Here is a 57,671-nt window from a genome sequence, read left to right as displayed (position 1 = left end):
GTATTCGGATCAATCATCGCATAGCCGCCAGCATCATAAATTTCAAATGCTTTATTGATTGCGGCTTCTCTGTCGCCTGTCACAATACATTGTTTGCCGAAGTATTCCGGCAGATGATCCGTTTCAATAAACGTCGGACCGTCTGTAAGTGCCATCGCATCTCCGACGAGTAAAATACCCGGCGCATCGTCAGGTGCTGCTTCTCTGACATCATCTTCAATTGTCGAAAGTTTCCCTTGAATCACCACTTGATTCGAATAAGAAACATTGAAGATTGCGCAAATCGGATAGTCTTTGCCGACTTGTTTATAAATTTGGCTGATAATCGTATGCAGACGTTTAATGCCCATATAAATCGCAAGCGTGCCGCCATCGATTAGTGACGCAATATCGATTTCTTGTTCTTGAGAATCTTTGAAGCTTCCTGTTGTAAACGTGACACTTTTAGAAATATTGCGGCTGGTTAACCCGATACCTAATGCTGCAGCAGCTGCACTGGCTGTCGTAATCCCCGGCACAATTTCACATGGAATCTGATGTGATTTCAATACTTCTACTTCTTCTTGCACACGCGCAAATATCGCAGGGTCGCCGCCTTTTAAACGTACGACCTTTTGATGTTTGTATGCTGCTTCTACAATAATGTCATTGATTTCACCTTGTTGAATATGGCGGCTGTACGGCTTCTTGCCGACATCCACAATTTCAATTCCAGGTGCCGCCAGTTGTAAAATGAATGGATTGACTAAACGGTCATACAACACAATATCTGCAGTACGAATCAGATGTTCTGCTTTTCGTGTTAATAGATTAGGATTGCCTGGCCCTGCACCGACCAAATACACATGACCGGTCGTGCTTACAGCCATAAATACACATCTCCATCTTCAACTTCTACTGTATAGACTTCAACACAACCTTCGTCAGGATCTTGGACAAGACCTGTTTTCAAGTCGATTTGAGAGTCGTGAAGCGGACAGAACACAGTATGTCCTGCTACTGTACCTTCAGATAATGGTCCTTGTTTATGCGGACACACATTATTGATGGCATGAATTGTACCGTCTTCTGTGAGGAACAATCCGATTTGTTTATCTTTAACAATGACTTTTTTACCGATTAAGGGTGTTAAGTCATCTAACGCCGCTACTTTAATTTTTTCTAATGTATGCATCCTTACACCTTCTCTACTTCAAAGATTTTTTGATCTTCGCGATCATTCACAATTTCAGACCATGGCTCTTGTTCAACTGCACGTTTCGCTTCCATGATACGTTCGTATAATGCGTCTTGGTTTTCTTTGTTCAGTACGTAGTCTTTAACTACATCAAAGCCCATTCTTTCTAACCAAGGTGCTGTACGTTCAGTGTAAATACCTGTTTCACGGTAATACTGCATGTAAGCACCGCAAAGTTTGATAACGTCATCTTCTGTTTCCACTGTTGTTAAGAATTGACCTTTCACAACTTCAGTACCGCCGTTGCCGCCGACATAGATTTGGAATCCGTTTTCTACACCGATTACACCGAAGTCTTTAACACCTGATTCTACACAGCTTCTTGGGCAACCAGAAACACCCATTTTGAATTTATGCGGTGTATCGATATATTCGAATGTTTTCTCCAAACGAATACCGAGACGTGTTGTATATTGTGTACCGAAACGGCAGAATTCTTTACCTACACAGCTCTTAACAGAACGTGTTTTCTTCGCATAAGCAGATGCTGAACGCATGCCTAAATCTTTCCATACTTTCGGCAAGTCTTCTTTCTTAATACCGTATAAGCCGATACGCTGCGAACCAGTTACTTTCACTAATGGTACATCATATTTCTTCGCAACTTCACCTAAACGGATCAGCTGATCAGGGTTCGTTACACCGCCGCGCATTTGCGGGATGACTGAGAATGTACCGTCATTTTGAATGTTCGCATGGTAACGTTCGTTTGCGAAACGAGATGCTTTTTCATCTTCGTGTTCATTTGGATAAATCATGTTCAAGTAGTAGTTGATAGCAGGACGGCACTTCGGACAACCGCCTTCTGTTTTCCATCCAAGTACATTACGTACTTCTTTAGATGTTTTAAGGCCTTTAGCACGGATTTGCGTTACGATTTGATCACGTGTCAAATCAGTACATTCGCAAATACCTGCAGGTTTAGATGCGACAAACGCACCGCCTAATGTATGTTCTAATAATTCACCGATTTGCGGTTTACACTTACCGCAAGAGTTGCCTGCTTTTGTAGCTTTTGTGACTTCTGCTACAGATGTTAATCCATCTTCTACAATCGCGTTGACGATTGTACCTTTTGTCACACCGTTACATCCGCAAATAGTTTCTTCGTTATCCATATCCGCAACAGACAAGCCGTCTTCTTCGCCTGCTTTGCTTAATAGAGATACTAATGTGTAGTCTTCGATAGATTCGCGTTTTTTCATCATATTGAAGAAACGTGTACCATCATCTGTGTCGCCATATAATACTGCACCTACAACACGTTCGCCTTTTAAGAAGATTTTTTTGTAGACATGATCTTGACTGTTGTAGATTTCAACGCCTTCAACTTCTTCATCTTCTTGAATTTGACCAGCACTGTATAAGTCGCAGCCAGATACTTTCAATGAAGTAAATGTAGTTGAACCTTTATAGCCTTCTGTTTCACGGTCTGTTAAATAATCCGCTAACACTTTGCCTTGTTCATATAACGGCGCAACTAAGCCGTAAACTTTACCGTTATGCTGCGCACATTCACCCACTGCATAGATATTTTCATCGCTAGTACGCATAAAGTCATCTACAACAATACCGCGTTCAACCTCTAAACCAGAGTCTTTCGCTTCTTGTACGAATGGACGAATCCCTACAGCCATGACTACTAAATCAGCTGGTAATTCTTTGCCGTCTGCTAAGCGGATACCTTCTACGTCATTTTCACCAAGAATTTCTTTAGTATTCGCACCTAATTCAAAGCGCATACCTTGTCTTTCTAAGTCTTCACGCAGCATTTCGCCTGCTTGACGGTCCAGCTGCATTTCCATTAACCAATCAGCTAAGTGTACTACTGTAACGTTCATGCCTTGGTCCAGCAAACCTCTGGCACATTCTAATCCAAGCAAGCCGCCGCCGATGACGATAGCTTCTTTTTTCGTTTGCGCAATTTCAATCATACGTTCTGTATCTTCAATTGTACGCCAGCCGATGACACTTGGTAAGTCGTGGCCTGGAAGCGGTAAAACAAAAGCATTCGAACCAGTCGCAAAAATACATACATCATAAGGAATTTCTTTTCCTTTTTCAGTCATAACTAATTGCTTTTCACGGTTAACGCCTGTTGCACGCTCTCCTGTAATTAATGTAATACCGTTCTCTTCATACCATGAATAAGGGTTCATGATAGTTTCATCTACCGACATTTTCTTTTGCAGAATGTTGGATAACATAATGCGGTTATAGTTAGGATATGGTTCTTTACCAATAATCGTAATTTCAAATTTATCTGAATTTCTTTCTAATATCTCTTCAATAGTTCTGACACCGGCCATGCCGTTACCGATCATGACTAATTTTTGTTTTGACATCCCTATTCCCTCCCGTATTCTTTCTCTAAAAATTCCTGAATGGCTTGAGCTACTTTCTTCGCCTTTTTATAATCTCCGCCATTAGAGCGGACACTGATAGACAAGTCTTCAAAATCAAATTCTTTCATGTTGAAAAAGTCAGAGCGTTCTTTATCCCCGGTATGATTCACGAGTTGATTCGGTGTCGTATCTTTTTTGATTTGATCATTGATTTTTGGCGAATCTGTCGCAATAATGACAACATCCGCATTGGCAATGTCTTCTTTATCGTAGTCTTTAGTAATGAGTTTCATATTAGGGTAAGACTCTTCAAAAAATTCTGGCAAAAAAGATTTAGAAATGACTGTTACATCTCCGCAATTCGCTTTAGCAAGTTGTTTAAACTTGCGATATCCTATTCTGCCGCCGCCTACAAGTACTGCATGCTTTTTAGATAAGTCTAGTTGTATAGGATAATACATTTAAACCGCCTCTTTCTGATTCAATCTATCAATTAACATCTCGTCTAACTCAGGTTCAAAATTCAACGCATCGGCAATTGTGATATCAGACTCCCCTTTAATAGCATTGATTTTCTTCTTAATTTTGTTTACTAAGAAACCGTTATAGAAGAAAATAGGTATCACATAGAGCTGATCGTAATTGTCTTTCATTTGCGGTAATAAATCTTCATATAGTTTATTACCGTAAAACATCATAGTGTAAACCGGCAGTTCTGTCGTAATTTGTGCTGCTAACGTATCGATTTCATCGTCTGGTTCAGTCACAATCGGACTGCCGTGACCAATAAGTATAATAGCGGAGCCTGGTGTATGGGCATCTGGCCATGCTTCAATACGCTGATTGACCCATTTTGTCAGACTCGGATGATCGCAAAGGGGCTGACGAATTTCATACGTAATACTTGGAAACATCAGCTGCATTTCATGCATTACTTTCGGCAAGTCTTGTAAATAATGTCTACCCGAAAACAGCAACAATGGAACAATCACAAATGATGTTTCACCTTCCCACAAATGTTTGCGGATAATTTGAGGCAATGAAAGCTCATCGCTTTCGATAAATGCCACATCAAACGTACCGTCAATTTGACTTGCGACTCTATCTAACTCCTCCATCAATAATTGGTTTTGTTTACCGCGTCTCAATTCCATGCATAACGACAATTGTTTGTGTCATATGCATTTCCCCCCTTTATATGCATTGTACCTTAATTTTTACATTAATGTGAATGCATTCACAAAATTATAATAAAAATAGGGAATCCCCTTAGTTTAATCTTGAGGGGATTCCCTAACATAATGCAACTATTTATGTGTTTTGATTGTTCAAAATAATAATTTCTCGGTAAAAACTGAAGTCCTTTTATTTTTGTTCTTCAATATAACGATTACGTTTACCGTTAAAGAACGCAAAAAGCAAACCTATGAAAATACCGCCGCCGATATAGTTTCCGATAAAGGCAAAGACAATATTTTTCAATACGTCTAACCAAGCTAATGCGCCGATATTGTAAAACATCATACCAGAGAATAAGTTCGCATTGTATACAACGTGCTCATATCCCATAAACACGAAGACTACAACACCGCATGCCACAAAGAATGTTTTAGATAAACCGTCTTTGAATTGCATTGAAACATAGATACCGATGTTGATAAAGAAGTTTGCGAAGATCCCTTTTACTAAAATACCTTCCCAAGTTCCTAACGTTGTTTTCTTTTCAACGATACCTGTCAAAGCTTTAATCATTTCCGGTGTCATTACATGCGTAAATTTCATTAGACCGAATAGTACAAATCCGCCTGCAATATTACCGATAAAACAAAAGATAAATAACCAAATGATTTTACCGATAGGCACTGATTTATAATAAGCGCCCGCTGTCATGTACATAAAGTTACTTGTTAATAGTTCTGATTGTGTAAGTACGATTAATACTAAGGCTAAACTGAATGAAACCGCACCGATAAAGTTGATTGTCCCTTCATTCAAACCTGTATGCTGTGTTTTCATCGCAAGCATAAAGACTGCCACAATAGATAATAAGAAACCTGACATCATAGATTTAAAGAAATAACGCACTGGCGTTTTCTCTAACATGACGGCTTTCATTTGAGACGAGCCGACTACTGCGTCCATCGTTTGGCGTGAAGCGTATGTATCTTCTAGTGTTTTAAGATTTTTCATGCCCATAGACTTACTTTCCTCCAATCCACTCATTGAGATACATCTAGTATATTATTAAATTAAGTCTATGCATACCCTTATTTTAAATTTTTCCCTATACAATTTATTAATAATGTGTTGATATATGTTAATTGAATTAAAGTTATCTTAACGATAAATTCAGCTAGAATTAAAGAGAGTACAAACCATTAAACAAAAAAAGCACCGAGACAGCATATGCACTGTCCCGGCAGTATTCATTGACCTATTAAGCATTTTTCTGTGCTTTACGTTTAACCATCCATTTCAATCCAGCTGAGAAGATACCGCAACCTGCTACGGTACGCAAGAACCATCTCAATGCACTATTAGAGATACATTTTGATGGAAAAACTGCAGATGGAATCAATGTACTTAATACGTAAAGAATTACGACTTTGACATAACGTTCGTTCATGCTTTTCACCTCTTTTAGATTACATAGTCAGTGTAGCACTTTTAAGCCACGATAAATATGTCAAAAGCCGTAAATCAGGGAATCCCCCACTACCTTTTCAGCAATTCCTCTAACTGATCCAGCGTACTTTCCATGCCTTGTTCGACACCCATTTCCATTAATTGTTTAGCCGCTTCTTCTGACGGCATTACAGAAACAGACTTCACTTCTGTCGTCGAACTGCCTTTAGATGTAAGATACAGTTCCACACGCATCCCATTCATATCAGGATTGATATTGCCTTTTTCATCCGCAAAATAGTCATGATAGATAATTTTATGCGGTGCTTCAATTTCATCATATTGCTGAACGGTGTAGCTTTCTGCGTCAGGCATTTGAATTTTAAAGAAATTCTTTCCGCCTGCTTTTGGATTAAATTCATATACTTTCAATGATCCGCCTTTAGGAAAGAACCATTGTTCAAACTTTTCTTTAGTTGTATAGGCATTGAATACATTTTGAATACTTGCTTCAAATGTACGTGTACCGATGATTTGATTACCTTTTCTCGTTACTGTCATGATTCATGACTCCTTTGTCTGTTAAAGTGGTTACTTCTATTATGTATATATTCCCAGTCAATTTGCCAATCATTCCCAAAATAAAAGCAAAACATAAAAAAACTGGAATACAGCCCTTGCTGCATTCCAGTGTATCTATAATTAATTAGTCTTCAACGATAAATTCTACGTCTGCTTCGAATTTAACATCTTTACCGATTAATACGCCGCCTGTTTCTAATTTTTGGTTAAAGCTCATGCCGTATTTTTCACGGTCAACTTTGCCTGATACTGTGAAACCAGCTACGTTTGTATCGTTTAATGGGTTTTTGCTTACGCCGTCGTATTCAACATCGAAAGTTTCTTCGTGTGTTTCACCTTTGATTGTTAAATCACCAGTTACTTTGTTTTCAGAAGCTTCTTTGATTACGAATTTGATTTCCGGATGTTCATCTGCACCGAAGAAATCATTTGTACGTAAGTGGTTATCTCTGTCTTCTTGGTTAGTATTGATTGATTTTACATCAATTACAGCTTCACCTTTAAGTGAACTGAAGTCATTTAAGTCACCTGATAATTCAACGTTGAATGAATCGAATCCGCCTTTCACTTTAGAAACCATTAAGTGTTTCACTTGGAATCCGATAGAAGAATGTGCTGCATCAAAAGTAAATTTAGTCATAAAACAAACCTCCAATTTTTATTTGTATACTTAGTATACCACATATATTTTATATATCAAGCGTTTAGGTTCATTTCTTTGGTCCATTTTTAAAATACCCGTTTCATTTCTATTTATACGTGACAAAAGTATGAAAAAAACACGCTATCAGATTGGATAGCGTGTGCAGCGTTAAAAGCTGGGTGTTTCTATTTGATTTAAATCACTGCCGATGACCACTAAATAACGGTCTACCAGATTTTCCAACTGTATCGGCTCTATTTCTAATTGTCCTGCCGCATATTGAACCAAGTGCACATCCGGATGCTCAGCCAACTGTACGAATCCTTTTACACGATACGTCGATTGGGGCAATGTTTCAAACCATCTTACTAAATCTTCTAATTCCACCGTATGTACACATTCAAAATAACGATGGCCGATACCTTGATGGTGCGGTGTATGTGCACAAGCATCCGCATCCTTTTGTGTCGGTACAATAGAGGCGGCTTGATGTGAAAATAATGTTTGAGAATCTAACTGTCCAAAAGTACCGACAGAAATTTCAGCACTATCATTCAAGACATTCAAATCGGACAATATCTCTGCAATTTGATCCGGTTCGCACAAGTCGATTTTATTCACCCATAAATGCGAACAATACGTCAGCTGATCATAATACAGCTTCTGCATGTCCCCTGGATAGTTGTCAATGCGATGATACAGCGATGCATCTACCACACCGATGACACTTGCTATGTTAGAAATCGGTGCCAATACAGGTGTTAAACATGCATCAATCACAGATTGTGTTTCTGCAACACCGCTGCATTCTACGAACACAACATCCGGCTGATATTGTAAATAAAGCTGATGCAGCTGTTTAGAAACATCTGCTTTCATCGCACAGCAGATACATCCATCTATCATCTCATCCATCGGCACAGATTGATCGACTAAGTAGCTGTCGACACTTGCCTGTCCAAAATCATTCATAATGACTGCCGGCTGCATAGATTGATTTAAAGCCTTTTGAATCAAGTGATTCAAAGTCGTTGTTTTACCGCCGCCTAAAAAGCCTCCGATAATAATAATATCCATTACTACGCCTCTTTCTTATCAAAGATTATAGTACTTGTTTAAATTAAGACACCTGCGAGCAACGCAATTACTAAAGTCAAACCGATTGATGTGGCCATTTGTCTGCCGATAAGGGCACCGCTCTTTTTCAGTCCTAAATGTTTCGCCATCATAGATACTGTAACCATACATGATGAGAACGTTGAACTGAAGAAGACTAATACAAGCAAGCTTGCAGGTGTTAATGACTGCAAGACAGCTCCATTGCCGAAGTTGAACAGCAGCATGCCGTCTTTACGAATCATTGAGAATAAAATACCTGGTGCCATACTATCCGGAATATGAAGCAGATAAAGCAATGGTGTAAAGACCAAAGCAATGATTTTCAGTATCGGTGTCAGTGATAACAAGCTGACAACAATACAAATACCGATAAAGATAGGTAAAGCTTGGAGTAAGAACATTTCAATCGTACCCCAGATTTGTTGTAACAAGGGTTTTAGTTTGGGCCATTGCAGTTTATTACGGTAAATCGGAGGCGTAACATGAAATTGTGTCTTGTTGCGATACCATAATTTATTATGGATAATACCTCCGATAAATACTAACAGCAGATAGGGTACAAACAACCATGAGTGCTGTGCTGCACTGAAAATCGATAACGTTGCGCCGATTTGATAACTGCACGATGAGCCAAAGCTGATAATACTCATACAATTTTCTTTTGTACATGCACTGCATTGACTGTTGGCTTGTGTAATCGCAGCCGCGTTACAACCGAAGCCTTCGAGTACCGGAATAATATCTTGACCGTCTAAGCCTACTTTGCGCATCGTCGGTTCAATCGACCATACCACAAACTGTTTGAGCTGTGTTTGATCAATGACTGCCGTTGAAATCCCTATCATCACTACAACAGGCAATGCCCAAACGAGTGAATAAATACCAAGCGATAATACACCGTAATCTCCATAAAGGACTTGGTCAATCCAATGAATAGAAGTATGAGCACGATGCATCATCATTTCAATCCAAAATGATACATAATTGCTTTGAAGCCAATCTGAGAAGTGATACGCCAAAAAGATCGGCAGCGCAAACATTAAGAAAATAATCAGCCAGCCTAAAAGTGTATCGTGAAACTTAGGCTGGTGCTGACGGCTTTCTTCTACGTAAGCTTTTAATTTTCTTATATCTGATTGTGTCGTTTTTGAATCAGATGTTACAGCGTGATGCGGTGAAGCGTTGACTTGCTGCTTAAGAATAAACTGGCGCAGCAAAAATTGCTGCGCAGTTGTTAATTTGTTGAAACCTGTTAATTTCAATGCATGCTGTGTGTCAGGAATCGAAGTATACTGCCCTGTTGCTAAATTGAATTTAACTTCTAGCATGAGCAGTCCACTTCGCAACAGCTGTAATCATCAAGGAACATTTTGTTATCTTTGTACACTTCTACCGCTTCTTCATTAATTTCTAATGCTTCGCGTTCTAAAACTGTTGCGGCTAATACCGCAAAGCGTGCACGGAATTTATAGATATAGCATAAAATTGCATCCGCATGACGTACTGTCGGTCCGATCATGAACACATTCGGGTAACGTGTAGATTCATCATCTTCTGTAAGCTCGATTTCACCATCATGTGTACTGAAGAGCTGTTGGACTAGAGGATTCGTTGTCGCATCAAATCCAGTCGCAAGAATCGGTTCGTTTTTAGATGTTGCTTGTTTGCCGTTGTTGAATTGCACGACATACTTTTTATCCATATCAGAGTAAGTGACTTTAGAAGCTGTGTAGCCGACATTCAATTCGATTTCTGCGCCGTTTTCAACGACTTTGCGCAGACGCTGCTGCGTATAAGGAGATAATCGGATACTTGGATCTGCATGTTTATCATCTAAGCCTGTTGAGTGCGTATAGATTTTGACTTGTTTACCTTGTTCTGCCATACAGATTGCAGCATCAAACGCACTTTCGTTACCGCCGATAATAACATACTCATCACCCGGCATTTGAGTAAAGTCTTCTACGTCGCTGTAGTGCTGACCATATTTGAAAGGCTTGCGCGCAAATGAGAAGTCCCCTGTTGCGATAAAGACATACTCGCTCGTAATCAATCCTTGGTCTGTATTGATTTCATAATGTCCATCCACAAAGTCGATTTTCTCTACTGCTGTATCTTCTTGTACAGGCAATTCGTAGTGCTGTGCGACCGTTTGTAAATAATCCGCATATGTTGCGCCTGAAACATGTTCTTCATTAAAGGTATAAGCTGGAGATGTTTCAGTAGAGACCGCATTAATATCCGGCATACCAAATCCATTTGTCGTAAATGAAGGTGTAATTGTTCTTGTAGATTTCGGCCAATTTAAGAAGGATTGTCCAACTTTGCCTTTATCAATGATTATCATATCATTGTCATCTAAGCCGATTTGTTGGAACGCAATGGCCATTCCAATCCCTGCTGCTCCCGCTCCGATAATTGCCACACGATAATGTTGCATAGCTTATTACTTCCTTTCTTTATCTCTCTCAATCTATATTTGTAAATCGTAATTGTTACGTTTTGTACCAAGGTATTTTATCACTTACCTACATCAAACACAAGAAGCATGCAACGTTGAAGCATGAAAAAAGACTGTGCTGCTACGTTTATCACGCAGTGCACAGTCTGTTGCTTGTTATTTTTCATCTAATAACGTTTTATAGTCTTTTATATGGTACGGATCTTTTACTACTTGGCCATCGATATAAACGACAGGTACCGTATCTATCTTTTTCTCTTTCGCAAATTTCTGGTCTTGTTTTGCGGCTTTATACGACTTGCTGTCTTTCGTTTTATAATCTTTTTTAATCTTTGCTTTCGTTTCATCTGATATATCTAAGTCATCAATCAAACCGTCTAGCAGCTTTTCATTGATCCATGGCTTTTTATGGTCTTTTGTATCTGGCTGCTGATTAAAGATTTTATGCTGGAAGGCAAGGTATTGTTTCGGTGCATAGATTTGTACCGCATGTCCTGCACGAGAACCGATAATGGAATCTTTGCCTAAAAATGCAAGATTGACCATTTGATACTCTGCTTTGCCTTTATCAATATATTCTTTTTGCAGCTCGGGCATGATTTGATCATCTACCTTCTTGCAATACGGACACTTATAATCCGCAAATTCTATAATTTTAATTTTGCTGCCTTTGCCTTCTAATTCAGGATCTTTTTGTGAACATCCTTGTACAATTACAGCTAATAAGATGATACTGATAAGTATGAACCATTTTTTCATTGATACACGCCTCGATTCATGAGTTTAATAGTTGATGATGCGAATCGAATCCTAACTTTCTTTTATAATCACTTCATTTTGTACTCTCAAGCTACATCATACACGCTAACATACTGCGTTGCCAATAGTTGATGAACAAAAGCATAAAAAAGCCTTCGATTATCTGCTAACCGAAGGCTTCATAGTATTTATTGTTCTTGAATCACATTTAAAAATCTCTGCAACTCAGGTGTTTTAGGATGATTGAAAAGCTCTGAAGGCTTACCGGCTTCACCAATCACACCTTCATTAATAAAGACCGTCTTATCTGATACTTCTTTCGCAAAACGCATTTCATGCGTCACGATGACCATCGTCATTCCCTCTTTTGCGAGTTCTTTAATTACACGCAATACTTCAACGACTAGTTCCGGATCAAGTGCTGAAGTCGGTTCATCAAAAAGCATCACTTTAGGATTCATAGCTAAAGCTCTCGCAATCGCAACACGCTGTTGCTGTCCACCGGATAAAGCACCAGGATGCTGATCCTTAACGTGTGTTAATCCTACTTTTTCAAGCAGATGTTCTGCACGTTTTCTTGCTTCGCCTTTTGATAATTTCTTTACAACTATAAGACCTTCCATCACATTTTCGATTGCTGTCTTATGCGGGAATAAATTATAGTTTTGGAATACCATTCCTGATTGTTTGCGCACACGAATTTGCGACTTCTTATCATTATTCGTATACGTTTCGCCGTTGACATAGACTTGACCTTCTGTCGGCAGCTCTAAAGCATTCATCATACGAAGCAATGTCGTCTTGCCTGAACCAGAACGCCCGATTAATGTAACGACTTCGCCTTCTGCTACATTAAGGTCGACACCTTTGATAACTTCTTTGTCACCGAATGACTTTTTCACATTCTTTAATTCAATCATGAACGATACCCTCTTTCTAAGTAAGCTTCATAGTATGACTGAATCACTGAAATGATAAAGCATACAACCCAGTACATTAAGGCAACAAGAATATAAATTGTTAAATATTCATATGTTGTTGATGCAACTTCTTGGGCTTTTCTGAACATCTCAGCAACAAGGATAAAGCCAAGCAACGATGTATCTTTCAGCAAGCTTAAGAATGTGTTCCCTAAAGCAGGTACTGACACTCTGATAGCTTGAGGCAAAATAATACGCTTGATTGTTTGGCTGTAATTCATTCCAATAGAATACGCTGCTTCAGTCTGTCCTTTTGGAATAGATAAAATACCGCCTCGGATAATTTCAGAAGCATAGGCACCGACATTTAATGAAAGGCCTATGATTGCGGCAATTGCGGACGGCAACGTCCACTGGGTATCGGGATTATTCGTTACCAATCTGCCGAGTTCCGGCAAACCATAGAAGATAATGAATAATTGTACGATCATCGGTGTACCTCGGATAATCGAAACATATACACGTGCAATACCGCGCAATACTTTGCTTGTTGAAATGCGCATTAAAGCTGTAAATAGTGCTATCAGCAAACCTAATACAAAAGTGACGAGTGTAATAGGAATGGAATACTTGACCAAACCTTCTAACATCGGCAAGAATGCTTGTTTCGCAGCATCAAATGCATGCTGCTGCTGATCGTTTAATAGAATCGCATTAAGGTTTAGAAACATCTTGACCAAACCATTTCTTACCGATTTTTTCTAATTCGCCGTTTTTCTCTAATTTTTCTAATGCTTTGTTCACATCTTTGATTGTTTTATCATCTGTTTTCTTAGAGAAAGTGAACGCAGATTGACTTTTCTCTGCATTGCCTTCAATCACTTTGATTTTCGCATTAGGTTTTTGTTTTTTATAGTCTAAGTATGACAAGTTATCGTTGAATGTACCGTCGGCACGGTTAGATTGAATTAAGTCCATTGCTTGGTTGAAGCCGTCTACTTTAACAAGTTCAGCACCTTTTTTCTTAGCTAATTCGCCAAAGTTAGATGTGAATGTTTGTGCCATTTTTTTGCCTTTAACATCGTCGAAACTTTTAATGTCAGTATTCTTTTCGCCGACTACCAACACACCTTTAGAGTAAGTATAAGGTTTAGAGAATTTATATTTTTTCTCTCTGTCTTTGTTAATACCTACTTGGTTTGCAATGACATCAAAACGTCCTGAATCTAATCCAGCAAACATTGAATCCCATTGTGTTTCTTTAAATTTAACTTTGTAACCCATTTCTTTCGCAACTGCTTTAGTTACATCGATATCATAACCCGTCAATTTGCCTTGTTTATCATGGAAAGTGAATGGAGCATATGTACCTTCTGTTCCAACTACAAGAGTTTTATCATCTTTGCTTGATGACTTTTTATCACTGCCATTGCCGCAAGCAGCCAAAGCAACCGCAACTACAATTGTTAATAACGCCAATAATATTCTCTTCATATCGTTTCTCCTTTTATCCTTATTGTTCTAATCGGATTAATCTATATTTTAAGCTACCCAGCCCTTTCCGTCAATACTATTTGCTCACCTCTTCACTACTCTATATATCCAAAATCTTCACAATTATGTCACTAATTAACCTCCTTTGTTTTCTAAATCGTAATCATTCCTATTTACAAATCTTCCTTAATCATGCATAATAGTATTTACGATTGGAGGCGAAATCAATGAAACAAGATTTAGCAACAGCGAGACGTAATTTAAGTAGCCCTAATATCAAAACACGCAAACGTGCGTTAAAGATTATCAAGGCAAACAAACGCAATAACAAATAATAGATTCACATATACTTTGCAAATGATCCTTAAACATTAATTTTCACAATCCTTTATGTCCTATTTGTGCTCTAGTCAGCATCTCTGCAGCTGGATATAAACAGTATTTCAAAACATTCCCTAAAACTTTTAATCCTAGACTTTCATGAGTCTGAATCTTTTAAAACGCTATTGGTCATTTGCAAAATTAAATTGCCTGAGTCCGCTCTAGATAGAGTTGACTCAGGCCTTTTCTATATAAAAAAGACAATGATGCAAAATCAAGCACCATTGTCTTTTGATTGTTCTGTTTCTATTATAAATATTTTTTAGATACAAAGTTCAAGTTATCATCTAATTCATAGATAAGCGGTGAACCTGTTTTAATTTCATAGCCTACGATATCTTCATCAGATACGCCTTCAATATGTTTGATTAAAGCACGTAATGAGTTGCCGTGAGCTGAAACTAACACAGTTTTGCCTTTTAATAATTCTGGTGCGATTGCATCGTCCCAATAAGGAATTACACGTGCTAAAGTATCTTTCAAGCTTTCTGAAGTCGGTACAACACGTGAATCCAAGTCGCTGTATTTGCGGTCTGCTAAATCAGCTTTACGTTGTTCTGGAGTTGCTTCTGGAGGTGCAATGTCATAAGAACGACGCCAAATATGCACTTGTTCTTCACCGAATTCTTGACGTGCAGCGTCTTTGTTTAAACCTTGCAAGCCGCCGTAATGGCGTTCATTTAATCTCCAAGTTTTGTGAACAGGGATAAATAATTGGTTTGAACGTTCTAATAAGAAGTAAGTAGTTTTAATCGCACGTTCCAATACAGATGTAAAGGCCACATCGATTTGAATTCCTTCTTCTTTCAAGCGATCACCTGAAGTCGTTGCTTCTTCTCTACCTTGGTCAGATAAATCAACATCTGTCCATCCGGTAAATAAATTTTCTGCGTTCCATACACTTTGACCATGTCGGCATAATATTAATTGAGGCATAGTTATCCTTCCTTTCTTCTAAGAAAAGCGCTCAATTTGAATACATCACTTTTCATATAATATTCTATCACTTTTCCATTGTGATACTCACTTTTTTTCACTCGAATTTCAAAAATACAAAATTGACACATTTTGAAATACAGTGTCATCAAGTTGTTATATTTCATTTCATTAGTAAAAAAGTTGTGAACTCAGTGTAACCTGCTTAATTTCAATCAATGATACAGTAGGTCTTGTGAATTTTTAAAGCATTCGTGAACAAGTAGTCTAGGAGGATATTCTTATGAAGAAATTATTATTATCATCATTTGCTGCTTTTTCAATCGCTGCAGCAGCAACTGCCGGTGTGCAAGCTGATACAAATACAGCACAAGCAGCCGAACAAACAAGTACACAATCTGTACATGACCGCTTCATCGCAGCAGGCGGCACAGAAGCAATGTGGGAGTACATTGTTATGCCTGAATCGAGCGGCAACCCAGACGCTGTCAATGAGTTAGGCTACAGAGGTCTAGGTCAGACTAAAGAATACTGGGGTACAGGCACAGTGGAAGAACAAACTAAAGGCATGATCCAATATGCAGAAGACCGTTACGGCTCTATCGACAACGCAATTCAATTCAGAATGGCAAATAATTGGTGGTAAAATTTACGCTTATACCGCATAAACAAAACCCTTAAGTCCGATACTTAAGGGTTTTAATTATGTGTTCAATTAAGAATGATTGTAATCTTTATTATGCACTTCATGATGTCCTTCTGCCTCTGGATGATACGGTTCTGGGTGGACATAAACAGAAGAAACACCTTGTTCATGCATATATGTTTCCACACGATCGCAGATTTCATGTGCTTCTTGAAGCGTCAAATCTGGTTCAACCACAATTGTGACATCCACAAAGATACTGCTGCCGTGATAACGGCCTTTGATACTTTTAACAGCTAACACATCAGATACTTCTAATACATCTTGACGGTATGTCTCTAAATCTCTTTCATTAAAGCCGTCGCTTAATGTAAAGATTGCTTCTCTGAAGATTGAGAAACCTGTATAAACAATTAAGAAGCCGAGAATAATGGCTAAAATAATATCGACTATCGGCATACCGAATTGTGTAAAGATCAAACCGACACCCGTACCTAAACTGACAATACTGTCTGACATATTATCGACCGCTGAAGAATGGAGCGAACGGCTTTTTGTTTGTTTCGCGAGTCTGAAGTTATACAATGCGACTGCCGACATAATCGCACCACTGATTAAACTGATAATAATTGTGACTGGATTCGGTGTATGATAATCATTTAAAAAGAGTCTTGGAAAATCTTGAATAATGACTTGTACACCGACAAACATAATAATGAATGAAACAAGCAATGAAGCAATATTCTCAGATTTTAAATGACCATACGGATGATTTTTGTCTGGCGGTTTGATAGATATTTTCAAACCGACAATCACCGCAATGGAGACGAGAATATCTGTCATATTGTTTAACGCATCTGCACGTACAGCAGCAGAATGATAGATTGTACCTACAATATATTTAGCAACCGATAAAACAATATAGGTTACTAAACTTAAATACGCGCCCTTTTGTGCACGCTTCAAATTCAGACTTTGCGACATTGGATGTCCCACCTTTTTGTATAATTCATTTTAAGTATGCGGCATTTTATAGCGGGTTTCAATTTTTTCATTTTTAATTATTTTTTTATTTCTTGGGCTAAATTAATAGTTAGTCTCCCCTAATTTAAGAACACATCCTCCCCTTTGAAAAATAAAAAAGCGAGATGCGTTGTTTTATACACATCTCACTGGATCTTCAATCTCTTAAAATATATTTAGAAAGTACAAACGTAACAGGTATTGTAATGATCAGACCGGCAAATGGCGCAATGACTGATGAGATATGAAACCATTGTACAAAGATATACAACAGCACCGTCTGCATCCCCATATTTACCACCTGTGTAAGCGGAAACTGAATAAACTTCTTCCATGTTGGTTTGACTTTATAGACAAAGTAACAGTTCAAATAATAAGAAATCACAAAACTGACAATGAACCCTGTAATATGACTGATAAGGTAATTAATGCCTATTAATTTAAGCAGTAATAAATAGACGATGTAATAGTTCAATGTATTAATGCCGCCTACAATAATAAACTTGATAATTTCAAAATGCGTTTGCGTTAATTTCATCTCTCGTGCACCGTCGCTTTTCTTAATAATATCTCTATTGCTACGTTATTATAACACTTACAAAATTCAATTTTCACTTATTTTGAAAATGTCTCAGACAATCAAAAAATTTGCGTTACATTTTTGTCGATAACTACTATAATGAAATGAGATTGAAGAATAGGAGAAAAAATATGATTAAAACTGAACAATCACGACTGCCCTTGATTATGATTATTGTCTTAGGGGCTATGACCGCATTCGGTCCAATGTTAGTAGATATGTACAACCCTGCTTTGCCGCAAGTGAGAGATGATTTTGATGTATCTACATCAACTTCGCAGCTTACATTGTCATTTGTCATGATTGGTATGGCACTTGGACAATTTGTCTTTGGGCCATTATCAGATGTATACGGACGCAAAAAGACTGTGCTTTCGATACTGATCGGTATCGCAGTTGTCTCTGTCGCATGTGTCTTTGTATCATCCATCAATGTATTTTTAGTACTGCGTTTCTTCCAAGGTCTGCTGGGCGGCGGTGCGATTGTAATCGCCAGAGCTACTGTCAGCGACCGTTACGAAGGAGCCAGTTTAACGCAGATTCTAGCCACTTTATTAGTTGTTAACGGTATTATTACGATTATTGCACCGCTTATCGGCGGTTATACACTAGCATTTACTTCTTGGAAAATGATTTTCATGGCATTAACGATTATTTCCTTGGTAATATTCGCAGTCGCACTGGTTAAAATGGAAGAAACCCATTCAGTTGCTCATGCGCGCTTGAATTTCTCAGAAATATTCAAAGACTTCGGACATTTATTAAGCAAACCGAAATTTGTGATTCCTATGTTAATGCAAGGTTTCACATATGTTATGCTGTTTAGTTTCGCAGCTGCATCACCGTTCATCACACAAAAAATCTATAACATGTCGCCGCAAGCTTTCGGCTGGATGTATGCCTTTATCGGTATCGGATTGATTGTAATGAGTCAGGTGACTGCTTTCTTAGTCAAATTTATCGAACGTGAAAAATTACTGCATATATTAACAGGTATTCAAATCTTCGGTGTAATCTTAGTTGTTTTTGCGACAGGTTTCCATTTGCCGCTGCCTATATTAATCGCATCTTTCTTTATTATGGTATGGCCGGTTACAGGTATCGGACCGCTCGGCTTCTCTTTAGCAATTGAAGAACGCTCAGGCGGCAGCGGAAATGCATCCAGTCTGCTTGGTTTATTCCAATTTATCTTAGGCGGAATTGTTGCGCCGCTTGTCGGTATCCAAGGCGGACAAAGTGTCGGACCGTTTATTTTGATTATCATCATCACAAGTATTTTAGTCATTATTTTAAATATCTGGTTACGCCAGTTAATCAAATCATAAGCATGATGTGAGCGAGATTTTTTATCTCGCTCTTTTTTATGTTCATTAAGTCAAAGTAATATACCTGAACCCTTGCAACTTCTATAATAATAGTAATAAGTCAAAATGTTTGGAGTAATCATAATGCAGAAAAAATTATTAAACGTCAAACCAAAGAGTCAATTATCCCCTATCCCGATGGTCATGGGATGCGAAGGCACAGCCGCTTCTATGCTTTTAGATTATAACCATATCTTCGTCCATCCTATTTCTTTAATGAAACGCTGGCCGACGCATCCAAGCAATCCGAATAAAGGCTATGTCGGTCATTTCTTGATGATTAAACCAGGTGCGCATCAAACCATTTTCCCAAATGCGTTTGTCCCTTATTTAAAATTGTACGATACACGTATTCAAGACGGTACAGGCAAATCACTGACAGAACTTGAAGCGATTATCGATCAAGGACAGCCAGTTTTGATTTATCACACTGTACTTGGACAAAAACCGCAGCGCCGCACCTTTAAAGTAGACGGCGGACGTAAAGAATGGGTATCGAACATTCATATCACACTGCTCATCGGTTATGATTCTGCACATTATTATTATATTGATCCATTATGGGCACAATTTGGACGCAAACTCTATGTACCGGCACTGATTCCATCCAAACATCAAATCATCAAAATACCTAAAGATAAAATGCGTCAAAGTTATGATTCAGCCGGCAGATTATGTATTTATCACGGTAAATTTTAATACTACATTTAATTTGTATAATGTAATAATCACTCGAATTACCTATTACCCTATTTATATGAGCATTAACAAAATTGTTTGATTCATTTAAATTATATTCTTTATTAAAGTTTCTTATAGTTATACATTAACAATTGCAATGTCCTAAAATTTTCTTTATCATAAGTAACATCATTTAACGTCAACCCCTTTGTCACATATAAATCTGAAAGGGTGTCAAAACTTTGGGACAGAAATTACAAAAAGACCTCAGCAATAGACATATACAATTAATAGCTATTGGCGGGGCAATTGGTACAGGTCTCTTTTTAGGGTCTGGCCAAACGATTAAATTAACAGGTCCGAGTATCTTTATCGCTTATATCATCATTGGTATGTTTTTATTTGCGTTTATGCGCGGACTTGGAGAACTTTTACTCAGCAATACACGATTCAACTCATTTGTAGATATTGCCAATGAATACCTGGGTCCGTTCGGCGGCTTTGTGATCGGCTGGACTTACTGGTTCTGCTGGATAGCTTCAAGCATGTCTGATTTGACCGCAATTGGCCAATACATAGCCTTTTGGCTGCCGCAGCTGCCGAACTGGATATCTGTACTCTTTGTAGTATTGGTATTGATTTCATTTAATATGTTAGGTGCGAAATTATTCGGAGAGCTGGAATTCTGGTTTGCGCTGATTAAAATTATCACAATTATCGCATTGATTGTGGTAGGACTTGTTTTAATCTTTATGTCAGCGAAAACAGAACATGGACACGCAGGATTCTCTAATCTTGTCGCACACGGCGGACTCTTCCCTCACGGTGCGTTCGGATTCTTAATGGCTTTCCAAATGGCAATTTATTCATTTATCGGCATTGAACTGATCGGTGTTACGGCCGGTGAAACGAAAGACCGTGAGAAAACTATTCCGAAAGCGATTAATAATGTACCAGTACGTATTTTATTATTCTATGTCGGTTCATTGATTATCATTACGTCTGTAGTACCTTGGAATACATTAAGCGAAAACTCAAGTCCTTTCGTAAAAGTATTCGGATTAATCGGGATTCCGTTTGCGGCAAGCTTAGTCAACTTTGTGGTTATCACTGCAGCGGCTTCCGCAACGAACAGCGGTATTTATTCCAACAGCCGTATTCTATTCGGTTTAGCTGAACAAGGATTAGGACCGAAAGCCTTAGGTAAAGTCAATAGTCATGGTGTGCCGCATATCTCAATGCTGATATCATCATTCTTATTATTGTTTGCGGCTTTATTAAACTATATCTTCCCGAACGCAGTTCAGCTGTTCATCTATGTCACAACACTATCAACCGTGCTGTATTTATTCGTTTGGACGCTGATCATCATTTCTTATATTATTTATGCCTTTAAGAATAAGAAAGAACATAAAAATAATGACTTTAAATTGCCGGGCGGACCTTATGCAGGTATGGTCGTACTCGCATTCTTTATCTTCGCATATGTCTTATTATTATTTACAGAAGAAACAAGAAACGCGTTGTTCGTCTCACCGATTTGGTTTATTATCGTATTTATTTTCTATCAAAAATATAAAAATAATGCACATGCCAATGTTGCTAAAATACGCGGCGATAAACAATCGAGCGCGGATGAATAAGTGCATGAAAAAGCCAGAGACAAAAGCGTCTCTGGTTTTTTGTTATATCTATTTAGTTAATTTCAACGGAATCATTGCTAGGATACAGTTCTTTTGATAGAACAACGTCCAGCGTAATAATACACCGGTTTGGTTATGAAGCAAGTTCTGCCAAGTTTTGTTAGTGATAAATTGCGGCACGATAACAGTTATGACAAAATGGTCATTTTCTGCTTTACTTCGGATTTTATCAATAAAGCGCGCTAACGGTTTAACCACACTGCGGTACTCTGAATGCAGCATGACTAAACGAATATCCGGATAACGTTGTTCCCATTTGGCCTGCATCGCTTTATCTTGTTCTTGGTTAAATGATACATGCACCGCAATAATATGATCAGATGTCATTTGTGCATAAGCAATCGATTTATCTACGATTGAGGATACAGAACTGACTGGAATCAAAGCTAAGTTTTTATCCACATGTTCTAATTCATTAAAGAAGTGCACCGTACTTAATTGATCAGCAATATCGCGATAGTGCGTACGAATGCGCAGTAATCCGACTACTACTAAAGGCAAGAAAATCAATATCGGCCATACTTGCGCAAATTTCGTGATTAAGAAAATCATAAAGACTAATAACGTAATCGTACCTCCGATGGCGTTTGCGGATAGTTTGAACAACCAGCCTTTCGGACGTGTTTTCACCCATTTAACTACCATACCGTATTGTGCAAGCGTAAACGGAATAAATACCCCCGTAGCATATAACGGGATCAAACTTTCAGTCTGTCCTTTAAAAACGATGATTAAAATAATCGCAATACTGCCTAAAATAATCATCGAATTAGAATAACCTAGACGGTCACCGCGTACAGTGAACATATGCGGCATGTATTTATCTTGCGCCATATTCGCCGCAAGCATTGGAAATGCGGTAAAGCCGGTATTTGCGGCTAAAATTAAAATCAACACAGTCGTTGCTTGGATAAAGTAAAAGGCCGCATTTTGTCCAAGTACATGCATAGCAAGTTGCGATAATACAGTGGTTTGCACTTTCGGTACAATACCGTACCAATAAGATAAGCCGACAATACCGACCAACATCAAGGCTAGAATAGTACCCATCGCTATCAATGTTTTCACCGCATTTTTCGGTGCAGGTGATTTGAAACTCATTACCGCATTAGAAATCGCTTCGATACCTGTTAATGATGAAGCACCAGATGAAAATGCACGCAGCAATAAAAAGACTGTGACACCAGAAACCATAGTGCCAGCTTGTGCATGGATATGCGGTGCTGCTTGACCGGTTGCTACTTTAAAAGTACCGATACCGATGACTATTATCATACCGAAGATAAATAGATAGACCGGGTAAGCCAATACTGCCGCTGAATCTGTAAGTCCTCGCAAATTCAAAATTAATATTACTGCTACAAGCAGACAAGCAATGAGTACTTTATGGTGATATAAAACAGGGAAGGCTGCGATAAAAGCATCTGCACCTGAAGAAATACTTACCGCTACGGTTAAAGTGTAATCTACAAGCAATGCACCGCCTGCTAATAAAGACAGCTTTTCACCCAAGTTATGTTTCGTTACAGTATAAGCCCCGCCTCCCGCGCGGGTATGCATAAATGATTTGTCTGTATGACAAGACCAAAGCTATCAACAAGACGAGTATACCTAGCGTAATCGGCAATGTGTACCATGACGCGGCTAAACTCAATGCAGTCAATGTCAATAAGATTTGTTCCGGACCATAAGCAACAGATGATAAAGCATCAGAAGATAAAATTGCTAATGCTTTCACCTTGCTGATCTTTTCGCTGGATAACTCTCTGTTGCGTTTAGGTTCTCCGATTAACAATTGTTTTAATTGTTTGATTCTCATGTGCCAAGACCTCTAAACTCACTAAAATTTATTACTCGAATGAACAGAATATACTCCTCTTTTAATGAAAAGTATAGTCTCAACACTCAAAAATCATAGAATTATCATATTTCGCAACACCTGATGCGAAATTTATTCCATAATAAAGCAGAAAAGACGTGCTATAATAATAAAAAAATCGACTGGAGTCCTGTCATGTGAAAATTAAACCTGCATCCTTTTATTCTCTGCTGCTTATTGGTCTGACCTTGATTTTCTTATTTGCCAGCTATCGTGTTGTGCTGCATTACACACACGATTCAACCAAGCATGCACTGCACCATTCGCTGCATCAATCTGTCGATCAACGGATTGAAAAAGTGATGAAAGCTGATCATATCCCTGGCATGAGTGCCGCATTGGTACATCATCAGCACGTTATTTTAAACAAAGGTTACGGCGAGGCAGATATTTCTAAGAAAATCAAAGCAGATGCCGACACACGTTATGAAATTGCTTCAAATACAAAAGCCTTTACCGGTTTAGCTGTTTTAGAATTGGCAAAACAAGGCAAACTCAAATTGGATGCGCCTGTGAGTGACTACATCCCTTGGCTGCACTTTACATATCAAGGACAAAAGAAAACTGTTACTTTAAAAATGCTGTTGGCACAAACAAGCGGGATTGATGATCAGCTGTCAGATGACCAAGAAGGCGAAGTACCAAAGTCGCGAGATAATTTAACCGGACGCGTCAAAAGTTTGAATCATGCTGAATTGCAAAGTGCACCGGGTGAAACGTTCAACTACGCAAACAACAATTATAATATTTTAGGCTTAGTTATAGAAAAAGCAACCGGTCAATCTTACGAAGACTACATGCATCAGCACTTTTTAACACCGCTTCAAATGCAGCATTCTTTCTTCAAAACAGATAAAGATATAGGGGCTGTTGCACAAGGCTATGTTTATGAAGACCACCAAAACAAAGCAGATAATCCGCCCTACTTTAAAGGCGATACACCAGCTGCATACTTAATCAGCAGTACGAGTGATTTATTACCGTTTGTCCAAATGAATCTGCAGCCTTCAAAAGCAAATGCTGATATTATTGCACAATCACATAAAGCATTTACCGACGTACCTGATCAATCACCAAAACAAGGTTATGGTGCAGGCTGGTTTATAGATAATACACAGCATCAAGTACTGCATCCCGGTACACTGCCTAACTATTCATCTATGATTGTACTAGATACAAAAGATAAGAATGCGGTGATTCTGCTGGCGAATTTGAATGCGCCTCATCTGCCTGAGTTAGCAGAAAACTTAATGTATCAGATTGAACATTATAAAAACATCTCTGCTTTCAACCATACTTTGTATCATCATGCCGAATGGCTGAGTGCTGGATTATTATTAATATTGGTATTATTTGCAGTATCCAGCGTTATCTTGATTCAACGTATGCATCTGCAGCTTATTAAAAGACCATTTGGTCCATGGTCGAAAAAATGGATGCTGATAATGATTCTGCTAATCGCAGCTGCTGTGGTCTATGAAATATGGCAGTTACCGTCAATGATAGCACCGCACACCCAATGGCAAGAAGCACTCGACAGCTTCCCTGCTGTATTAATTGCGGTCATGCTGTTTGGAAACCTTGCTTTGATCACAGGCTTAATCTGCCTGATTCAATTGTTGTATTTCAAACCAAAAGCAAAATAAAAACGCAGTACCGAATAGATAAGTTTCCCTCATAAACCTATCATCCGGTACTGCGCTTTTTTAATTTTCGTTACTGCTTTTTGCGTGGAACGTTTAATCTTCTTGTTAGTATGTGTCTCCCGTTGATTTCGGAACTAAAATCCACACTGTGATACAAGCGATAATGCCGAGCAAGATATTAAACCCGATACCTGCCATAGCACCTACTTGCAAGTTCACACTATGAGAAACTACTGTGTAAATCGTACCTGAGATGGCAATACCAAAGGCATTACCTAATGATGATGCCATTTTGTATATACCTGATGCTGTACCTACTTTATTGTCAGGTGCTGTAGATACTGCTGTGTCTGTAGATGGTGTCGCATACATACCTAAACCAAGACCGAATAATAGATAGCCGATAACACTTGATACAACATAGATGCCCGTCGGCAAGAATGTTAAAGCGATCAGCAGCATACCTAATGCGTTTAATAAGGCCCCAAACATCATCGGTCGTTTCGCACCGAGTTTCTGCATGATTTTCTCCCCAACACGAATCATCAGCAATACAGTAACTAAGTACGTAATACTCATCATTCCTGATTGGTTAGAAGTAAAGCCTAAGCCTTGTTGGAAATACGTATTTGCGACAATCAATGTTCCTGCCACCGCATTAAGTGCGAAGTTTGAAATCACCGCACCAGAATAAGCTTTGTGTTTAAATAATCTAAAGTCGATTAATGGGTTATGTAGTTTTTGTTCATAAATTACAAAGAATATCACTGCAATAATAAACACAACTGCTAAGCTTAAAATAATCGGTGATAAGAACCCGAAGTTTGATGTTTGTGTAATAATCACGTTTAAACTTAACATCATAATCGCTAATACAATTAAACCTACAACGTCTAGTTTATGTTTTTGCACATCACTATCCGCTGAAGCTTTTGTTTCAGGTGTGTGGCGTATTAAAATCATTGCCAGCAATGCGGCAATAATTGAAATAATGAAAATCCAGCGCCAACCTACGAATGTTGACATCAATCCGCCAAAGTAAGAACAGATACCTGAACCACCCCATGATCCGATTGACCAGTAACTTAATGCTCTTTGTCTGTCTTTGCCTTGATAATATTCATTAACAATGGCTAAAGTAGCAGGCATAATACATGCTGCAGAAAAACCTTGAATAACACGGCCTACAATCAGTAAAGCTGAAAAATCGGATACAATGATTAACAGTGAACCCACAACACTGAGTGTTAATCCGATATAAGTCATCTTTACACGCCCTACTTTATCTGCAATACTTCCGGCACCCACAACAAATAAACCGGAGAATAATGCAGTCAAGCTGACCGCAGTATTAATGATTCCTGCATTCGTATTAAAGGATTCTTGAAGTGTCGGCACAATGTTCAATACGGACTGCGCAAACAGCCAGAATGTGATAACACCAAGAATAATACCTAACAACAATCTGTTGTCGCCCTTGAAAGCTCTTGTTGCTGTCATATTAAATTCCTCCTATACCCCTGCAAAAAAATGAAAAAAATAGAGACTTGGCTTATGCTACAATAGCAATATAAACCAAATCTATCATTTTCAATATATGAAATATCTTACACCAAATTCAACTCAAATTCTATAATTACATATCACTCAAGATATTTATATGTGTTATTTTACATTGATAGTATAAATGATTATTATTTTTTTAGTTGTTATCACAAAATTCAATCAATACAGGTGATTCTATTGTTAAACTTATTTATGCTTCTGCTGGAACGCGTCGGATTGATTATTGTCCTTGCATATATCTTGATGAACTTCAATTACTTCAAACAACTGATGCATCAGCGGGAAACTTGGCGTGCCAAGTGGCAATTAACACTGATGTTCGTCATCTTTGCGCTCTTATCCAATGTGACCGGTGTCGTTATCAGAGACTCTCAAATATTATCCGGACAGTTGTACACACATTTAGCCCCTGATACTTCCCTTGCTAATACGCGTGTGTTGACCATCGGTGTATCCGGATTAGTCGGCGGACCTTTTGTCGCCTTGATTGTAGGTACCATTTCAGGTATTTACCGTTTTTATATCGGCGGTGCCAATGCATTTACTTATTTTATTTCTTCCTTATTAATCGCATTGGTCTCAGGCTACGTCGGCCGCTATTATTTAAAAGTACGCCGCTACCCTCCTATCTTAATAGGTATAGCAATCGGTGCGACTTTAGAAGTCATCCAAATGGCATGTATCTTAATCTTCTCAGAACAAACAGCACATGCTTGGTCGCTTGTCAGCTTTATTGCGATTCCGATGATTTTAATCAACAGTATCGGAACTGCCATCTTCTTATCGATTATCATTACGACTATCAAACAAGAAGAACAAATGCGCGGTGTACAAACGCATGAGGTTTTACAAATTGCCAATGAGACTTTACCTTATTTCAGGGAGGGTCTGACTGAGTCTTCAGCCTTCAAAGCCGCACAAATCATTAAAGACTTGATGCAAGTATCTGCTGTAGCGATTACCAATCGGCAGGATATTTTAGCACATGTCGGTGCCGCAAGCGATCATCACGTCCCGCAAAAAGAAATTCTGACGGATTTATCTAAAGCAGTTATTCAAAGCGGCCAAATTAAAGAAGCCCATTCCAAAGCGGAAATCGGCTGTCACCATCCGAATTGTCCGTTAGAAGCAGCAATTGTTATTCCGCTGCATATTCAAAATAAAGTTGTCGGTACTTTGAAACTCTATTTTACCGATGCACACAGACTGACCTTTGTGGAAAAGCAGCTTGCGACCGGACTTGCGAATATCTTTTCAAGCCAGCTGGAATTAGGACAAGCTGAAACACAAAGCAAGCTGTTGAAAGACGCAGAAATCAAATCGCTGCAAGCACAAGTTAATCCACATTTCTTCTTTAATGCGATCAACACTATTTCTGCTTTAGTGCGTATCGATAGTGAAAAAGCACGTAAATTATTATTGCAGCTCAGCCAATTCTTCCGTTCTAATTTGCAAGGCGCACGCAATAATACCATTACCCTGGATAAAGAACTCCAACAAGTCGAAGCCTATCTCTCCTTAGAACAAGCACGCTTCCCTGACCGCTTCACTATAGATTTCGACATCAATCCATCTGCACATAATGCTTTATTACCGCCTTTCATCATTCAAGTATTAGTTGAAAATGCGATTCGCCATGCATTCAAAAACCGGCGTGCAGATAATTTAGTAAAAGTCACCGTACAGCCTGCCGCTCAGCAGCTTTATGTAGAAGTCAAAGACAATGGTTCAGGTATTCCTGAAGATAAACTGCCTTATATCGGCAAAGGCATCGTACACTCTGAATCCGGAGGCACAGGCAGTGCGTTAGAAAACTTAAACTTGCGTTTATCCGGCCTCTACGGCCCAGCATCTTTATTAAAGATTCAATCCAGCGATCAAGGAACAACCGTCAGCTGTTATATTCCTTATCATTTTGATCATGACCAAGGAGGTGCGCTGCAATGAAAACACTCATCGTCGATGACGAACCTTTAGCGCGTAATGAACTCAACTATCTGCTCACACAAAATGGGCAGTTTGAAAAAATAGAAGAAGCAGAAACTATATCAGAAACACTGGAAAAAATGCTTTATGATACTTATGATGTCATCTTCTTAGATATTAATCTGATGAATGAAAGCGGACTGGATTTAGCTGAAAAAATCAAAAAGATGCAGCAGCCGCCGCACATCATCTTTGCGACAGCGCATGACAACTTTGCGGTCAGAGCCTTTGAACTCAATGCGACTGACTATATTCTCAAACCATTTGAACAAGCAAGAATCGATGCGGCAGTAGCACGTGTCGCAGCACAAATCCCACCCAAATCAACAGAACAAACAGAGACACTGCAGCAGCAAGACACTACCCCAGAAATACAGACAAACAAAGCACCAAGTGTCTTGCCGATTGAAGTGGATGAACGTATTTATGTATTAAATCAAAAGGATATCATTGCATTAAGTGTTGAGGCAGGCAAGACAACCTTGCACACTACTGAACAAGACTTTGTAACCAGCGAACCTATGAATAATTTCGCAAAGCGCTTAGATTCGCATCAATTTATCAGAATCCACCGTGCTACCATTATTAACAAAGCACATATTCAAACCATTGAACATTGGTTTAACTATACGTATCAAGTAACTTTAACCCATCAGCTGAAAGTACAAGTCAGCCGTTCTTATATGAAGTCTTTCAAACAAGCAATCGGGTTAGACTGATAGATCTGTGACTATCTGTTCACTTCACGCCTTTGTGCAAGTGAACAGATTTTTTGTTATTCGCCTTTTATTTTCTGCATTTCACACTTTGATGTGTGCAGACCATCCAAAATGATTGAATCTCAACTCGAGATTAATGCATCTCGCATTCCGTTTCTCGCATCTCATCGTGAAAAGGCACACAAACTAAAGTTTGTGTCCTAAACTATAGATAAGATATAGAAATGAACGGAGGCAGAAATGCTATGGAAAAATCAAAAACTGGCGCAAAACAAACAAGCAAAGCCCAAAAGACATATTCCTTTTTACATCAAGTCCTCGTCATCAGTGTAATTTTATTAATCTCAAAAATCATTGAGAGCTTTATTCCGATTCCAATGCCGGCATCAGTAATTGGTTTAGTACTGATGTTTATCGCATTATCAACAGGCATCATCAAACTCGGTGAAGTTGAAAGTGTCGGTACTGCACTTACAAACAACATCAGTTTCTTATTCGTACCCGCAGGTATCTCAGTAATCAACTCATTGGGTATTTTAAGCCAAAGTCCGATTCTAATCATCTTATTGATTATTATTTCAACGATTCTACTACTGTTATGTACAGGCTTTGTATCTCAAATATTAGTTAAAGGCGCACCGTTTGCGCGCAAATCTGAAAAACATTCAGTTAAACGTCACAATAAAGTAGCGGAGGAACATGCATGATGGAACATTTAGGTATTAATACACCCTATTTCGGTATCTTGTTATCTGTGATCCCATTCTTAGTCGCAACATATTTCTTTAAGAAAACCAACGGCTTTTTCTTACTTGCACCGCTGTTTGTCAGCATGGTGTTCGGGATTGTCTTCTTAAAAGCCACAGGCATCAGTTATGAAAGTTATAAAATCGGCGGCGACATCATCAACTTCTTCTTAGAACCCGCAACAATTTGTTTCGCGATTCCGTTATATAAAAAACGTGATGTCCTTAAGAAATTCTGGGTTAAAATTTTCGGCGGCATTGCATTAGGTACAGTTGTCGCATTATTTGGTATCTATGCGGTTGCTAAACTCTTCATGTTCGGCGGAGATATCGTCGCATCTATGCTGCCGCAAGCCGCAACAACTGCAATTGCCTTACCAGTTTCAGACGGTATCGGCGGCGTGAAAGAATTGACTTCACTCGCTGTAATACTCAACGCAGTTATTATTTATGCACTGGGCAATAAACTGCTGCGCTTCTTCCATATCGATAATCCGATTGCCAGAGGATTAGCATTAGGCACAAGCGGACACACACTCGGTGTTTCTGCAGCACAAGAACTAGGAGAAACCGAAACATCAATGGCGAGCATCGCGGTTGTGTTGGTAGGTGTGATTGTAGTCGCAGTCGTACCTTTCTTAGCCGGAATCCTAGTGTAACGACCTTTATTCCTACTACTATGATTCAAAGTTCTGAGACATCAAGTGCTCTCAGGACAAAACAGGAAGTTTTCATGGATGACATGAACAGCTTCCTGTTTTTCTTTTGCTTAAATTGACCGTATCTTACTTTCAAAGTATTCATAAATTCACTGATGTTTTTACTTAATAATAGCCAATATTTATGTAAGCGTTTTAATTTAAAATTTTACCGAAATATTCAATTTGTATTAGTTTTTCCTGTTTACAATCACTGATCATCGTATTACACTATTACTAAACGAAACGTTTCGTTTCAGAATAAAATCAGATTGGGATGAGTCAAAATTATGTTCGGCATTTCTTTAGTCAGTTTAATGATACGTTTCATCTTCGGCGGCTTAGCTGTTGCTTCTGCTACCGTCATTGCTTCTAAACTCGGGGGCAAACTAGGAGGTATCTTCTCTACATTCCCAGCAGTTTACTTAGCAGCGCTGGTTACTTTATCAGTCGATTTCCACGGCAAAGATTTAGTCTATGAATCAATACACCTTAGTGCAGGTGCAGTCATCGGTATTGTCGGCTGTATCATCAGTGTTGCTTTGACAGCTGTCGCTGTAAAACGCATCGGCTATTTGAAAGGCGCTGCCTTTTCAATTGGATGCTGGTTCGTTTTATCTTGTATCATTTTAGCGCTTAAACATATTTAATCGGAGGTTGAACAAAGAATGAAAATGCTATTGATTAAATTTTTAGCTGGAGGTATATCCGTTTCATTAAGTTATATCGTCTCTGTTATTATTCCTTGGAAAGAATTCGGCGGTATCTTTGCGGTCTTCCCTGCAGTCTTCTTGATTGCTTTGGTTGCATCAGGTATTCAATACGGAGATAAAGTAGCTGCACACGTCAGCAGCGGTGCCGTGTTCGGTATGACCGGTGTACTGTTCAATATTTTAGCTACTTGGTTAATGCTGGTCTGGACAAATAACTGGATACTTAGTATCCTAGTGGGAATAATCGTTTGGTTCTTAAGTGCGATTATTATCTTTGAAATAGTAGAGAAATTATCACATATGAAACGAGGTCATTAATATGGCAGGCAGACCAAAAGATCCTAAGATAAATATAAGGATTTTTGATGAGTTGGGACGTATGCTTGCACACGAATCCTATTCATCGATTACGATAGATGAGTTAGCGGAAAATACACAGATTTCTAAAGCCACTATCTATCGGCGCTGGAAAGATAAAGACTCGATGATTATCGATATGTTTTTAAACAAAGTGCATGCGAACGTCGCGATATACGGCGACTTTTTCGATGACTTATATAAAATGCTTTTAAACATTACACATATCTATAAAACGCCTTTAGGCAGAGCAGTCATTCAGATTTTATTGACGAACGAAGAAAATGAATTACGCAATCATTTTATGGAAGATTATTTCAATCAATATCGACAAAAGCTTAAAAAGATTATTCAGCCTCACATTCCGGCTGAAGACCATGATATGTTTATTGATTTAATCTTCTCACCTATTTATTTTAATATCTTAATCAAACCTGAAGCTTTAACAGATGACTACATTCATAAAATGTTATCAACAGTCATAAAAGCTTGGAAGAAAGATGAATCTTAAAGCATTCGCATCACGCTGCGAGTGCTTTTCTTTTATGCCATAAAAAATAGGCACACCTTTTAACGGCATGCCTGTCTTATTAACATATCTTCGCTTATTTTCTATCTTCCATAAACCAATCTAATGCATACTTAATGGCTTTATCCCAATAAGCATAATCATGTTTGCCCTCACCATCTACGAATTGATAAGGGACTTGTTTATCATCAAGATAATGAATAAAGTCTAAGTTATCTTGATATAAATCATCTTCTGTTCCGCACATGATTAATAATTTAGGAATATCTAACCCTTCTTTTAATGCTTGGTCTACTAAATAGTAAGGATCTAGCTCTGTGCCTCTGGCTTTTGTTTTTTCGCCGAGCAATGCTTTTTTAGAGAAGTCGTACCAATCAATATTCAGTAACCAGTCTGGTGTGAACACTGCAGATAACGGTGCAGCTTTTGAGAAACGGTCTGTTTGTGTCAAAGCATATTTGATTGTACCGAAACCGCCCATTGAATGACCAGCGATGAAATGATCTTCGCGGCGTTTTGATAAAGGCAAGATTTGAAGTGCATAATCAAAGACTTCTAATACATAATCATAATAACTATGGCCGTATGCCATATTTGCATAACCGCTGTGATCGCCAGCCGGCATAATTACAGCAATTTGATGTTCTTTTGCATAACGTTCTAAACTTGTAAACCTTAAATAAGATGTTTCGTCGCTTGATAAACCATGCAGCAGCAATAAAACTGGTAATTGCTTTGCGGGTGCTTGTGTTTCAAATTGTGTCGGTTCTTCTGGTAAAAATGCGTTGAAGCGTTGTTCTTTTCCTAATGTTTTTGAATCATAATTGACTTGCAGCCATGCCATAAGGCATCCTCCTTTAAATTGAAATATAAAAGGCACCGCAGCTTTTATTTCAAGTGCGGCACCTCTTTATCAAACTTATGCGTCTACACCTTGCGGTTGCGGACCTTTAGGTTTTCTTTTCTTCACTGGATCTAAGCGTTTCTCTAAGAATCTTAAAATCACATCAATCAAGACTGCGATTAATGCAATCGGAATCGCACCCGCTAAGATAAATGTTGTGCCGTCTGTAGCGTTTGTACCGCGGATGATAATATCACCTAATGTCGGCGCACCGATAAATGAACCGACCGCTACAACACCAATCGCAACAACAAGAGCGATACGCAATCCGCCGATGATGACAGATAACGCTAATGGTAATTCAATCATACGCAAAACTTGATTGCCTGTCATGCCCATACCCTTGCCTGCGTCTTTAATATTGTCGTCTACACCTAAAATACCTGAATACGTATTTTGGATAATCGGCAATAACGCATATAAGAATACTGTGAACACGACAGTGTTCGGACCTAAGCCCATCACTAACATCAGAATCGCTAACATAGCGATAACCGGTACAGTTTGAATAATGTTTGCGATAGTAATCACGGTTTTGGATAATTTACCGAAACGTGAAATCAGTATACCGATCGGAATACCGACAATCGCCGCAAAAATTACACCATACACGGACATTAATAAGTGCTGGAAGAAGAGTCCCCATAAATAGCCGGCGTTCAATGAATAATATTCAATCAGCTGTTGGAATAAATTACCTTTCATTATTTTTGCCCGCCTTTCTCATCATCAAAGTAATGATGTTTTTCTAAAAACTCTTCAGCTACGACTGCAGGTTCTTTACCTTCACCGTCTGCTTGATAGTTTAATTTCTGCATTTCTTTTGTTGAAATACGGTTTTCTAATTTCTCTAATGATTTGTCGATTTCTGGATGTTTCTTCAATAATTCATGTGTTGCGACTGGACTGGCATCATATGGCGGGAAGAAACGTCTGTCGTCTTTTAATACTTTCAAGTCATATGCTGCGATACGTCCGTCTGTTGAATAACCTAATGCAACATCTAATTTTTTACTTTTCAATGCGTCATATACTAAACCGATTTGCATCGGGCGTACAGTATCGAATGCGATACCGTATTCTTGCTTAAAGCCTGGATAGCCGTCACCTTTACGGTTTAACCAAGAACTATCCACACCAAGTCGCAATTCTTTTTCATGTTTCTTCAAATCAGAAACTGTATCTAAATCATATTTCTCTGCAGTTTCTTTCGTTACCATGAAGGCATACGTATTATCGAAACCGTAAGAATCATAGAATTTTTGATTTAATTTTTTGTCGAAACCTTCTTGTGTGACTTTCAATGCTTTTTTCGGGTCTTTAATCGGATCTTCGCCTAACGCCCCTACTAAGTCTGTACCAGTGTAACGTGTACCTGATACGTTCGCATCACCGTTCATCAGCGCATTATGCTGAATCGTACTTGAACCCATGTTGTTGATCAACGTAGGTTTCATTTTGCCTTTCGTATCATGTTCAATCATTAATCGAACCATATGCGACATAATTTGCGACTCACTTGTTGCGAGAGAAGTGATTTGTACTGAATCATCATCTGCACGACCACCGCCTAAACCAGGCAGACTGCATCCAGATAATACAACAAGACAAGTCACCATCAGAATCAAGTAATATTTAATCTTTTTCATAAAGTTCCTAATGTCCTCCCTATCTGGATATTTTTAAGCTTTCAAGCCTTTTGGTACTGCCCATTTTTCTACTCCGCGTAATAAGTAGTCGACAATTAATGCTAATGCTGTTACTAATACAGCTGCACTAATAATCATGACTGGGTTGAATAAGTTCAAGCCGTTGAAGACGAAGTCGCCAAGACCGCCTGCGCCTACGTAACTTGCCAGTGTTGCCCAGCTGATAACGTAAACACTAGATAAACGGATACCGCTTAAAATCAACGGCAGCGCTAAAGGCAATTCAACGTCTTTCATCAATTGTAATTTTGTCATACCCATACTGATACCTGCTTGACGTACATCTGGATTGATGTTTTGAACGCCTAAAACTGTGTTATTCAGAATAGGCAGCAATACGTAAATAAATAATGCAATAATTGCTGGTGTTTTACCTACACCGAAAATCGGAATCATGATTGCAAGTACTGCCAATGTCGGAATCGTTTGCAAGACTCCGGCAACTGTTAGAATAATGCTTGCTAACTTTTTAGTTTTAGCTAATAAAATACCGACCGGCACTGCTACAATGATGGCGATTAAAAGCGCAACAATCGAAATATAGAAATGTTCGCCGGTTTTTTGAAGCAGTTCACCGCCGTATTCTTGAAGGAATTCTTTCATTATCGCTCAACTCCTGCATCCGACTTATCCTTATGGTCTAATTCAACGGGTGCATCTTTAATCCCTACACTTTCAGGGTCTTCCTCTTTGCTTTCTGCTTCTTGTTGCGCATTTTCAGCACCTTCGCCCCAAATACTGTCATACACAATATCAACTAAGTTCGCACGTGTGATTAAGCCGACTAGTCTGTCATTATCATCGACAACAGGCACATTACGTACGTTACGTTTTAAGATTGTACGCACTGTATCTTGCAGCTTGCTGTTGACATGCACACGATAAATATCGCGCTGCATTGTATCGATTAATTCTTGACGTTTACGCAATCCTTGGTTGATATCTTCGATATCTAAATAACCTAAGAATTTATTTTGGTTCGTCACTACGAAAATCGTATCGATACGGTAACGGCGCATCACATCTACTGTGTGGTCTAACGTATCATCCGCTTTAACTGTGATTGGTTTAATCATCGCATCTTCAACCGTACGCATATTCGGACGATCTTGGATTAAGCGGTTTTGACCGATGAAATCGCTGACGAAGTCATTTGCCGGATGACGTAAAATATTATCCGGTGTATCATATTGAACAATTTTACCTTCTGACATAATACAAATTCTGTCAGCTAATTTAATCGCCTCATCCATATCATGTGTAACGAAGATAAATGTTTTGCCTAATTTCTGTTGAAGTTCTTTAACTAAATCTTGTAATGTATCACGTGTAATCGGGTCAAGTGCACCAAATGGTTCGTCCATTAAGATGATGTCTTGTTCTGCAGCTAATGCACGTACAACACCGATACGCTGTTGCTGACCGCCTGATAATTCAGATGGATAACGATCTAAGTATTCTTCCGGCAAGTCTACGAGCTTAATCAGTTCGCGCGCCTTCTTATCTTTTTGTCTTCCGGCCATTTCAACAATTTCGGAACCAAGACAATATTTTCTTTAATTGTCATATGCGGCATTAAACCGATTTGTTGGATAACATAGCCGATACTGCGGCGTAATTCTACCGCGTTCATCTTTCTGACATCTTTTCCATCAATCGTGATTTGTCCTTTAGTAGCTTCAATCATGCGATTGATCATACGTAATGCAGTCGTTTTACCGCTACCGCTGGTACCGATAAATGCTACAAATTCACCTGATTGGACATCCAGCGAGATATCATCTACAGCTTTCTTGCCCCCAGGATATACCTTAGATAAATTTTTAATACTAAGCATTAAAGTAATTCCTTTCTTTATCGAATTTGTTTAACCCTAAGTAAGTTCTAAGTTGCATCAAAGAACATGCAATATACAGCGTGTATCAACATTGCCCTATCAATAAAAAAATCACTTGCCCAATGTTTCAATAACTTACGGATAAGTTCCGGAACAAAGTCGCAAATGACTTGTTGAATGCAGCAGGTGTCGTTTTAATCAACTTCACCTTGACTACGTTATAATACAGCGCTGTTTAGAAGCGTCAGTTCTTTGTGAGTTTACAAATAATTATAATTTGTACTTTTGCGTTACTTGATTAATAGCGTACCTTTTAATTATAGCATAAACTATACTTTTTGGTCGGATTTAAAGTAATTTTTTTCGAAAAATGTTTACATTATTTTCATTTTTGATAAATATTGACACAACTTCTCTATTTATCATTAAATAGCAGGCTTACCCTTTTTCATACCGCTAATCATTCATGCCTTTGCCTGCAAGGATTTGTGCTTTGTATTTTTCAACACGCGCTTGTCTTGTCGCTTCACGTTTAGCTTGACCGATAAAATACATATATTGTCGTTGTCTTCCTGGTGTCAATTCGGAGAACGCTGCTTTAAGCTTTGGATCTTCATCTAAAGCCGCTTGCAAAGCATCAGGCATATCGTACTCTTTTGTCTTCTTCATTGTCACTTTTTTACCGCTTTGTTCAATCTCGACCGCTTCATTCACATACGCTTCAATCATATCTGCTTCTTGTTCTATTGCTTCTAATGAAGTAAAACGCAATTGTCTTGCTGCTTGAACATTTTTCGTTTGCTGTATCAACTTCTGGTCTTTATCCTTTAATAGCGCTCCTTTATGAAAGAGCAATGCACAATAATCTTTGAATCCATGAATCAATACGACATTCTTTCCGTTTAACGTATAACAAGGATGCATCCATTTATAATCCTCAGTTAACGCTTCATTCTTTAAAATAATTTTTCTTAAAGCTTTATACTCATCCTTCCAATCTGTCGCACGTTGAAAAAATGCTTCGGCTTTTTCGTTTATTGTATTTTTTTCCATAGCTGTTCTCCTTTTATTTACCATCACAGGTGTAATATACCATAACCGTTTCTGTACAAATCTAATCCTTTATAAAAATTACACATTGCGTGTCATTTAACTGGCTCAGAAATAATTTTCCACTTTTTTTATTAAGGTTTCTCAAACCCTTTATATGACTGAATTCTTTAAGGTTTTAAGAACACTAATAAGTATTTACGATTACTTAATCGTTTTCATAAAATGCATATTAACAATTCTATACATACCGTTATTACAACCTCTCTCCAAAATCTATATACAAAATATGTTGATATAACGTATTTTCATACATTTTTATTTATAATTTCCGACTTGAAAAATAATTGTTGACGTGACTTCTAATATCAGTATAATGTTCTACCATGAGTGAGGTTTGCCTTGATTTAAATCAGGGCATCTTCTTTAATGCAAGATAAAAAAAGAGAACAAAGCATGCATCAAGCTTCTCTAAATTATAGGAGTTTTGTTATGGAACATAATCAAAGCGGTAAAATAAGTCTTTCGCAGTTGGTCTTGCTTGGGCTGGGTTCATTAATCGGATCCGGATGGCTCTTTGGTGCTTGGGAAGCATCATCAGTCGCAGGACCAGCGGCAGTGATTTCTTGGGTCATTGGTTTTATCATCATCAGTTTAGTGGCCTATAACTATATTGAAGTTTCAGCAATGCTGCCCCAATCCGGCGGAATGAGCAACTATGCGCAATATACTCACGGTTCATTGCTCGGCTTTATTGCTTCATGGGCCAACTGGGTCGCGTTAGTCACAATTATTCCGATTGAGGCAGTATCTGCTGTCCAATACATGAGTTCATGGCCTTGGGAGTGGGCCAAGTTCACAAGTGTATTAATGAAAGAAGGTACAATCAGTAATATCGGCTTAATCGCTGTTTACGTGATTATTGTTATCTTCTCACTGTTAAATTACTGGTCAGTTAAACTATTAACTTCTTTTACAAGTTTGATTTCATTCTTCAAACTCGGTGTACCTTTATTAACAGTTATCTTATTACTGTTTTCAGGCTTCCATCCTGAAAACTACGGACAATCATTAAGCGGGTTCTTACCATACGGAACTGCACCTATATTTGCGGCAGTTACAGTTTCAGGTATTATCTTCTCATTTAATGCTTTCCAAACTATCATTAATATGGGGTCTGAAATTGAAAAGCCTGAAAAAAATATCTTACGCGGTATCGTAATCTGCTTATCTTTAACAGCATTGCTTTATGTCGTACTGCAAAGTGTATTCATTACATCCATGCCGGAAAGTATGCTGGCTGATAAAGGCTGGAAAGGCATTCAATTCGACTCTCCTTTCGCTGACTTAGCCATCTTGTTAAATCTGAATTGGTTAGCGATTCTGTTATACATTGAAGCCTTCGTATCACCATTCGGTACTGGCGTTTCTTTCGTCGCTTCAACAGGTCGTGTACTCAGCGCTATGGAAAAGAACGGTCATATTCCGAAAATACTCGGACGTATCAACAAGCAATATAATATTCCGCGTGTAGCCATAGCGGTCAATGCTGTCTTAGCCATGATTATGGTGACCCTCTTCAGATCTTGGGGTACGCTTGCGACTGTTATCGCAACATCAACATTGGTTGCCTATCTGACGGGGCCGACGACTGCTGTCGCATTCAGAAAGATGGGGCCGAAATTGCATCGTCCGTTCAAAGCACGTTTCTTAAAAATTGCTGCGCCGTTATCCTTTGTAATGACATCGCTCGCAATTTATTGGGCAATGTGGCCGACGACTGCCAAAGTTATCTTTATCATCATCTTAGGTCTCCCAATGTACTTCTATTATGAATATAAACTCAATTGGGAAAATACACGCAATCAATTACGCGGCAGTTTATGGCTGATTATTTACTTGCTAGTCCTTTCAGGACTCTCCTTTATCGGAAGCGAAGACTTTAACGGCATCAACTTAATCCACTATCCTTTCGACTTTGTTGTAGTAATTGTAGTGGCACTAGTCTTCTATAAAATCGGTATCGGCAGCTACTTTGAAAGCAAGTACTTTAAAAACGCTGTTGAACTTAATAAAACACTTGAAGAAGGTATTTCAAACCAAGAAAAAACGAAAACAAAAGCATAAAATGACCAGCCGATCTGATTCAATTCAGGTCGGCTGTTTCTTTTTGTGGTATGTTTAAGCAAAAGGAGGCTTATTCATGATACATATTACAAGACAGACCCAAGCAGGCACCATCGTCGGACTTTTAGAAGACCAATGCGAAATCTATCGCGGCATCCCTTATGCTTATCCGCCAGTACAGCAGCGCCGCTTCAAACATGCAGAATTACTGACCCAGTGGCACGATGTTCTTTACGCTTTAGATTTCAAAAGTATTCCGCCTCAGCCATACAACAAGCTGGAAGCCTTTTTCTCAACACAGCCAGAACAAGCCAATGTCCCAAGCTTGTCATCTCAAAGCGAAGATTGTCTGTACTTGAATCTATGGAAGCCTCGACATGCTCACCAATCATCTAAACTGCCGGTCATGATTTGGCTTTATGGCGGCGGTTATATCAATGGACATGGTTCGGCTGAATTATACGATCCTCAAACCTTTGCTCAGCAAGAAAACGTAATTGTCGTTACTTTCAATTACCGTTTAGGTCCTCTAGGTTATTTGAATTGGAAAACATTAGACCCTGATTTAGACGGTAATTGCGGCTTATCTGATCAATACGCTGTTTTACAATGGGTACAACAATTCATTGAAGCTTTCGGCGGAGATCCGAACAACGTTACTTTATGCGGACAATCTGCCGGTGCTATGAGTATCCAAGCTTTAATGCATGTAACAAAGGCACAACCGCTCTTTCATAAAGCAGTCATGATGAGCGGCACGTTAAGTTTAGACAGCGTGGAAGACAGCCGCATAAAAGCACAGCATTTTGCCCAAATCATGCACAAACGTTATCAAACAAATCATCCGTCTGCACTTTCAACAGCACAAATCATGGCTTGTATGGAAGAGGATTTAACAGCCCGCGGCCCTTCTAAAGGTTTAGAACTGGTCTATCAACCTTTCTTTGATGCGGCTACAATGACACAAAATATTCCAAATCAATGGCCGGTACTTGCTGGTTATACTAAGTGCGAAGGCGATTGCTATATCAGAAACGAATCACGCAAACTTAAACCAGAACAATTCCTAAAAGCAATGCGCACCAATCATGTCATTGTGGATACGAATCGATTTGCGATTGAGACCGGTAAAGGACAAGCACAAGCTGTCACCCACTATATTTTCAAGCAGCCTTTATTAAAGTGGCTCAAACATTACGACAATCCTAATCAATGGCTGTATCGATTTGACTGGCTGGATGCATCTCACAATCAATTCAAATCACCTTATCATATATTAGATGTCATCTTTTGGTTAGGACAAACACCTATCTTAAAAGCACATCATGTACCGCTCACCGATGATTTGAAACAGACTATGCATGCCATGATGACTGCTTTAGGAAGATTTGTCAGAGAGGGTCATCCTGCGTTTGAACCTTATACTCAAAGTCATACGCCCTACTTATTTAAATAAGCGCAAAAAAACGCTTAACCTTTATTAGTTAAGCGTTGATTTTTGTATTCGGCTTTTGTGTTTGTTTGATACTTAATACGATTAAGATAATCGCAATACCTAAAATACTAGAGCTGTATGCAACTGCATGCACACCGATATTAGAAACAATTAAGCCGCCGATCATACCGCCAGCCGCAATACCTGCGTTCAAGCTCGACATATTCCAGCTTAGTACTTGGCTTGCATCGCCTTCGACATGATCGATCAAACCGCTTTGTACAGCCGGGTTGGTACTCCATTCCATAATGTTCCAGATAAAGATAATAGCCACTAAAATAATAGAATGCGAGATAAACCAATTAACCGCTGCTAATGAGACTGTAAAACAGATAGCCGCAATCAAGAGCCATGTCTTGCTTGTTAATTTGTCTGCCAAGAAGCCGCCCATCGATGTTCCTAATGTACCAGCAACACCATTCACAAGCAGAATCATAGAAACAAATCCGATATCATATCCATTCGTCAGCATTAACGGGTTGATATAAACAAAGGTAATCGAGTTCGCAGTTAATAAAATAAAAGTGACGCCTAAATATTTAATGACTTCCGCACGATTTAATATATGATAATTGCCTGAACGTCCTGAAGGTTGGGCTTGCTTTGGCAATAATTCATCTTGTGTCGGTAAATATTTCATCATCAATAATGCGGCTATGATACTTACCGCAATGATAAAGACAAATGTCGCACGCCAGCCGAGCCAGCCGCCGAGCATTGTGCCGATCGGAACACCGAAGACGTTGGCACCGCTGAAACCTGAATAAACAATACCGATCATTTTCCCGCGGTTTTCAGGTGCCGTCAGCATCGCAGTCAGTGCCAGAATTTTAACGATAATCAAAGCAGCGGCCGCTGAAGAGATAATTCTGCCGATAATCAATAATGTGAAATTCGGCGACACGGCAATCAATGCATTGCCGACCACAAAGACCATAATGGTCCAAAGCAGCACAGCTTTAGCGTCAAAACGGTTCGTAGCTTTAACTAATATAGGACCGCATACCGCAAAGGTCACCGCATATAATGTGACTAACTGCCCTATCCAAGCTTCTGATACATGCAAATCATTGCTCATTAAGTTCATAATACCTGCGACCATCATTTCGACCATACCCACGATAAACACACTGATAATAAAGGTAACAATTCTCATGACTGACATATGTATGCCTCCTTTCTCTCTCTTTCATTCTTTTTACTAATTATTTCAACCTTACCATTATAGTAGAATTGAAAAGATATTGTAAGTGTACAAAATTAATTTGTTCTTTTCAGAAAAAGAAGACAGTCTTTCGGATAGTTTCATCTGAAAAATTGTCTTGAATACATTAGTCTTCATCATCCAGCATACTGCCGATGAGCTGATGACGACTGTTAAAGAATTGTTTGTAGCTTAAATAAGTTGCGATGAGTGCGGTCATGATAGTTGCCGTTGTATGTATGAAGACAACTAAAAGCTGGAATTTGATGGCTTGAAGCGGATCTACCCCGCTGATAATCATACCAGTCATCATACCTGGAATCGAAACCAAACCATAGGTTTTCACTGAATCAATGGTTGGTACAATCGCTAACTTGATACTTTCTCTTACCGCTGATTTAGATGCGAGTTTCGGTGTTGCGGCTAATGCCAATTTGCATTCAATCGAACTGTATTCTTTCACAAATGCACGGTCTAAATTTTGATATGCAAGGTTGATCGCAATCAGTCCGTTATTCGCAAGCATCCCTGCGATCGGAATCAATTCGTTGCCGGTAAAATCAATCGCACCGACAAGTACGATAACAGTTAAAGGCAGTGCAGTTCCGATAAAGATAGAAACAAATGAAATCCAAAAGACATGGTGCATCACTTTAGAGGCACGGCTAATGGTATTCCATGATGCGTTAATCACAATCACTAAAACGAATAAGATTAAAATCCATGGTTCATTCAAATCGAAGATAAAATGAAGGATGTAACCTAAAATCACTAATTGAATCACTGCACGAATCGAAGCGATAATCAAATCTTTGGCAATGTTCAATTTTTCTTTAATAGAAATTGCGATGGGGATGATTAATAATAATGCGGTCAAACACAACGCTGTTGTACTCATACATCAACAACCCCCTTCTTCTCTTTGTTTACTTTGCCGTCGACAATATCGACACGACGATCGAAGTGTTTCATGCTTTGATCATAACTATGCGTAATCCATAAAATAGAGACGCCTTCTTCTTCAGCCAAACCGAAAATAACGTTTTCTGCTTTTTCAGTATTATCCGCATCTAAAGCACTCGTTGCTTCATCTAACAATAAAACGTCAGGTATGTACATCAGTTGGCGTGCAAGACAAATACGCTGGCGTTCGCCGCCTGATAAGAACTCAACATTCGTATCTAAGCCATAGCGTTCTAACCCAAATTCAGAAAGCAGCTTCAATGCACGTTCTTTATCAAATTCGTCATTTCTCGCAATTGATGGAAATGCTAAGTTCTCGCCGATAGTACGATCAAATAAATCTGTCTGTTGCGGCAGATAACTGATTTGTTCACGCAAAGTTTCTGGTTCATACTCAGAATACGCTTTGTTGTTATAAAGCATTGTCCCGCTTGTCGGACTGATTAAATCACACAACAAATGAAACAGCGTACTTTTACCGCTGCCTGAAGGACCGACAACAGCTATTTTTTCGCCTTTTTGTACTGTTAAATTCAAATGGTCGATAATCAGACGTTTATCTGCTTTATAGCACACATCTTTTAGTTCTAAAATTGCCATAGTACTGCTCCTTTTCTTCAATATCCTCCCTACTTTGATAGGGCCGATTACCTTACTATTCCCTTTAACTTCTAATTTAACATATCGTCATTTTAAAATGTATGACAATTCAACAACGGCAATTAACTTATAATCGGAAAATCAGCTGATTAATCAGTTTCAAAATATATGAGATTACCCGGGAAATAACATATAAAAAAAGCCGATACTTTTGTATCAGCTTAACCCATGTGATTCATCATATATTGTCCGACAATCCCAATGAATCCTATACCATTGATTATCATGTGAAAGGCAATGGAAACTGCCACATTGCGTTTGGCATACATATACACAAACACCAATGCTCCAGCCATAATCGCATACACACCGAATTCAAACGGTGATGTCGCTTGTGTTACATGCACACCGGCAAAGACTAAAACAGATAATACAGCACCGGTAATATAACCGAGCTTTTTGCCGAGTTCATGAATGATTAAATGACGAAATACCAACTCCTCGATAATCGGCGTTAAAATAACGATATCAATCAATAACACCGGCCAAGCAATCGGGAAATCAAACAGTTGTATTAAAATTAATTGATTTTGTGTGTTATCAAACTGCAAGTGTTTTGGAAGCAATAACATTAAAGCACCATATATACCTTGCACCACTGTCATTGCTATATATGTAAGAATCAGTACCCAAATATACTTTTTAACTTCTTTAATTCTTTTAATTGCTAGGGGCTTGATATAGGTACGATGCATGAAATAAAAAATCACCAGTGTCACGATTAGTCCGATTACACTTCCGATGACATTAAAGAATACTAACGTTGATTTAGGGATGGTACCGAATTGGGATTCATAAATCATGCGCAGCGGTATCATCACTAATGCGATGATAATCGGCATTCCGATAAAGAATAAAGGTATAAGCCAAAAGTCGCGCTTCATCATTCGCTTAGATTGATAAGGATTATTCATCGGTTCTTTTTGTATATTTTTTGGTTGGTCATGCATAGTTTCACCTCTTCCTCTCTCTTGAAATGACTGTTTCAAATCCAAATTATAGCATATTCAGCCACAAACAAATGTAATAATCATGTAAAGCAAAATAGAAAACAACACCTGATGTTTGTATCAGATGTTGTAATTGTTAATACATATTGTATTATTCTTGATTATTCAAAGGCTTTTTAACCTTGAAGCCGGCTTTCTTCAGTGAACGTTCTACTGCTTTGACATCCACATAATCTTTGCCGGATTTCGGTCCTGTAACCCCCATCGTATGTGCCAACTTATCTAAGTCTGCTTTTTTATAATCAATGTCGACTTTTTGAACAGCTTTGTCATCTTTAATTGATTTGCTGTATTGAATGCCTTTTTGACCTTTATAGACTTGTTCTTGCTTGTCTAAAATAGCCTTGGCATCTTTCTTAGTAAGACCATTGGTATCATAACGAATCGTCATAATCATAGATTGTTTGACCATTTTATCGCCTTTATAGGTAAGTGTATCAATCACATCTGCACCTGATAAATGGCCTTCATACGTTTTGGATTGTGCTTTATCGCAAGCAGCTAAGACGAAAATACTCATGAGTAATGCCCCTAATAACAATAACCCGCGTTTCATACTATTCCTTCTCTCTGTGCTATTTAATAACCTTATTATAGCACCCTTCTGATTAAATCATGTATAGTATATTGCCAATATTCTTTATCTATTAAAGTGTCCCCTATTTCTTTTTAAATACAATGAATTTTAATTGCGATTTCGTCTATACAGTTAATGTGGAAAGCGATGCTTTGTGATAAAATTAAAGTGAAGAATAAAGTGTAACACTTCATGTCCGACAAGGCATTAAGCGTTCTCATTTTCTAAAAGAAGGAGTTAGTTCTATGATTCTGCCCGCACGCAAATTAATAAGTCGTATCCTAGCTTCTTCCAAGCAATCAGAGGGGGTTATTATGAAACGCATCGGATTAATAGATATCGGTTCCAACACAATCAGACTTGTCGTGTTTGAATACGATAACAAAACAGGCCTTTCAGAAATTCAAAATATCAAAACACCGGCACGTTTAAGTCAGTACTTGGAAGATGACTTAACAATGAATGACGAAGGAATTGAAGTACTGATCAGTTCCTTAGAAAGTTTTAAAAAGGTGGCAGATGCTTATCACGTAGATGAATTGCATCCTATCGCAACAGCTGCGATCCGCCAATCGAAAAACCAAAGCGAGATTTTAAAACGCGTAAAGAAAAAAATAGGAATGAAATTATCTGTCGTTCCAGAATTAGATGAGGCCTACTACGGCTTTTATGCCATTATCAATTCTACAGATATCGTCAACGGTTTATCTGTGGATATCGGCGGGGGCTCTACTGAAGTCACGCTGTTCAAAGATAAAGAACTGATTCATTCGCACAGCTTCCCATTCGGTGTCGTAACTTTATCACGCAAGTTCTTTGCGGACAAACCGCATAATGATAAAGATGCGATTAAAAAGATGCAGAAGTTTTTAGAAAAAGAATTCAGCTCATTAGACTGGATCAATAATAAAGAAGTGGCTTTAGTCGGTGTCGGCGGTTCAGCACGTAACGTTGCGCGTATCCACCAATCTGAAGTCTCTTACCCTATCGGCGGTGTACACTGCTATACAATGACCGGCAAAGATTTAGAACAAGTCTTCGAATTAATCAAAGATAGTTCAAGAGACGAGCTGACTAACCTAGATGGTTTAAGCCGCGACCGTGTCGACATTATTTTACCAGCGGTTGCTGTGTTCAAATCTCTGTTCAAACAAGTCGAAGCTACACAATTCACTTTCTCTCGAAAAGGTTTGCGTGAAGGTTATGTTATGCATCAGCTCAACCAAAAGTTTCCTGATGCGTTCGACCGCTTCAACGTGAGAAACCGTGCACTGTATCAGTTATCCAACACTTATAAACACGAAGGTGTCGGTGCCAAACAACGTGTAGTACTCGCAGAAGCTTTATTAGAACAATTAATAGACAAAGATATTATTACGTTATCAGAAAAAGAACAAAAGCTCTTTAAACAAGCTGCTTATATCTATTACCTAGGACGCTTTATCGATTCAGACTCAGGTTCGCAGCATACGTACTATATCATTTCCAATTCAATGATAGATGGCTTCAACCACCACGACCGTGTACAACTTGCATTGATGGCCAGCTTCAAAAACAAAAGTTTATTAAAATTCTACAATGATGAAACAGGATGGCTCGACAGCGATGCACTCAGCCATCTGCAGTCGCTTGGCGGCATCTTGAAATTTATCGACGCTTTAAATGTTTCGCATACGAATCCTGTCAAACGTATCGAACTTGTGAAAGACGGTAAAGATGAATATACCTTGAATGCTTATCATACGGATAATCCGATTGCGGAAGAATATCAAGCCAATCGCCAAAAGAAACATCTTGAAAAAGTATTAAAAGGCAAAGTATCTATTAACTTTACAAAAGCTTAACATTCATGTGTTACGTTATTATATGGATGTTTATGGAATTTTAAGTATTTGCATACAATTGTTTATAATTTTCAATTCATTGAGCTTAAACATTCATCACTTTTAATCGAATTAAACTTGTTGCAATCAATGAAGTTTGTAATTTAAATTTTTATTCATAAAAAGTCTATTTATTTACCATGGGGTGGTCATTATGGAAAATCAAGTCATTGAAAAAGATCTTAACAAACCAAAGTATTATAATAACCGAGAATTAAGCTGGCTCGATTTTAACTATCGTGTTTTGCAAGAAGCAAGCGACAAAACTAATCCTTTATTAGAACAACTCAATTTCGTTGCAATCTTTGCGTCTAACTTAGATGAGTTCTTTATGGTTCGTGTTGCCGGTTTGCAAGACCAAGTTAAAATGAACTTCAACAAGCCGGAAAACAAATCTCAAATGACACCTAAGCAGCAATTAGATGCCATTAAAGAGAAAAACACACCGCTTGTCGACAAACAGTACGAACGTTACAACGAATTAACGAAAAACCTGCAAGAATACAACGTCTTTACAACAAAGCCGCAACATTTAAGCGAAGCTTTACAAGATAAGTTAGAGCAAGAATTCAAATACAATATCTTGCCGACACTGACACCGCTTGGTATCGACGCATACCATCCATTCCCTAAACTTGTAAATAAAAGCTTAAACATCTTTGTGGAATTAGATACAGATGAATCTACAAACACTGCAATTGTTCAGATTCCATCATTAATCGACCGTTTTATCATTCTTAAAGAAGATGACAGCGAAAAACAATATGTAGTCATGGTAGAAGATGTCATCGATTATTTCATCGAATACCTCTTCCAAGGTTATGACATCCGCAAAACGTTTACTTTCCGTATTACACGTAATGCCGATTTAACAATTCATGAAGACGGTGCTGAAGACTTGTTAATCGAAATCGAGCGTTTCTTGAAAATGCGTAAAAGCGGTTCTGCCGTACGTTTAGAAGTAGATGCTCGTAATGCTAATGAGCTAGATATTGAAGGTTTGAGAGAACAATTAGAAATCCAAGAAAACGACGTTTATTATGTAGACGGACCGTTAGATTTAACAATGGTATTCGGTTTAGTCGGACGTCTGTCTTCTCAACTTAATAACTTGCGTTATGACCGTTACACACCGCAAATCCCTGAGTCGCTGGGATACAACAATATTTATGATTTAGCATTAAAACGCGATATTTTCTTCCACCACCCTTACGAATCATTTGAACCGATTGTGGATTTCATTCGCGAAGCTGCTGAAGATCCGGATACTATTGCGATTAAACAAACATTATATCGTGTAAGTAAAGATTCTCCGATTATCAAAAGTTTGAAACATGCGGCTGAACAAGGGAAACAAGTCACTGTGCTGGTTGAATTAAAAGCACGTTTTGATGAAGAAAACAACGTACATTGGGCACGTATGTTAGAGGATGCTGGCTGCCACGTTATTTACGGCATGACACATTTAAAAACACACAGTAAAATCACTCTAGTTGTAAAACGCTTAAAAGGCCAATTAGTTCCATTCGTACACTTAGGTACAGGCAACTATAATGATAAAACTGCTGAAATCTATACAGATATGGGTATTATCACAACAGATAAAGGTATTGCAGAAGATGCGATCAACTTCTTCAACTACTTAAGCGGTTATTCAATCAAACCGAATTATAATGAATTGATTGTGGCACCATTTGATATCCGCGATGTCTTTGTGGAACGCATTGATACTGAAATCAAAAACCATAAAGAATACGGCAATGGCCATATCATTATGAAAATGAACTCATTAACAGATAAAACAATCATTAAAAAGTTATTTGAAGCATCTCAAGCAGGTGTTAAAATTCAATTGATTATCCGCGGTATCTGCTGCTTGAAACCAGGCGTACCAGGTGTCAGCGAAAATATCCAAGTCGTAAGTATTGTAGGACGTTTCTTAGAACATTCTCGTATTTATTACTTCCATAATAACGGCGATGAGAAAATCTATTTATCATCTGCAGATGCAATGACACGAAACATGATTAAACGTGTAGAAATTCTCTTCCCGGTTCATGATGCAAAAATCAGAGAGCGCTTGCTTAATTTCTTAAACTTGCAGCTTGCTGATAATCAAAAAGGACGTTATCAAGACCAAAACGGCGTATATCATTACGTTAACAATAATCAATTACCTTTGAACTCTCAACTCTACTTGATGCACCAAGCAATCGAGCTTGCTAAAGCAATCAAACATAAATCACCATTAACAGAGAGTCGTCCTCAAAGAACATCTAAACCGCGCCGCAACTGGATTTCACGTTTAAAAAATTCTTTTAAATAATTCAGTCTTAATTTATATTAAATCAGCCATGATGTCAGAATACCGGCATCATGGCTTTTTATTATGCTTATATGAATTTATGCTCTTTTAGGATCTTGGTACCATGCTTTTAAAAACTCGAACAATACTTCACTATATTGCGTTAAATCTGATTGCCTGATTTTCTCATCGACACTATGCGCTTCTGTCAGTTCACCCGGTCCATACAAAATCGTAGGAATACCGAAGTCATCTAACCATCCTCCATCGGTTACAGTCGTCGACATCCCTGCTTTTAAAGCACTGTGATGTACTGTTTCATGCACTTGTTCCAATAGTTTAAAGCCTTCGTGTGATTGAGGCAAAGTGAAGCTTGGGAAGATTTCGCCTCGATCTTCAATCATCGACGTACCGCCCCATTCAAATTGCAGCGGATTTTGACAAAGCCATACATCTGCTTGTGCAACACGATTTAAGTACGTTTCGATTTCTTTAATCACTACGTGATAATCTTCATCCGGCAAGAAATGGACAGTCACCCATAAGCGGCATTCATCAGCGATAAAAGCTGGATTGCGTCCGCCTTCAATTACAGCCGGATTAATCGTATTCGCACCAACAGGCATATCAGGATAACTTTTCATTACTGCCCAATGCTGTTCTAATTCTTTTAAAGCAGTAATAATTTTAGCCATCTTTTCAATCGCACTTGCGCCGTATAAACCGCCGCCGGCATGAACCATTTGACTGCGTGCGCCATCATGAATGGTTGCTTTGCTTTGAACAGTAATCCAGCCTGTGACCACACCGCCTTGACCTAGTGCTTGGCTGTCGCTGGTATCCAGTACTATAGCTAAATCTGCTTTCGGACTCATTTCGCATGCATACTTCGTACCCGCTTCTCCGACTTCTTCACCAACTACTGATTGCACGATAATATCACCTTTAGGCGAGATGCCTTTTGCTTTTAATTGTTCCAACACATAAAATAACGAAGCCACGCCGCCTTTCATATCACTGACACCGCGACCATATACATAGTCGCCTGACTTTGTTAATTCAAACGGCGGATACGTCCAATGTTTAGGGTCTTCTACATTCGCCACATCCACATGCCCGTTTAAAATCAGCTTCGGCGCATCTGGATTTGTTCCTTTTAATACGCCTACGACAATACTGTCGTTGTCATACATTTGTTTACGCGCAACTTCAAAACCAAGATCTTCTAAATAAGCTTGAATTTCATCTTGCAGAGGATCAGTATTACGTGCCGGCGGACTTTCTGTATTATGTTCAACCAGCCATTTCAATAATTCAAAGTGCCGTTCTTCCATACAGCTTGCACCCTTTCCGTAATTTATTTTGTCACTAAGCGTTACCCTTTATAGCGTTTATGTAAATAGCGTTTGAACCCTTTCATCACCCACTCATGCACAATTGCTTGGCTGATACGATACACAGGCCAAGGCAGTGTCGGTGTAAAGTGCAGTAAAAAGGTATAAAGCTTATCTTGATCTTTCACAAAATAAAAAGCACCATCATCTTGAACGCCTTTAGCTAATATACTCTTTGGCAATAAACGCAGCTGAATCCCTTCGATGCCTTTCATCTCAACTTTATGCATTGCGATTAAAGGCTTTTTGAATCCGCGCAGATGAATCGCATAATACTCTGACTGCTCATGCACATATATCATTTTGAACGTAAGCTGTTTTAAATAACGGGCATAATTTGTCAGTAACGCTGAAGGCGATAATTCCTTTGACAAAGGAATCGCTTGTAGTGAAGCAGCACGCTTTCTATAACTATAACTATCTGGTATTAATGCCTCTGCCTCTATGACTTGTGCAGGTTGTACTTGATGTACAAAATGTGCAATCACTGTTTTCAATGCTTTGATTTCTCCATGCCATAACCCATCTCCGAACATTTCAGGCAAGACATTCAAAATTACTACTGTTTCATCATCTATCACTTGTTTCCAGTGCGTCAAATCCATATAATCGATGGCTTGATACTTTACATTAGGTTCGTGCTGAATTGTTGACGTGCGATCATACAGCACAATTACTTCGCATGAACTTTTCCTTAATTGCTGAATCAAATATTGCGCAAATAACGAAACGCCTTCTACCATTACCACTTTTGTCATAACTGCACCTCTTTCATCTTTACTATAACAAAAAAGCACGACACCCCGCGGCACCGTGCTTGTTGTCTATCAGACAAACAGACTTAAGAATAAGATAAAGATGAGACCTGAAACTGAAATAATTGTTTCAAGCAATGACCATGTTAAGAATGTTTCTTTAATCGTCAATCCAAAGTATTCTTTGAACATCCAGAAACCAGCGTCGTTCACATGAGATAAAATCACACTTCCAGCACCAATCGCTAACACAACTAAAGCAACATTGACGTCACTTGCTTGTAATAGCGGCAAGATAATACCCGTAGTTGAAATCGCCGCAACTGTCGCAGATCCTAATGCAATACGCAATACCGCTGCGACGAGCCAAGCAAGTAAGATTGGAGACATCGTAGAACCTTCGAACATTTTTGCGATTGTGTCACCGACACCGCCGTCAATCAATACTTGTTTGAATGTACCGCCGCCGCCGATAATCAGAATCATCATACCGATCGGATAAATCGCATCAGTGACAGAAGTCATGATTTCTTTGTTTTTGCGACCTTGTTGAATACCCATTGTCAACATCGCAAATAATACCGCGATCAACATTGCTGTATCTGCAGTACCGATGAAGTTGATAATACCGGCAAACATATTTTTAGAGTGGTCGACGTTGCCTGTCGCAAGTTGTACAATCGTTGCGATAAGCATCAAAATGACAGGCAAAGTCGCTGTTAATACACTGATACCGAAGCCTGGCAGTTCAGAAGGTTTGAATTCTTTTTGTGCACCCAATGAAGAAATATCGCCTTCTCTTGTATAAGCAGACGGTGTTAATTTTTGTGCAAATTTACCGAACACAGGCCCTGCGATAATCGTTACAGGAATCGCAATAATGAAACCATATATTAAAACTTCGCCTAATGATGCATGAAGTTCTTTCGCAATGACAACCGGACCTGGATGCGGAGGCAAGAAGCCGTGTGTAACGGATAATGCCGTAATCATCGGCAAGCCGATTTTAAGCGGTGATACTTTTGTACGTTTTGCAAGTGTGAATACGAGCGGAATTAATAATACTAATCCTACTTCAAAGAACAATGCAATACCGATGACGAAGGATGCGACTACCATCGCCCATTGCACATGTTTCTCCCCGAATTTTTCAATCAAAGTGTCCGCAATACGTGTCGCACCGCCCCCATCAGAAAGCAGTTTACCTAATATCGCACCTAAACCAAAGATAATGGCGATGTGGCCGAGCGTACTGCCCATTCCTTTTTCAACTGTTTCTACAACTTTGTCTAACGGCATACCTAACAGGACTGCTGTGATCATTGAAGTAATAATCAATGCGATGAACGTATTGAGTTTTAATACAATGATCAGTGCTAATAAGATTAAAATCCCGATTACAACTGTAATTAATGGCCAAATTTCTCCAAACATAATTGTCCCTCACTTTCGTTATGAGTCTTGATAACGTTTTCATTTCCCTTGAAAGAAAAAGCCGGTAATCAAGCTTTTTCTCACGACTCATACGTTTCCTTTTAAATTTTATAAATGCTTGCGTTGAAAATCTGCAATTTTACTGTATTGTGTTGATAAACTGCGGCTCAAATCTATAAAGATACTGATTAACTGCTGATAGATTGCGACCGCTTCTGGCTCAGGCTGATGTGCATGTGTCGTACCGACCATATCTTCAATAATAGAGAAGTCATCAATTTCACCCAGTGCTTTTAGTCCTAAAACACATGCGCCTAATGAGGAACTTTCATAACTTTCCGGCACAACTAAATCTGTATCAAAGATATCTGACATCATCTGACGCCACATTTCACTCTTCGCAAATCCGCCTGTCGCTTTGATTGCGGTCGGTGTTTCTCCCATCATCTCTATTAATGCGAGATAAACGGTATAAAGGTTGTACAGCACACCTTCTAGTGCAGCGCGAATCATATGTTCTTTCTTGTGTGAAAGTGTCAAACCGAAATAGGAACCGCGTGCATCCGCATTCCATAACGGTGCACGTTCCCCTGCCAGATAAGGATGGAAGATTAATCCTTTCGCACCAGGTTCGACACGGCTTGCGATTTTAGTAAGGACATCATAAGGATCGACGCCTAAACGTTTCGCTGTTTCTACTTCGCTTGCAAGTAATTCATCGCGCAGCCAGCGTAAAATAATTCCGCCGTTATTTACCGGTCCGCCGATAACATATTGCCCGTCATCCAGTACATAACAAAAGATACGTTCTTTTTCATCTGTTTTCGGATGATCGATAACAGTACGAATGGCACCTGATGTTCCAATCGTCACAGCTACTTCGCCAGGTTTGAAACTGTTCACACCTAAATTAGACAATACACCGTCACTTGCGCCGATAACCACAGGTGTTTCTGGGTCGATGCCCATCAATGTCGCATAGCGTTGTTTCATACCGCTTTGAATATAAGTAGTCGGTACTAATTCAGGCAAAACCTCTGGTGTGATGCCTAATACATCTAAAGCTCCTTTGTCCCATGCTGATTTTTCTAAATCCATCATGCCTGTCGCTGAACCGATGGAGTAATCCATCACATAATGGCCGAACCATTGATAGAGTACATATGATTTAATATCGATATACTTTTTAGTCTGTTGATGAATATCTGAGTGTGCTTCTTTCAGCCAATAAATTTTAGAAAGCGGAGACATCGGATGAATCGGTGTTCCTGTACGTTTATAAATTTCATGTCCGTTATGCTTCGTTCGAATCATTTCTGCGTATTTGCTTGCTCTGTTATCTGCCCAAGTAATACTTTGTGTTAAAGGCCGATCGTTTTGATCCATCGCAATCAAACTGTGCATCTGTGCACTGAACGCAATTAATTTCACATCTTTAGGTCCGACATTGCCTTCTCGCATTACATTTTTAATCGTCATTAAGACTGCATCGAAAATTTCATCCGGATTTTCTTCAGAAGTATCCACATTCGGCGTATGCATCTCATAACCGATATTATGTTTTAGCAAATAACGGCCATGTTCATCATAAAGTACAGATTTAGTACTGGTTGTTCCGATATCTACTCCAATCATATATTGCATTTTGTCTGCCTCCTTTAATCTTTTATCGTAAAAACATTGCGTTGATTTTGTCTCCCACATCATCAAAGTTGCGGTGGAAGGCTTCTTTCAATAATTGTGTATCATTGTCTGCCACTGCTTGTGCATAGACTTCGTGATTTTCATGGATACGTTTGAAATCTTCTGGCTGTTCTTTCATACGTTTGCGCATTGAAAGTAAAATCAAACATAATAAAATCGGCTTGATATTATTCCAGCTGCTGAGCAGATAGCGATGTTTAGTCGCATTAATCAGCACTTCATGAAAGAGAATATCGTGCTCTGTAAAAGCTTCCGCATCTTCAAACTGAACTGCCACTTTCATCATTTCCAAGTGTTTGCGCATTTCTTTTGCGAGTGCAGCACGCTCATCATCTTGAATACGCGCAAACGCAAAAGATTCCATCATAATACGCAAATCATAAATTTCACTGCGCTCTGCGTCCCCGAACGACAACACATCAGCGCCCATACGTTCTAGTCGAATCAGCTGATCTTGTCTCAGTAATTTGAAGGCATCGCGTACAGGTGAACGGCTGACATTAAACTGTTTTGCGACTTGGTTCTCAGTCAAACACGCTTCTGCCTCGATATCGCCATTGATAATTTTCAAACGTAATTCCGCTGCGACTGCTTCTCCTGTCGTCATCACAGACAACCATTTTTGCGGATAAGATTCCGTCATAAAAGCCCTCCTTTCTATCATCGAATACTTGTATACAAGTATATTAATACAAAGTTATTACAAATGCAATCGCTTACACTTATTTTTTGATTGGAGTGGAATAATCATACTATTGGAGGAGATGTCTATGTATATTCCATCGCACTATCAAATCACCGACACAAAAGCAATTCAACACTTTATCCAAAGCCACCCGTTTGCGACTGTGATTTCAAAAGACAAGCAAGGGCAAATGCTGGCAACGCATATGCCTGTGCTGCTGCATGAGTTTGGCGATCAGCTTGTACTTTCAGGTCACTTCGCACAATCCAACCCGCAATGGCAAACTGTAGACAATGAAGATGAAATGCTGATTATCTTTCAAGGACCGCATGGTTATATTTCAAGCACGTGGTATGAACAAGAAGACGTGCCGACATGGGATTACCAAAGTGTACACGTCTATGGCAACAGCTGGCTGACAGATGCGGCTGAAACAAAAGAAGATATTATCGCCCTTTTAAATACTTTCGAAGATGAAGCCGGTGCGCGTTTTGAAAATCTTGCATCTGATACACGAAAACAAATTCATGGCATTGTCGGTTTCAGAATTTCTATTGAACGCACATACGCAGCCTTTAAACTGAGTCAAAACCGAAGCACCACAGATATAGAGGCGATTATTGAGCAGTTGTCTTCTCATGGGAACCAAGCTTTAGCAGATGCGGTTTTGCATAACAGCTTAGAACCTGAAGGATAAGCTTAATGAAATATGAATGCATAAAAAAAACGTCCCCATCGGCAATGTATGCCGACGAGGACGTTTGTGCTGTTATAGCTTGTTTATTTTAAACTTATAATGAATCTACTTTTTCACCGTTGATTAAGATGTCGTCGCCATCAAGTGTTACTTTGATGTCTTTAACATCTGTATTTTCAAGGTAGTAATCTGTGATACGGTCGCGTACTTCTCTTTCAACGACACGACGTAATGGACGTGCACCTAATTCAGCATCGTAGCCTTGATCGATTAACCAATCTTTTGCTTCTTGGCTGACTTCTAATGAGATGCCTTTTTTCTCAAGTGTAACTTGAACATCATCTAATAATAAATTGATGATATCTTGCAATGCATCTTTATCTAAGTGTACGAATTCTACGATACCGTTGAAGCGGTTAAGGAATTCTGGACGGAAGAATTTTTTAAGATCATCCATTAATGCTTCGCGATCTTTTTCATCTTCTCCTCCGAAACCTGCGTTTGAAGTACAGATAATGATTGTGTTTTTGAAGTTGACCACATTACCTTGACCATCTGTTAAGTTACCGTCATCCATCACTTGAAGTAATAAAGTAAGGATTTGAGGGTTTGCTTTTTCGATTTCATCGAATAGGATGACTGAGTAAGGATTACGTCTTACTTTTTCAGTTAACGTATTTGAGTTATCTTCATAACCTACATAACCTGCAGAAGTACCGATTAATTTAGATACTGCTGTACGGTCCATATATTCACTCATGTCTAATTTGATCAATGCTTCTTTGTTTCCGAATAAGTCAATAGATAATTGTTTTGCTAATTCAGTTTTACCTACACCAGTAGGACCTACGAATAAGAAGCTGCCGATTGGTCTGTTGCCTTCATCGAAACCTGCACGGTTACGACGGATAGCACGTGCAACCATATCTACTGCATCGTC

Annotated in this window: 54 protein-coding genes and 2 pseudogenes (2 of these 56 cut by a window edge); 18 read left to right on the top strand and 38 right to left on the bottom strand. The window is 38.7% G+C overall.

Annotation, left to right across the window (positions count from 1 at the left end; genetic code table 11):
- From cobA to DVJ99_RS00450, 16 genes are all read right to left on the bottom strand, one after another.
- Positions 1–869, bottom strand: the 5' portion of a protein-coding gene (cobA, locus tag DVJ99_RS00525) for a uroporphyrinogen-III C-methyltransferase (protein ID WP_114602733.1). 85 nt of this gene lie to the left of the window's left edge; the window shows 869 of its 954 coding nt (coding positions 1–869); the start codon lies at positions 867–869; its stop codon lies off the left edge, out of view.
- Entirely contained in the window at positions 860–1,174 is a 315-nt protein-coding gene (nirD, locus tag DVJ99_RS00520; protein ID WP_002479734.1) for a nitrite reductase small subunit NirD, read from the bottom strand. The genes cobA and nirD overlap by 10 nt, the downstream gene beginning before the upstream one ends.
- Positions 1,175–1,176: 2 nt before the next feature.
- On the bottom strand, positions 1,177–3,582 hold the full coding sequence (gene nirB, locus DVJ99_RS00515) for a nitrite reductase large subunit NirB (RefSeq protein WP_114602732.1): 2,406 nt from the start codon (positions 3,580–3,582) through the stop codon (positions 1,177–1,179).
- 2 nt (positions 3,583–3,584) lie between these two features.
- Positions 3,585–4,043, bottom strand: a complete 459-nt coding sequence (locus DVJ99_RS00510; protein ID WP_114602731.1) for a precorrin-2 dehydrogenase/sirohydrochlorin ferrochelatase family protein — start codon at positions 4,041–4,043, stop codon at positions 3,585–3,587.
- Positions 4,044–4,736 (bottom strand): sirohydrochlorin chelatase, encoded by a 693-nt coding sequence (locus DVJ99_RS00505; RefSeq protein ID WP_240430796.1) that lies wholly within the window; start codon positions 4,734–4,736, stop codon positions 4,044–4,046.
- 211 nt (positions 4,737–4,947) lie between these two features.
- Positions 4,948–5,778 carry a formate/nitrite transporter family protein gene (locus DVJ99_RS00500; protein ID WP_114602730.1) on the bottom strand — a complete coding sequence of 277 codons (831 nt, stop codon included), beginning with the start codon at positions 5,776–5,778 and terminating at the stop codon, positions 4,948–4,950.
- 241 nt (positions 5,779–6,019) lie between these two features.
- Positions 6,020–6,208, bottom strand: a complete 189-nt coding sequence (locus DVJ99_RS00495; protein ID WP_105993154.1) for a hypothetical protein — start codon at positions 6,206–6,208, stop codon at positions 6,020–6,022.
- Between the two features lie 89 nt (positions 6,209–6,297).
- Positions 6,298–6,768: an SRPBCC family protein gene (locus DVJ99_RS00490; RefSeq protein WP_114602729.1), complete on the bottom strand. Its 471-nt coding sequence runs from the start codon at positions 6,766–6,768 to the stop codon at positions 6,298–6,300.
- A 145-nt stretch (positions 6,769–6,913) separates the two neighbouring features.
- The gene (locus DVJ99_RS00485; protein ID WP_114602728.1) at positions 6,914–7,429 is read right to left on the bottom strand and encodes a YceI family protein; all 516 of its coding nucleotides are present in this window, start codon (positions 7,427–7,429) and stop codon (positions 6,914–6,916) included.
- 171 nt (positions 7,430–7,600) lie between these two features.
- On the bottom strand, positions 7,601–8,509 hold the full coding sequence (locus DVJ99_RS00480) for a CobW family GTP-binding protein (RefSeq protein ID WP_114602727.1): 909 nt from the start codon (positions 8,507–8,509) through the stop codon (positions 7,601–7,603).
- Between the two features lie 38 nt (positions 8,510–8,547).
- Positions 8,548–9,879, bottom strand: coding sequence for a nucleoside recognition domain-containing protein (locus DVJ99_RS00475; RefSeq protein ID WP_114602726.1), 1,332 nt, complete (start codon positions 9,877–9,879; stop codon positions 8,548–8,550).
- Positions 9,873–10,991 (bottom strand): NAD(P)/FAD-dependent oxidoreductase, encoded by a 1,119-nt coding sequence (locus DVJ99_RS00470; RefSeq protein WP_114602725.1) that lies wholly within the window; start codon positions 10,989–10,991, stop codon positions 9,873–9,875. The genes DVJ99_RS00475 and DVJ99_RS00470 overlap by 7 nt, the downstream gene beginning before the upstream one ends.
- Before the next feature lie 177 nt (positions 10,992–11,168).
- On the bottom strand, positions 11,169–11,771 hold the full coding sequence (locus DVJ99_RS00465; RefSeq protein WP_114602724.1) for a DsbA family protein: 603 nt from the start codon (positions 11,769–11,771) through the stop codon (positions 11,169–11,171).
- Positions 11,772–11,959: 188 nt separating this feature from the next.
- Positions 11,960–12,691 (bottom strand): amino acid ABC transporter ATP-binding protein, encoded by a 732-nt coding sequence (locus DVJ99_RS00460; protein ID WP_105993148.1) that lies wholly within the window; start codon positions 12,689–12,691, stop codon positions 11,960–11,962.
- Positions 12,688–13,422, bottom strand: coding sequence for an amino acid ABC transporter permease (locus tag DVJ99_RS00455; protein ID WP_105993147.1), 735 nt, complete (start codon positions 13,420–13,422; stop codon positions 12,688–12,690). The genes DVJ99_RS00460 and DVJ99_RS00455 overlap by 4 nt, the downstream gene beginning before the upstream one ends.
- On the bottom strand, positions 13,406–14,185 hold the full coding sequence (locus tag DVJ99_RS00450) for an amino acid ABC transporter substrate-binding protein (protein WP_105993146.1): 780 nt from the start codon (positions 14,183–14,185) through the stop codon (positions 13,406–13,408). The genes DVJ99_RS00455 and DVJ99_RS00450 overlap by 17 nt, the downstream gene beginning before the upstream one ends.
- A gap of 227 nt (positions 14,186–14,412) precedes the next feature.
- Between DVJ99_RS00450 and DVJ99_RS00445 the strand changes: the two genes are divergently transcribed.
- Complete coding sequence (locus DVJ99_RS00445) at positions 14,413–14,520, top strand: putative metal homeostasis protein (protein WP_105993145.1); 108 nt, start codon at positions 14,413–14,415, stop codon at positions 14,518–14,520.
- A gap of 295 nt (positions 14,521–14,815) precedes the next feature.
- Here the strand turns inward: DVJ99_RS00445 and DVJ99_RS00440 are convergent, their stop codons facing one another.
- On the bottom strand, positions 14,816–15,502 hold the full coding sequence (locus DVJ99_RS00440) for a 2,3-diphosphoglycerate-dependent phosphoglycerate mutase (RefSeq protein WP_105993144.1): 687 nt from the start codon (positions 15,500–15,502) through the stop codon (positions 14,816–14,818).
- Between the two features lie 283 nt (positions 15,503–15,785).
- Here DVJ99_RS00440 and DVJ99_RS00435 point away from each other — a divergent pair, with 283 nt between their 5' ends.
- Complete coding sequence (locus tag DVJ99_RS00435) at positions 15,786–16,148, top strand: aggregation-promoting factor C-terminal-like domain-containing protein (RefSeq protein WP_114602723.1); 363 nt, start codon at positions 15,786–15,788, stop codon at positions 16,146–16,148.
- A gap of 69 nt (positions 16,149–16,217) precedes the next feature.
- Here the strand turns inward: DVJ99_RS00435 and DVJ99_RS00430 are convergent, their stop codons facing one another.
- Both DVJ99_RS00430 and DVJ99_RS00425 read right to left on the bottom strand, forming a co-directional pair.
- Positions 16,218–17,132 (bottom strand): cation diffusion facilitator family transporter, encoded by a 915-nt coding sequence (locus tag DVJ99_RS00430; protein ID WP_105993142.1) that lies wholly within the window; start codon positions 17,130–17,132, stop codon positions 16,218–16,220.
- A gap of 196 nt (positions 17,133–17,328) precedes the next feature.
- Positions 17,329–17,709: a GtrA family protein gene (locus DVJ99_RS00425; protein WP_114602722.1), complete on the bottom strand. Its 381-nt coding sequence runs from the start codon at positions 17,707–17,709 to the stop codon at positions 17,329–17,331.
- A gap of 173 nt (positions 17,710–17,882) precedes the next feature.
- Between DVJ99_RS00425 and DVJ99_RS00420 the strand changes: the two genes are divergently transcribed.
- The 3 genes from DVJ99_RS00420 (at position 17,883) to DVJ99_RS00410 (ending at position 21,439) form a co-directional block, all read left to right on the top strand.
- Positions 17,883–19,076, top strand: a complete 1,194-nt coding sequence (locus DVJ99_RS00420; protein WP_114602721.1) for a putative multidrug effflux MFS transporter TcaB — start codon at positions 17,883–17,885, stop codon at positions 19,074–19,076.
- Between the two features lie 123 nt (positions 19,077–19,199).
- Complete coding sequence (locus DVJ99_RS00415; RefSeq protein ID WP_105993139.1) at positions 19,200–19,814, top strand: C39 family peptidase; 615 nt, start codon at positions 19,200–19,202, stop codon at positions 19,812–19,814.
- Positions 19,815–20,038: 224 nt separating this feature from the next.
- Positions 20,039–21,439 carry an amino acid permease gene (locus DVJ99_RS00410; protein ID WP_114602720.1) on the top strand — a complete coding sequence of 467 codons (1,401 nt, stop codon included), beginning with the start codon at positions 20,039–20,041 and terminating at the stop codon, positions 21,437–21,439.
- Positions 21,440–21,487: 48 nt separating this feature from the next.
- On the opposite strand, the pseudogene DVJ99_RS00405 reads toward DVJ99_RS00410, so the two are convergent.
- Positions 21,488–23,318: pseudogene (locus DVJ99_RS00405) on the bottom strand (APC family permease).
- Positions 23,319–23,515: 197 nt separating this feature from the next.
- On the opposite strand from DVJ99_RS00405, the gene DVJ99_RS00400 reads away from it, so the two are divergent.
- The gene (locus DVJ99_RS00400; RefSeq protein ID WP_114602719.1) at positions 23,516–25,024 is read left to right on the top strand and encodes a serine hydrolase domain-containing protein; all 1,509 of its coding nucleotides are present in this window, start codon (positions 23,516–23,518) and stop codon (positions 25,022–25,024) included.
- A gap of 105 nt (positions 25,025–25,129) precedes the next feature.
- On the opposite strand, the gene DVJ99_RS00395 is transcribed toward DVJ99_RS00400, so the two are convergent.
- The gene (locus DVJ99_RS00395) at positions 25,130–26,524 is read right to left on the bottom strand and encodes an MFS transporter (protein WP_114602718.1); all 1,395 of its coding nucleotides are present in this window, start codon (positions 26,522–26,524) and stop codon (positions 25,130–25,132) included.
- A gap of 243 nt (positions 26,525–26,767) precedes the next feature.
- Here DVJ99_RS00395 and DVJ99_RS00390 point away from each other — a divergent pair, with 243 nt between their 5' ends.
- The 7 genes from DVJ99_RS00390 to DVJ99_RS00360 all read left to right on the top strand — a co-directional run bounded on the left by DVJ99_RS00390 (position 26,768) and on the right by DVJ99_RS00360 (position 32,320).
- Positions 26,768–28,537: a sensor histidine kinase gene (locus DVJ99_RS00390; RefSeq protein ID WP_114602717.1), complete on the top strand. Its 1,770-nt coding sequence runs from the start codon at positions 26,768–26,770 to the stop codon at positions 28,535–28,537.
- Complete coding sequence (locus tag DVJ99_RS00385; RefSeq protein ID WP_114602716.1) at positions 28,534–29,295, top strand: response regulator transcription factor LytR; 762 nt, start codon at positions 28,534–28,536, stop codon at positions 29,293–29,295. The genes DVJ99_RS00390 and DVJ99_RS00385 overlap by 4 nt, the downstream gene beginning before the upstream one ends.
- 245 nt (positions 29,296–29,540) lie before the next feature.
- Positions 29,541–30,002 carry an antiholin-like murein hydrolase modulator LrgA gene (gene lrgA, locus DVJ99_RS00380; protein WP_114602715.1) on the top strand — a complete coding sequence of 154 codons (462 nt, stop codon included), beginning with the start codon at positions 29,541–29,543 and terminating at the stop codon, positions 30,000–30,002.
- Positions 29,999–30,700 (top strand): antiholin-like protein LrgB, encoded by a 702-nt coding sequence (gene lrgB / locus DVJ99_RS00375; protein WP_114602714.1) that lies wholly within the window; start codon positions 29,999–30,001, stop codon positions 30,698–30,700. Before lrgA ends, lrgB begins: the two co-directional genes overlap by 4 nt.
- A 329-nt stretch (positions 30,701–31,029) precedes the next feature.
- Positions 31,030–31,389 carry a DUF3147 family protein gene (locus tag DVJ99_RS00370; RefSeq protein WP_114602713.1) on the top strand — a complete coding sequence of 120 codons (360 nt, stop codon included), beginning with the start codon at positions 31,030–31,032 and terminating at the stop codon, positions 31,387–31,389.
- Positions 31,390–31,407: 18 nt separating this feature from the next.
- Positions 31,408–31,770 (top strand): DUF3147 family protein, encoded by a 363-nt coding sequence (locus DVJ99_RS00365; protein WP_114602712.1) that lies wholly within the window; start codon positions 31,408–31,410, stop codon positions 31,768–31,770.
- 1 nt (position 31,771) lies between these two features.
- The gene (locus tag DVJ99_RS00360) at positions 31,772–32,320 is read left to right on the top strand and encodes a TetR/AcrR family transcriptional regulator (protein WP_114602711.1); all 549 of its coding nucleotides are present in this window, start codon (positions 31,772–31,774) and stop codon (positions 32,318–32,320) included.
- 94 nt (positions 32,321–32,414) lie between these two features.
- On the opposite strand, the gene DVJ99_RS00355 is transcribed toward DVJ99_RS00360, so the two are convergent.
- From DVJ99_RS00355 to DVJ99_RS00330, 6 genes and pseudogenes are all read right to left on the bottom strand, one after another.
- Positions 32,415–33,182, bottom strand: a complete 768-nt coding sequence (locus DVJ99_RS00355) for an alpha/beta hydrolase (RefSeq protein WP_114602710.1) — start codon at positions 33,180–33,182, stop codon at positions 32,415–32,417.
- Positions 33,183–33,257: 75 nt separating this feature from the next.
- Entirely contained in the window at positions 33,258–33,947 is a 690-nt protein-coding gene (locus DVJ99_RS00350) for an ABC transporter permease (RefSeq protein WP_114602709.1), read from the bottom strand.
- Positions 33,947–34,891: an osmoprotectant ABC transporter substrate-binding protein gene (locus DVJ99_RS00345; protein WP_114602708.1), complete on the bottom strand. Its 945-nt coding sequence runs from the start codon at positions 34,889–34,891 to the stop codon at positions 33,947–33,949. The genes DVJ99_RS00350 and DVJ99_RS00345 overlap by 1 nt, the downstream gene beginning before the upstream one ends.
- Positions 34,892–34,924: 33 nt before the next feature.
- Positions 34,925–35,554, bottom strand: a complete 630-nt coding sequence (locus DVJ99_RS00340) for an ABC transporter permease (RefSeq protein ID WP_114602707.1) — start codon at positions 35,552–35,554, stop codon at positions 34,925–34,927.
- A pseudogene (locus DVJ99_RS00335) lies at positions 35,554–36,788 on the bottom strand (betaine/proline/choline family ABC transporter ATP-binding protein). The gene DVJ99_RS00340 and the pseudogene DVJ99_RS00335 overlap by 1 nt, the downstream one beginning before the upstream one ends.
- Positions 36,789–37,244: 456 nt before the next feature.
- Positions 37,245–37,841, bottom strand: a complete 597-nt coding sequence (locus DVJ99_RS00330; protein WP_114602706.1) for a YdeI/OmpD-associated family protein — start codon at positions 37,839–37,841, stop codon at positions 37,245–37,247.
- 489 nt (positions 37,842–38,330) lie between these two features.
- On the opposite strand from DVJ99_RS00330, the gene DVJ99_RS00325 reads away from it, so the two are divergent.
- Both DVJ99_RS00325 and DVJ99_RS00320 read left to right on the top strand, forming a co-directional pair.
- Entirely contained in the window at positions 38,331–39,965 is a 1,635-nt protein-coding gene (locus tag DVJ99_RS00325; RefSeq protein ID WP_114602705.1) for an APC family permease, read from the top strand.
- Positions 39,966–40,041: 76 nt separating this feature from the next.
- Positions 40,042–41,421 carry a carboxylesterase family protein gene (locus DVJ99_RS00320; protein ID WP_114602704.1) on the top strand — a complete coding sequence of 460 codons (1,380 nt, stop codon included), beginning with the start codon at positions 40,042–40,044 and terminating at the stop codon, positions 41,419–41,421.
- Positions 41,422–41,449: 28 nt separating this feature from the next.
- Here the strand turns inward: DVJ99_RS00320 and DVJ99_RS00315 are convergent, their stop codons facing one another.
- The 5 genes from DVJ99_RS00315 to DVJ99_RS00295 form a co-directional block, all read right to left on the bottom strand.
- On the bottom strand, positions 41,450–42,625 hold the full coding sequence (locus tag DVJ99_RS00315; RefSeq protein WP_114602703.1) for an MFS transporter: 1,176 nt from the start codon (positions 42,623–42,625) through the stop codon (positions 41,450–41,452).
- A gap of 166 nt (positions 42,626–42,791) precedes the next feature.
- Positions 42,792–43,562, bottom strand: a complete 771-nt coding sequence (locus DVJ99_RS00310) for an ABC transporter permease (protein WP_114602702.1) — start codon at positions 43,560–43,562, stop codon at positions 42,792–42,794.
- Entirely contained in the window at positions 43,559–44,227 is a 669-nt protein-coding gene (locus DVJ99_RS00305; RefSeq protein WP_114602701.1) for an ABC transporter ATP-binding protein, read from the bottom strand. The genes DVJ99_RS00310 and DVJ99_RS00305 overlap by 4 nt, the downstream gene beginning before the upstream one ends.
- A gap of 221 nt (positions 44,228–44,448) precedes the next feature.
- A complete protein-coding gene (locus tag DVJ99_RS00300; protein ID WP_114602700.1) occupies positions 44,449–45,237 on the bottom strand; it encodes a CPBP family intramembrane glutamic endopeptidase in 789 nt (262 codons plus the stop codon).
- Between the two features lie 151 nt (positions 45,238–45,388).
- On the bottom strand, positions 45,389–45,853 hold the full coding sequence (locus DVJ99_RS00295) for a DUF1307 domain-containing protein (protein ID WP_114602699.1): 465 nt from the start codon (positions 45,851–45,853) through the stop codon (positions 45,389–45,391).
- 332 nt (positions 45,854–46,185) lie between these two features.
- Here DVJ99_RS00295 and ppx point away from each other — a divergent pair, with 332 nt between their 5' ends.
- The gene (gene ppx / locus DVJ99_RS00290) at positions 46,186–47,718 is read left to right on the top strand and encodes an exopolyphosphatase (RefSeq protein WP_162912121.1); all 1,533 of its coding nucleotides are present in this window, start codon (positions 46,186–46,188) and stop codon (positions 47,716–47,718) included.
- A 193-nt stretch (positions 47,719–47,911) separates the two neighbouring features.
- Positions 47,912–50,083 (top strand): RNA degradosome polyphosphate kinase, encoded by a 2,172-nt coding sequence (locus tag DVJ99_RS00285; protein WP_114602697.1) that lies wholly within the window; start codon positions 47,912–47,914, stop codon positions 50,081–50,083.
- 77 nt (positions 50,084–50,160) lie between these two features.
- Here the strand turns inward: DVJ99_RS00285 and DVJ99_RS00280 are convergent, their stop codons facing one another.
- The 5 genes from DVJ99_RS00280 to DVJ99_RS00260 form a co-directional block, all read right to left on the bottom strand.
- Positions 50,161–51,396: an acetylornithine deacetylase gene (locus tag DVJ99_RS00280; RefSeq protein WP_114602696.1), complete on the bottom strand. Its 1,236-nt coding sequence runs from the start codon at positions 51,394–51,396 to the stop codon at positions 50,161–50,163.
- Positions 51,397–51,437: 41 nt separating this feature from the next.
- Entirely contained in the window at positions 51,438–52,214 is a 777-nt protein-coding gene (locus tag DVJ99_RS00275) for a hypothetical protein (RefSeq protein ID WP_114602695.1), read from the bottom strand.
- Between the two features lie 69 nt (positions 52,215–52,283).
- A complete protein-coding gene (locus DVJ99_RS00270) occupies positions 52,284–53,645 on the bottom strand; it encodes a gluconate:H+ symporter (RefSeq protein ID WP_114602694.1) in 1,362 nt (453 codons plus the stop codon).
- 108 nt (positions 53,646–53,753) lie between these two features.
- Positions 53,754–55,289, bottom strand: coding sequence for a gluconokinase (gene gntK / locus DVJ99_RS00265; protein ID WP_114602693.1), 1,536 nt, complete (start codon positions 55,287–55,289; stop codon positions 53,754–53,756).
- 22 nt (positions 55,290–55,311) lie between these two features.
- The gene (locus DVJ99_RS00260) at positions 55,312–55,992 is read right to left on the bottom strand and encodes a GntR family transcriptional regulator (protein ID WP_114602692.1); all 681 of its coding nucleotides are present in this window, start codon (positions 55,990–55,992) and stop codon (positions 55,312–55,314) included.
- Between the two features lie 127 nt (positions 55,993–56,119).
- Here DVJ99_RS00260 and DVJ99_RS00255 point away from each other — a divergent pair, with 127 nt between their 5' ends.
- Positions 56,120–56,731 (top strand): FMN-binding negative transcriptional regulator, encoded by a 612-nt coding sequence (locus DVJ99_RS00255; RefSeq protein ID WP_114602691.1) that lies wholly within the window; start codon positions 56,120–56,122, stop codon positions 56,729–56,731.
- A gap of 94 nt (positions 56,732–56,825) precedes the next feature.
- Here the strand turns inward: DVJ99_RS00255 and DVJ99_RS00250 are convergent, their stop codons facing one another.
- Positions 56,826–57,671: the 3' portion of an AAA family ATPase gene (locus DVJ99_RS00250; RefSeq protein WP_114602690.1), read on the bottom strand. Its footprint extends 1,251 nt past the window's final position; 846 of the gene's 2,097 nt are visible here — the last part of the coding sequence; its start codon lies off the right edge, out of view; the stop codon is at positions 56,826–56,828.

Source organism: Staphylococcus sp. EZ-P03, assembly GCF_003344575.1.
Classification (GTDB): Bacteria; Bacillota; Bacilli; order Staphylococcales; family Staphylococcaceae; genus Staphylococcus; species Staphylococcus simulans_B.
Note: the sequence above shows the minus strand (reverse complement) of the source record. Positions and strands in the feature narration are given on the sequence as shown.

Coding starts and splice junctions, on each gene's coding strand:
- nirD (WP_002479734.1), bottom strand. CDS start 1,174: ATGCATACATTAGAAAAAATTAAAGTAGCGGCGTTAGATGACTTAACA.
- nirB (WP_114602732.1), bottom strand. CDS start 3,582: ATGTCAAAACAAAAATTAGTCATGATCGGTAACGGCATGGCCGGTGTC.
- DVJ99_RS00510 (WP_114602731.1), bottom strand. CDS start 4,043: ATGTATTATCCTATACAACTAGACTTATCTAAAAAGCATGCAGTACTT.
- DVJ99_RS00505 (WP_240430796.1), bottom strand. CDS start 4,736: ATGGAATTGAGACGCGGTAAACAAAACCAATTATTGATGGAGGAGTTA.
- DVJ99_RS00500 (WP_114602730.1), bottom strand. CDS start 5,778: ATGGGCATGAAAAATCTTAAAACACTAGAAGATACATACGCTTCACGC.
- DVJ99_RS00495 (WP_105993154.1), bottom strand. CDS start 6,208: ATGAACGAACGTTATGTCAAAGTCGTAATTCTTTACGTATTAAGTACA.
- DVJ99_RS00490 (WP_114602729.1), bottom strand. CDS start 6,768: ATGACAGTAACGAGAAAAGGTAATCAAATCATCGGTACACGTACATTT.
- DVJ99_RS00485 (WP_114602728.1), bottom strand. CDS start 7,429: ATGACTAAATTTACTTTTGATGCAGCACATTCTTCTATCGGATTCCAA.
- DVJ99_RS00480 (WP_114602727.1), bottom strand. CDS start 8,509: ATGGATATTATTATTATCGGAGGCTTTTTAGGCGGCGGTAAAACAACG.
- DVJ99_RS00475 (WP_114602726.1), bottom strand. CDS start 9,879: ATGCTAGAAGTTAAATTCAATTTAGCAACAGGGCAGTATACTTCGATT.
- DVJ99_RS00470 (WP_114602725.1), bottom strand. CDS start 10,991: ATGCAACATTATCGTGTGGCAATTATCGGAGCGGGAGCAGCAGGGATT.
- DVJ99_RS00465 (WP_114602724.1), bottom strand. CDS start 11,771: ATGAAAAAATGGTTCATACTTATCAGTATCATCTTATTAGCTGTAATT.
- DVJ99_RS00460 (WP_105993148.1), bottom strand. CDS start 12,691: ATGATTGAATTAAAGAATGTGAAAAAGTCATTCGGTGACAAAGAAGTT.
- DVJ99_RS00455 (WP_105993147.1), bottom strand. CDS start 13,422: ATGTTTCTAAACCTTAATGCGATTCTATTAAACGATCAGCAGCAGCAT.
- DVJ99_RS00450 (WP_105993146.1), bottom strand. CDS start 14,185: ATGAAGAGAATATTATTGGCGTTATTAACAATTGTAGTTGCGGTTGCT.
- DVJ99_RS00445 (WP_105993145.1), top strand. CDS start 14,413: ATGAAACAAGATTTAGCAACAGCGAGACGTAATTTAAGTAGCCCTAAT.
- DVJ99_RS00440 (WP_105993144.1), bottom strand. CDS start 15,502: ATGCCTCAATTAATATTATGCCGACATGGTCAAAGTGTATGGAACGCA.
- DVJ99_RS00435 (WP_114602723.1), top strand. CDS start 15,786: ATGAAGAAATTATTATTATCATCATTTGCTGCTTTTTCAATCGCTGCA.
- DVJ99_RS00430 (WP_105993142.1), bottom strand. CDS start 17,132: ATGTCGCAAAGTCTGAATTTGAAGCGTGCACAAAAGGGCGCGTATTTA.
- DVJ99_RS00425 (WP_114602722.1), bottom strand. CDS start 17,709: ATGAAATTAACGCAAACGCATTTTGAAATTATCAAGTTTATTATTGTA.
- DVJ99_RS00420 (WP_114602721.1), top strand. CDS start 17,883: ATGATTAAAACTGAACAATCACGACTGCCCTTGATTATGATTATTGTC.
- DVJ99_RS00415 (WP_105993139.1), top strand. CDS start 19,200: ATGCAGAAAAAATTATTAAACGTCAAACCAAAGAGTCAATTATCCCCT.
- DVJ99_RS00395 (WP_114602718.1), bottom strand. CDS start 26,524: ATGACAGCAACAAGAGCTTTCAAGGGCGACAACAGATTGTTGTTAGGT.
- DVJ99_RS00385 (WP_114602716.1), top strand. CDS start 28,534: ATGAAAACACTCATCGTCGATGACGAACCTTTAGCGCGTAATGAACTC.
- lrgA (WP_114602715.1), top strand. CDS start 29,541: ATGGAAAAATCAAAAACTGGCGCAAAACAAACAAGCAAAGCCCAAAAG.
- lrgB (WP_114602714.1), top strand. CDS start 29,999: ATGATGGAACATTTAGGTATTAATACACCCTATTTCGGTATCTTGTTA.
- DVJ99_RS00370 (WP_114602713.1), top strand. CDS start 31,030: ATGTTCGGCATTTCTTTAGTCAGTTTAATGATACGTTTCATCTTCGGC.
- DVJ99_RS00365 (WP_114602712.1), top strand. CDS start 31,408: ATGAAAATGCTATTGATTAAATTTTTAGCTGGAGGTATATCCGTTTCA.
- DVJ99_RS00360 (WP_114602711.1), top strand. CDS start 31,772: ATGGCAGGCAGACCAAAAGATCCTAAGATAAATATAAGGATTTTTGAT.
- DVJ99_RS00355 (WP_114602710.1), bottom strand. CDS start 33,182: ATGGCATGGCTGCAAGTCAATTATGATTCAAAAACATTAGGAAAAGAA.
- DVJ99_RS00350 (WP_114602709.1), bottom strand. CDS start 33,947: ATGAAAGGTAATTTATTCCAACAGCTGATTGAATATTATTCATTGAAC.
- DVJ99_RS00345 (WP_114602708.1), bottom strand. CDS start 34,891: ATGAAAAAGATTAAATATTACTTGATTCTGATGGTGACTTGTCTTGTT.
- DVJ99_RS00340 (WP_114602707.1), bottom strand. CDS start 35,554: ATGAAAGAATTCCTTCAAGAATACGGCGGTGAACTGCTTCAAAAAACC.
- DVJ99_RS00330 (WP_114602706.1), bottom strand. CDS start 37,841: ATGGAAAAAAATACAATAAACGAAAAAGCCGAAGCATTTTTTCAACGT.
- DVJ99_RS00325 (WP_114602705.1), top strand. CDS start 38,331: ATGGAACATAATCAAAGCGGTAAAATAAGTCTTTCGCAGTTGGTCTTG.
- DVJ99_RS00320 (WP_114602704.1), top strand. CDS start 40,042: ATGATACATATTACAAGACAGACCCAAGCAGGCACCATCGTCGGACTT.
- DVJ99_RS00315 (WP_114602703.1), bottom strand. CDS start 42,625: ATGTCAGTCATGAGAATTGTTACCTTTATTATCAGTGTGTTTATCGTG.
- DVJ99_RS00310 (WP_114602702.1), bottom strand. CDS start 43,562: ATGAGTACAACAGCGTTGTGTTTGACCGCATTATTATTAATCATCCCC.
- DVJ99_RS00305 (WP_114602701.1), bottom strand. CDS start 44,227: ATGGCAATTTTAGAACTAAAAGATGTGTGCTATAAAGCAGATAAACGT.
- DVJ99_RS00300 (WP_114602700.1), bottom strand. CDS start 45,237: ATGCATGACCAACCAAAAAATATACAAAAAGAACCGATGAATAATCCT.
- DVJ99_RS00295 (WP_114602699.1), bottom strand. CDS start 45,853: ATGAAACGCGGGTTATTGTTATTAGGGGCATTACTCATGAGTATTTTC.
- DVJ99_RS00285 (WP_114602697.1), top strand. CDS start 47,912: ATGGAAAATCAAGTCATTGAAAAAGATCTTAACAAACCAAAGTATTAT.
- DVJ99_RS00280 (WP_114602696.1), bottom strand. CDS start 51,396: ATGGAAGAACGGCACTTTGAATTATTGAAATGGCTGGTTGAACATAAT.
- DVJ99_RS00275 (WP_114602695.1), bottom strand. CDS start 52,214: ATGACAAAAGTGGTAATGGTAGAAGGCGTTTCGTTATTTGCGCAATAT.
- DVJ99_RS00270 (WP_114602694.1), bottom strand. CDS start 53,645: ATGTTTGGAGAAATTTGGCCATTAATTACAGTTGTAATCGGGATTTTA.
- gntK (WP_114602693.1), bottom strand. CDS start 55,289: ATGCAATATATGATTGGAGTAGATATCGGAACAACCAGTACTAAATCT.
- DVJ99_RS00260 (WP_114602692.1), bottom strand. CDS start 55,992: ATGACGGAATCTTATCCGCAAAAATGGTTGTCTGTGATGACGACAGGA.
- DVJ99_RS00255 (WP_114602691.1), top strand. CDS start 56,120: ATGTATATTCCATCGCACTATCAAATCACCGACACAAAAGCAATTCAA.